Annotated in this window: 19 protein-coding genes (2 of these 19 running past the window's edge); 3 read left to right on the top strand and 16 right to left on the bottom strand. The window is 73.3% G+C overall.

Going from position 1 to position 57671, the window contains the following annotated elements; genetic code table 11:
- The 14 genes from KKZ08_RS35860 to KKZ08_RS35795 form a co-directional block, all read right to left on the bottom strand.
- Positions 1 to 9427: the 5' portion of a non-ribosomal peptide synthetase gene (locus KKZ08_RS35860; protein ID WP_223778405.1), read on the bottom strand. Its footprint begins 1781 nt before the window's first position; 9427 of the gene's 11208 nt are visible here — the first part of the coding sequence; it begins with the start codon at positions 9425 to 9427; its stop codon lies beyond the left edge, outside the window.
- A gap of 52 nt (positions 9428 to 9479) precedes the next feature.
- Positions 9480 to 23459: a non-ribosomal peptide synthetase gene (locus tag KKZ08_RS35855; protein WP_223778404.1), complete on the bottom strand. Its 13980-nt coding sequence runs from the start codon at positions 23457 to 23459 to the stop codon at positions 9480 to 9482.
- Positions 23460 to 23584: 125 nt separating this feature from the next.
- The gene (locus KKZ08_RS35850) at positions 23585 to 28288 is read right to left on the bottom strand and encodes a non-ribosomal peptide synthetase (RefSeq protein WP_223778403.1); all 4704 of its coding nucleotides are present in this window, start codon (positions 28286 to 28288) and stop codon (positions 23585 to 23587) included.
- Complete coding sequence (locus KKZ08_RS35845) at positions 28285 to 39390, bottom strand: non-ribosomal peptide synthetase (protein ID WP_263303385.1); 11106 nt, start codon at positions 39388 to 39390, stop codon at positions 28285 to 28287. Before KKZ08_RS35845 ends, KKZ08_RS35850 begins: the two co-directional genes overlap by 4 nt.
- Before the next feature lie 238 nt (positions 39391 to 39628).
- Entirely contained in the window at positions 39629 to 40891 is a 1263-nt protein-coding gene (locus KKZ08_RS35840) for an ATP-binding protein (RefSeq protein WP_223778401.1), read from the bottom strand.
- A 198-nt stretch (positions 40892 to 41089) separates the two neighbouring features.
- Entirely contained in the window at positions 41090 to 43237 is a 2148-nt protein-coding gene (locus tag KKZ08_RS35835; protein ID WP_223779330.1) for an ABC transporter ATP-binding protein, read from the bottom strand.
- A 47-nt stretch (positions 43238 to 43284) separates the two neighbouring features.
- Positions 43285 to 43509: an MbtH family protein gene (locus KKZ08_RS35830; RefSeq protein WP_223778400.1), complete on the bottom strand. Its 225-nt coding sequence runs from the start codon at positions 43507 to 43509 to the stop codon at positions 43285 to 43287.
- A 97-nt stretch (positions 43510 to 43606) separates the two neighbouring features.
- The gene (locus KKZ08_RS35825; RefSeq protein ID WP_223778399.1) at positions 43607 to 44407 is read right to left on the bottom strand and encodes an alpha/beta hydrolase; all 801 of its coding nucleotides are present in this window, start codon (positions 44405 to 44407) and stop codon (positions 43607 to 43609) included.
- A gap of 13 nt (positions 44408 to 44420) precedes the next feature.
- Positions 44421 to 45725, bottom strand: coding sequence for a (3,5-dihydroxyphenyl)acetyl-CoA 1,2-dioxygenase DpgC (gene dpgC / locus KKZ08_RS35820; RefSeq protein ID WP_223778398.1), 1305 nt, complete (start codon positions 45723 to 45725; stop codon positions 44421 to 44423).
- Between the two features lie 398 nt (positions 45726 to 46123).
- On the bottom strand, positions 46124 to 46798 hold the full coding sequence (gene dpgB / locus KKZ08_RS35815) for an enoyl-CoA-hydratase DpgB (protein ID WP_223778397.1): 675 nt from the start codon (positions 46796 to 46798) through the stop codon (positions 46124 to 46126).
- Positions 46799 to 46812: 14 nt separating this feature from the next.
- Positions 46813 to 47952 (bottom strand): 3,5-dihydroxyphenylacetyl-CoA synthase DpgA, encoded by a 1140-nt coding sequence (gene dpgA / locus KKZ08_RS35810; protein WP_223778396.1) that lies wholly within the window; start codon positions 47950 to 47952, stop codon positions 46813 to 46815.
- A gap of 64 nt (positions 47953 to 48016) precedes the next feature.
- The gene (locus tag KKZ08_RS35805; RefSeq protein WP_223778395.1) at positions 48017 to 50059 is read right to left on the bottom strand and encodes an aminotransferase class I/II-fold pyridoxal phosphate-dependent enzyme; all 2043 of its coding nucleotides are present in this window, start codon (positions 50057 to 50059) and stop codon (positions 48017 to 48019) included.
- Between the two features lie 513 nt (positions 50060 to 50572).
- The gene (locus KKZ08_RS35800; RefSeq protein WP_223778394.1) at positions 50573 to 50977 is read right to left on the bottom strand and encodes a hypothetical protein; all 405 of its coding nucleotides are present in this window, start codon (positions 50975 to 50977) and stop codon (positions 50573 to 50575) included.
- On the bottom strand, positions 50965 to 51657 hold the full coding sequence (locus KKZ08_RS35795; protein ID WP_223778393.1) for a prephenate dehydrogenase/arogenate dehydrogenase family protein: 693 nt from the start codon (positions 51655 to 51657) through the stop codon (positions 50965 to 50967). Before KKZ08_RS35795 ends, KKZ08_RS35800 begins: the two co-directional genes overlap by 13 nt.
- A gap of 165 nt (positions 51658 to 51822) precedes the next feature.
- Here KKZ08_RS35795 and hppD point away from each other — a divergent pair, with 165 nt between their 5' ends.
- Both hppD and KKZ08_RS35785 read left to right on the top strand, forming a co-directional pair.
- Positions 51823 to 52914, top strand: coding sequence for a 4-hydroxyphenylpyruvate dioxygenase (gene hppD / locus KKZ08_RS35790; protein WP_223779329.1), 1092 nt, complete (start codon positions 51823 to 51825; stop codon positions 52912 to 52914).
- Positions 52895 to 54031 carry an alpha-hydroxy acid oxidase gene (locus tag KKZ08_RS35785; protein WP_223778392.1) on the top strand — a complete coding sequence of 379 codons (1137 nt, stop codon included), beginning with the start codon at positions 52895 to 52897 and terminating at the stop codon, positions 54029 to 54031. Before hppD ends, KKZ08_RS35785 begins: the two co-directional genes overlap by 20 nt.
- 27 nt (positions 54032 to 54058) lie before the next feature.
- On the opposite strand, the gene KKZ08_RS35780 is transcribed toward KKZ08_RS35785, so the two are convergent.
- Complete coding sequence (locus KKZ08_RS35780; RefSeq protein WP_223778391.1) at positions 54059 to 54514, bottom strand: cold shock domain-containing protein; 456 nt, start codon at positions 54512 to 54514, stop codon at positions 54059 to 54061.
- Positions 54515 to 54670: 156 nt separating this feature from the next.
- Between KKZ08_RS35780 and KKZ08_RS35775 the strand changes: the two genes are divergently transcribed.
- Positions 54671 to 57010: an excinuclease ABC subunit UvrA gene (locus KKZ08_RS35775; RefSeq protein ID WP_223778390.1), complete on the top strand. Its 2340-nt coding sequence runs from the start codon at positions 54671 to 54673 to the stop codon at positions 57008 to 57010.
- A 78-nt stretch (positions 57011 to 57088) separates the two neighbouring features.
- On the opposite strand, the gene KKZ08_RS35770 is transcribed toward KKZ08_RS35775, so the two are convergent.
- Positions 57089 to 57671 carry the 3' portion of a succinate dehydrogenase/fumarate reductase iron-sulfur subunit gene (locus tag KKZ08_RS35770; protein WP_223778389.1) on the bottom strand. The gene runs 164 nt beyond the window's last position, so 583 of the gene's 747 nt are visible here — the last part of the coding sequence; the start codon falls outside the window, past its right edge; its stop codon occupies positions 57089 to 57091.

The raw sequence follows: 57671 nt of genomic DNA, 5'->3' as shown, positions 1-57671 counted from the left end.
GGCAGGCGGCACCGGACCGGAGCACGCCGAGCGACGCGACGACGAGGTCGGCCGTGGCCGGCAGCGCCACGAGGACCACGTCCTCCGCACCGGTCCCCCGCGCGGCCAGGCGGTCGGCGAGCCGCCGGGCGGCGGCGTCCAGCGCGCCGTGGGTGAGCGTGCCGTGCCGGTCCATGACGGCCACCGCGTCGGGGTGCAGCGCGGCCTGCTCGGCGAGGAGGTCGACGACGGTGCGGTCCGGCACCTCCGTCGCCGTGTCGTTCCAGGCCGCCACCACCTGGTGGCGCTCGGCGGGGTCGAGGAGGACGTCCACCTGGCTCAGGCGCAGCCCCGGTTCGGCCGCGACCTGTGCGAGGACGCGGACGAGCCGCCGCGCGAGCGCGGTGACGGTGGACCGGTCGAACAGCTCGGCCGCGTAGCGGATGGCGCCGTCGATGCCGTCCGGGCGGCTCTCGACCCCGTACCGCTCGGTGAGGCCGATGGCCAGGTCGAGTTCGCTGACCTGTGTCCCCACGGGCAGGCGGGTGGTGCTCAGGCCCGGCAGCGCCGGCGACTCCCAGATCTCGGCGGCGTCGCCGTGGACTTCGAGCAGAACCTGGAACACGGGGTGCCGCGTCGCGGGCGGCTGCGGTGACAGGACCTCCACGAGGCGTGCGAAGGGTACGTCGGTGTTCTGCACCGCCCTTTGGTACGTGTCCCGTGCCCGGCCGAGCAGTTCGCGGAACGTGGGGTCGCCGGAGGCGTCCGTCCGCAGGGCCATCGGGTCGGCGAAGGGGCCCACCAGGCCGTCCAGGTCCCCTTCCTCGTCGCGCAGCGGCAGCACTGTACCGAGGGTGACGTCGGGCCCCGCCCCGAGCCCCGTCAGGAGCAGGGTGAGCGCGGCCTGCAACGCCATGGAGACCGTCGCTCCCTCGCCCTCGGCGACCTCCTTCAGGCGGGCGTGCGTGTCGCTGTCGACGACGAGCGGCACCGAGTCGGTTCGGTGGTTGGCGACAGCCGGCCGTGGCCTGTCGGCGGGCAGGTCCAGCTCCCCCACGCCCGCCAGTACCTTCTTCCAGTGCGCGAACTGCTCGCCGATCAGGCTGTCCGGGTCCTGCTCGTCCCGGAGCATCTCGCGCTCCCAGAGCGCGTAGTCGGCGAACTGGAGGGGCAGCGGGGCGCGTTCGGGGGCCCTGCCCTCACGGCGCGCTCCGTAGGCCGCCGCGAGGTCGCGGACCAGGACGGTCAGTGATCCGTCGTCCGTCGCGATGCGGTGCACCACCAACAGCAGGACGTGCGCGCGGTCGGGGAGCGCGAACAGGCGGCACGTCCACGGCGTCTCCCGGGTGAGGTCGAACTCGTACCCGGCGTGGTCGGCGAGGAGGCCGGGCAGCTCCTCCTCGGTCGCCGGTGTCACCGGCAGCGCGGGCCTGGCCGCGTCCGCGTCGGCGTCCAGGACGCGCTGGTACAGCTCACCGCTCTCGGTGGAGGTGAAGGTCGTACGCAGCATGTCGTGCCGTGCGGCGACGTCGCCGAGGGCCGCCTCCAGTGCCGCGCGGTCCAGTGTGCCGCTGAGGCGCAGCGCGATCGGAGCCCGCCTGACCGGTGAGCCGGGGTGGGCCCGCTCGAGGCGCCAGGTGCGCGTCTGGCTCGCCGTGGCGGGGATCTCGTCGGGGTGGTCGACCGGCCGCAGTTCGGGGAGTTCCTTCGACGTCAGCAGCCTGGCGACGCCGAGCGGGGTGGAGGTGGCGAAAAAGCGCCGCATGCTGAGCTCGATGCCGAACTCCTCGCGGATCCGCGCGGCGAGCCGCATCGCGAGGCCCGAGTCACCGCCCAGGTCGAAGAAGTTGTCGTCGACGCCCACCCGTTCGAGGTCGAGGATCTCGGCGAACAGCGCGCACAGCGTCGCCTGGGTCTCGTTCTCCGGTTCCCGCCCGGACACCCGGCCCGCGAAGTCGGGGACGGGCAGCGCCCTGCGATTGACCTTGCCGTTGCGCGTCAGCGGCAGCTTCGCGAGCGCCACCACCGAGACCGGGACCATGTACGAGGGCAGCGCGCGGGCCAGGTGCTCGCGGATCGCCGCCACATCCGTGTCCTTGGCCTCCGTGGTGCCGGGGACGACGTAGCCGACCAGGCGCCGGTCCCCGGGCCGGTCCTCACGGAGGACGACCACGGCCTGCCGTACCTCCGGGTGGGAGGCGAGCACGGCTTCGATCTCGCCCAGCTCCACGCGGAAGCCGCGGATCTTGACCTGTTCGTCCGCGCGCCCCACGAACAGCAGCTGTCCGTCGGCCGTCCAGCGGGCGAGGTCCCCGGTGCGGTACATCCGCCCGCCCGCACCGAAGGGGCAGGCCACGAACCGCTCGGCGGTGAGGCCGGGGCGTCCGACGTAACCGCGCGCGACACCCGGCCCCGCGATGTACACCTCTCCGGTGACGCCCGGCGGCACGGGGTGGAGGAAGCCGTCCAGGACGTACGTCCCGATGTTGCCCAGCGGCCGGCCGATCGGCGGTGGGCCGTCGCTCGGACCGATCTCCTCGGCCACGGGCCCGGCGGTGGCCATCACGGTGGCCTCGGTGGGGCCGTAGGTGTTCCACACCCGTGCCTGCGGGGTCCAGCGGCTCGCCAGGTCGGCGGTCAGCAGCTCGGCGCCGAGGACCCAGTTGCCGACGCCGGTGACGGTGTCGGGGTCGAGCAGGGTCAGCAGTGACGGCACGACGCTCGCCGTGGTGACACCCGAGGCCCGCATCATCTCGGCCAGCGCCCCCGGCTCGTCCCGCTCCTGCCCGGAGGCGATGACCAGCGTGCCGCCGCCCGCGAGAGTGACCGCCACGTCGAGGACCGCCGCGTCGAAGCTGAACGACGCGAACTGGAGGACGGCCACGCCCTCGGCGACGCCCAGGGCCGGCCGCATCACCTCGGCCAGGTTCGCCACGCCGCCGTGTGCCACGGCCACGCCCTTGGGGCGGCCCGTCGAGCCCGAGGTGTAGATGACGTAGGCGAGTTGGTCCGGGGACAGGGCCGCGTCGGTCGGTTCGGCGGGCTCGGCAGCGAGGGCCCGCGCGGTCTCCACCTGGTCGAGCAGCACCGCCCGCGCCGCTCCCGTCGACAGGCCGTCCAGGCAGTCACCGGAGCCCAGCACCACCTGCGCGCCGCTGTCCGCGATCAGATAGTTCAGCCGGTCCGCCGGGTACTCCGGGTCCAGCGGCACGAAAGCGCCGCCCGCCTTCCACACCGCCAGCTCGCCGACGATCATGTCGGCCCCGCGTGGCAGACACAGACCCACCCGGGACTCACGGCCCACTCCGAGCCCGGCGAGATGGCGGGCCAGCCGGTTCGCCCGGCCCTCCAACTCCCCGTAGGTCAAGGCGTCCTGGCCGCACCGCACCGCCACCGCGTCCGGCGAACGCTCGGCCCGTGCGCGGAACAGCTCGGGTACCAGCGCGTCCGGGACCGCCACCTCCGTGGCGTTCCACCGCTCGGTCACCAGGGACCGCTCGGTCTCGTCCGACAGCTCGATCCGGCCCACGGCGAGTCCCGGGTCCGCCGCCATCTGCCGCAGGACCCGCACCAGGCGGTCGAGCAGGGCTTGGGCGGCCTGTTCCTCGAAGGCGTCCGACCGGTAGGTGAGCCGCATCCGCAGCCCGCCGAGGGGGTCCACCACGAGGCCCAGCGGGTAGTTGATCGACTCGCGCATCGCGGCCTCGGTGATGCTCAGACCGGCCGGCGCGGCTTCGCGGGGGCCCTCGCCGGGCCGGGTGGGCGCGTCCATCCCGGTGGGGAAGCTCTCGAACGCCATGAGGGCGTCGAAGGTCGCTCCCGGCCCCGCGATCCGCTGGATGTCCCCGAGGCTGACGTACTGATGGTCCATCAGGGCGGACTGCCTGGCCTGGAGGTCGGTGAGGACCTCGGCGACGGTCCGCGCCGGTTCGCAGCGCACGCGCACGGGGACGGTGTTGATGAACAGGCCCAGCATGTCCCGCATGCCCGGCAGTTCGGCGGGGCGGCCCGCGACGGACGCGCCGAACACCACGTCCTTGCGTCCCGCCGACTGGCCGACGATCAGCGCCCAGGCGGCCTGGAGCACCGTGTTCAGTGTCACGCCGTGGGTGCGGGTCAGCTCGCCGAGTCCGGCCTCCAGCGTCTCGTCGGCGACGACGAAGACCTCGCCCGAGGTGCCGGACGCCTCGACGGTCGCGCCCGGGGTCACGGGCACCACCAGCGTCGGTTCCTCGGCGCCGGACAGCTCCGCCGCCCACGCTTCCTGTGCCGCCTCCTTGTCCTGGCGGCCGAGCCAGGCCAGGAACTCCGAGTAGGGCGTGACGGCGGGCAGGCCGTCGGCGGTGCCCCCGGCTTCGTAACAGGCCCACAGCTCGCGCCGCAGGACCGGCAACGACCAGCCGTCGAGCACGATGTGATGGAGCGTCACCATCATGCGGTACCGCTCGTGGCCCGTCTTGACGAGCAGCACCTTCAACAGCGGCGGCTTCTCCAGGTCGAAGCCCTTGTCCCGTTCCTCGTTCCCGATGCGGTCCGACTCCTCCCGGGCCGCGTCCTCGTCGAGTTCCGACAGGTCTTCCTCGCGCCACGGCAGGACGGCCCGGTCCATGACGATCTGGACGGCCTGCCCGGACCCCGCCACCTGCCGGAAGCCCACGCGCAGGCTCGCGTGCCGGTCCAGGACCGACTGCCAGGACGCCCGGAGGACCCCGGTGTCCAGCGGCCCTTCGAGGCCGACGATCATCTGCTCCACGTACACGTCCGGACCTTCGTCCGCGAACATCGAGTGGAAGAGCAGGCCTTCCTGGAGCGGCGAGAGCGGCCAGATGTCCGCAAGGCCCGGCGCCGCCTCCGCCAGCTTGTCGACCTGGGGCCCGGTGAGCGTGACCAGGGGGAAGTCGGAGGGCGTGTGGCCGCCGGCGGCGGGGTCGCCGGCGTGGGCGGCCAGACCGGTCAGCATGGCCGCCCAGTCCTCGACCAGCCCGCGCGCCGCCGGCTCGTCGAGGAGGTGTCCGGGCCAGGCGAGGCTCAGGGTGAGCCGTGGCCCCTCGGGCAGGTCGTGTACGACGCCGGCGAGCTCCAGGGGGTGGGCGACCGGCAGGTGTCCGTCCCCGGTGTCGCCCGCCGTCGCGTGGCTCTCGTCCGCCGGGGCGCCGGGGACGCGGCCGAGGTAGGTGAAGCCGAGCCGGGCGGCGGGGAGGGCGGCGAGTTCCTGGGCGGTCTCGTCGTTGAGGTGGCGCAGCAGGCCGTATCCGAGGCCGTCGCCGGGCGCCGCGCGCAGTTGTTCCTTGACCCGCTTCAGGGTGTCGCCCGCGGCGGGGCCGCCGGACAGGATCTCGTCGAGGTCGGCGGTGCCCGCGTCGAGCCGCACCGGGTGCGTGCCGGTGAACCAGCCGACCGTCCGCGACAGGTCCATGCCGTCGGTGAGCGCCACGCGGCCGTGGCCCTCCACGTCCACCAGGAAGCCGCCCGCCGGGTCCCGGCCGTCGCGCCATCGCGCGACCGCGGCGGCGAGTCCGGTCAGGAGCACGTCGTCGACGCCCGCGTGGTAGGCGGCGGGCAAGCCGGTCAGCAGGGCGGAGGTGACCTCGGCCGGCACCGTCACCGACACCCGCCGCACCGTGGCCGCGCCGTCGCGTGCCGGGTCCGCGGGCACCTCGGTCAGCTGTGGGTCGGGGCCCTGGAGCAGCTCGGTCCAGCGCGGGAGTTCCGCGACGCGCTGCGCGCTGTGCGCCTGCTCGGCCAGTGCGCGCGCCCAGTGCCTGAACGACGTGGGGACGGGCTCCAGTTCGGGTTTGCGGCCGACGGCGAGCGCCGCGCAGGCCTGCTCCACATCGGGCAGCAGGATCCGCCAGGACACGGCGTCCATCACGAGGTGGTCGACGACCAGCAGCAGCCGTCCGGGAGTGTCGGGGCCGCGGTCGAACCAGACCACCTGGAGCATGACGCCGGACCGGGGTTCGAGCCGGGCCACCGCCGCCCGGCTCTCCTCGGCGATCGTGCGCGCCAGGCCTTCGGCGTCCGTCGTGGCCGCGTCGACCCGGCGCACCCACGATCCGGCCGGTGCCGTGCCGGGTCCGGAGACGATGAGCCGCCGTTGTGGTTCCGTCGCCAGGCGTGCGCGCAGGATGTCGTGGTGGTCCACCACCGCGCGCACCGCGTCGGCCAGCGTCCCGGACCGCAGTCCGGCCGGGGCCTCGACGACGGCGGACTGCACGACCCGGCCCACGTGGTCGGCGCCGACGCGGTCGAGCAGCTCGTGCATGACCGGGGTCAGGGGCACCTCGCCGGTCCCGGGGTCGCCGGCGCCGGTGGCCGCGCCGTCCGCCGGTACGGCCACCAGCGCCAGGGCGGCCGGGGTCCGGTGTTCGAACACCTGGCGGGCGGTGATCGCGAGGCCCGCGCGGCGGGCACCGGAGACCAGCATCATCGACAGGATCGAGTCGCCGCCGAGGGCGAAGAACGAGTCGTCGGCGCCGACCCGTTCGACGCCGAGCGCCTCGGCGAACAGCCCGCACAGGACCGCTTCGACGGGTGTCCGGGGGTCCCGGCCGCCGTGCGCGGCTCGTTCGGGTGCGGGCAGGGCGGCCCGGTCGAGCTTGCCGTTCACGGTGAGCGGCAGCGCGTCGAGGACGACCACCGTCGAGGGGACCATGTACTCGGGGAGGCGGGTGCCCGCGTAGGCGCGCAGCCCTTCGGTGTCGACGGCGCGGCCTTGCGGGGCGTCCGCGCCGGGCACGACGTAGGCGACCAGGTGCTTGTCGCCGGGCCGGTCCTCGCGGGCGACGACCGCCACCTGGCCCACCGAGGCGTGCCGGGCGAGAACGGCCTCGACCTCGCCCGGCTCCACGCGGAAACCGCGCAGCTTGACCTGTTCGTCGGCCCGTCCGGCGAACATCAGCTGTCCGTCGGCGGTCCATCGGGCGAGGTCACCGGTGCGGTACATCCGCCCGCCCGCGCCGAAGGGGCAGGCCACGAACCGCTCGGCCGTCAGCTCCGGCCGTCCGGTGTAGCCGCGCGCCACACCCGGCCCGGCGACGTACAGCTCGCCGGTCACGCCGGGCGGCACCGGCCGCAGGAAGCCGTCGAGTACGTACGTCCGCATGTTGCCCAGCGGGCGGCCGATCGGCGGCGGCTCGTCCCGCGGTCCGGTCTCCTCGGCCACCGGTCCGGCGGTCGCCATCACGGTGGCCTCGGTGGGGCCGTAGGTGTTCCACACCCGCGCCCGCGGGGTCCAGCGGCTCGCCAGGCCGGCGGTCAGCAGTTCGCCGCCGAGCACCCAGTTCCGTACGCCGGGCACGTCGTCCGGGTCCAGGACGCGCAGGACCGACGGTACGACGCTGGCCGCCTCGACGCCCGCCTCGCGGATCATCGCGGTGAGTGCGTCCGGCTCGGTGCGTTCCTCGGCCGACGCGATGGCCAGGGTGGCGCCGGCGGCCAGGGTGACCGCCACGTCGAGCACGGACCCGTCGAAGCCGAACGACGCGAACTGGAGCATGACCACACTCGCGCCGAGGCCCAGGGCGGGGCGCATCGCCTCGGCCAGGTTCACCAGGCCGTGGTGGGCGAGGGCCACGCCCTTGGGGCGGCCGGTCGACCCGGAGGTGTAGATGACGTAGGCGAGCTGGTCGGGCAGGAGGGGCAGGGCCGGCGGCTCGGCGGGCTCCGCGGCGATCGTCCGTAGGGTGTCCGCGTCGTCGAGGCGCACGACGTGTCCGGTCCCGGCGGGCGGCTCACCGGCGCACAGCAGCACCCGGGCGCCGCTGTCGGCCACCATGAACGCGAGCCGGTCCGCCGGGTGTTCCGGGTCGAGCGGGACGAACGCGCCGCCCGCCTTCCACACCGCGAGCTGCGCCACGATCATCTCGGTCCCACGCGGCAGGCACAGGGCGACCCGGTCCTCCCGGCCGACGCCCAGACCGCTCAGGTGCCGGGCGAGCCGGTTGGCCCGGCGCTCCAGTTCCCCGTACGACACCTCGTCCGCGCCGCACCGCAGCGCCACGGCGTCCGGCGAGCGGGCCGCCCACTCCTCGAACGCCTCCATGACGGAACCCGCAGCCACCGGCCGCTCCGTCGCGTTCCACCGCTCCACGACGGCCGAGCGCTCGGCCCGCTCCAGTACGTCGATGTCGCCGACGCGGGCGGAGGGGTCGGCCGCGATCCGTTCCAGGACGCGTGCGAACCGCTGGACGATCGACTCGGCGGCGGCGCGGTCGAACAGGTCCGGACGGTGGTCGAGCTTGAACCGCATCCGGTCGCCGCCGGGGACCGCGACGAGCGTGAGCGGATAGTGCGAGGCGTCGCGCGCCGCGCCCGCCGGGCTGAGCGTCACGGCGTCGGGGCCGGGGACGGGGCCGGCGGGCGGCAGCGGGTAGTTCTCGTACAGCACGAGGGTGTCGAAGACGGCCGCGGCGCCCGCGAGCTTCTGGACCTCGGCCAAGCCGACGTGCTGATGGGGTATCAGCGCGGACTGGCGCTCCTGGAGCCGCGCCAGCATCTCCACGGCCGGCTGCGCGCCGTCGAGCGGTACGCGGACGGGCAGGGTGTTGATGAAGAGGCCGACCATGGACTCCACGCCCGGCAGCTCTGCGGGGCGCCCCGCCACGGTCGCACCGAACACCACGTCCGTACGGCCCGCGAGGCGCGCGAGGACCAGCGCCCACGCGCCCTGCACGACCGTGTTCAGCGTCAGGCCCTCGCCGCGCGCCAACTCGTCGAGTGATGCGGTCAGTTCAGGCGATAGGGAGGTGTGCACCTGCTCAGGCAGGCATGGGGCGCGGCCCGGGTCCGCCGGTGCCACGAGGGTCGGGCCGTCGGCCCCGGCCAGCTCCGCCCGCCACGCGGCCGATGCCGCCTCCTTGTCCTGACGGCCCAGCCAGGCCACGTACTCGCCGTAGGGTGCCACCCGCTGGAGCGCGGAGGTGTCGCCCCCCGCCGCGTACGTCGCCGACAGCTCGCCCAGCAGCACCGGCATCGACCAGCCGTCCAGCAGGATGTGATGGAGCGTCATGACGAGGCGGTGCCGGTGCTCGCCGCGCCTGATCAGCAGGAGCCGCAGCAGCGGCGGGACCGCGAGGTCGAAGCGCTCCGCCCGCTGCTGTGCCGCGAGCCGCTCGGTCTCCGCCAATGCCTCGGCGTCCGTGAGCCCGGAGACGTCCGCCTCCCGCCAGGGCAGTGCGACCTCGCGCGGGATGACCTGCACCATGTGCGCGCCGGTGACCGGCCTGAAGCAGGCCCGCAGCGCGGCGTGCCGGGTCAGCAGGGCCTCCCACGACGCCCGCAGCCGATCCGTGTCCAGGGGGCCGTTGACGTCCACCGCCGACTGCACGGTGTAGACGTCCGGGCCCTGGTCGTCGTAGGAGGCGTGGAACAGCATCCCTTCCTGCAAGGGCGAGAGGGGCCACACGTCCTCGACGAGGGATCGCTTGCGGGGCTGGGGTCGGGTCATCGTGCTGTCTCCTCACAACGGCTGGTGCCTGACGGCGTCCGGTGCCCGGCGGCTATGGCTGGTCGACGGAGAATCCGGCTTCGAGTTCGTCGATCTGGTGTTGTGCGAGGTCGAGGAGGTGGAAGTCGGAGGGCGTGTGTCCGCCCGCCGTGGGGTCCTCGGTGTGACCGGCGAGGCCGGCCAGCATCTTCAGCCAGGTGTCGCCGAGCCGCCGCGCGTCGGCCTCCTCCAGCAGCCGCCCCGCCCAGCTCAGCGTGATCGTCAGCTCGGGTCCGCCGGCGGTGTCCCTCACCGCCGCCACCGCGTCCACCACGTGCGTGGCGGGCATGCCCGGGTCGACCGAACCGCCGATCGCGCTCTCACCGGCCAGTTGCCACGGCCCGATCCGGCCCGCGCCGGTGCCACCGCCCGCACCGCCGCCCGCCGCGAACCGGCCCAGGTAGTTGAAGCCGATCTGCGCGGCCGGCGCGGCCCGCAGGACCGGGCCCGTCACGGGGTCGAGATGCCGCAGGAGCTCATGACCGAGGCCGTCCCCGGGCACCGCCCGAGCCTGTTCCTTGACGGCCTTCACCAAGCTACCGGCAGCCTCGCCCCCCGCCATAGCGGCGTCCAAGTGCGCACCGCTCACGTCGAGCCGCACCGGACGCACGCTGGTGAACAGGCCCACCGTGCGCAGCAGGTCCACGCCCTCCAGGGGCTCGCGGCCGTGTCCCTCGACGTCGACGAGGAGCGCTTGGGCGGTGCCCGGCCGCCAGTGCCCGACCGCGCCGGCCAGGGTGGCGAGGAGGACGTCGTCGACGCCGCAGTGGAAGGCGGCGGGGGCCGCACCCACCAGGGTGGCCGCCTGCTCGGGCGGCAGCGTCCACGTCTGGTGCCGCAGGGTGCGTACGGTGTCCTGCTCGGGGTCGAGTTCGCGGCTGCCGAGGGGAGGTTGTGGCGTGCCGAGCAGGGCCAGCCAGTCGTCGAGTTCGGCGGTCCGCCGTTCGTCGGCCGCCTGCGCCATCAGCAGCTCCGCCCAGCGCCGGAACGAGGTGCCCACCGGGTCGAGCACCGGTTCGCGGCCCGCGGCCACCGCCTCGCACGCGGCCCGCAGGTCCGGCACGAGCACCCGCCAGGACACCCCGTCCACCACCAGGTGGTGGACCACCAGGACGATCCGGCCCGTGCGTGCGGGGCCCGCGTCGACCCACACGGCCCTCGTGAGGATGCCGGAGGCCGGGTCGAGGCGCTCCACCGCCTCGCGGGCCGCCCGGCCCGCGATCTCGTCCAGGGTCGCGTCGGTGTCCGCGCCCGCCGCGGCCACGCGCGTGACCAGACGTGCGGCGTCCACCGATCCCCGCTCGCCGACGATCAGCTTCGGCTCTCCGGGGACCGTGCGGGCCCGCAGCATGTCGTGCGCGTCGAGCAGGGCGCCCAGCCCCGCCGCCAGCGTCCTCGTGCCCAGCCCTGCCGGGGCGCCGAGGACGGTCCACTGGGCGAACCCGGGGCGTGCGGCCCGCTCGCCCAGCGCCCGCATCACCGGCGTCCAGGGCACCTCGCCGACCCCGACGTCGTCGACGGCGGCCTCGGGCGTGACGGCCCCCGCGACCTCCGCGAGCCGCTCGGGGGTCTTCTCCTCGAAGACCTGGCGTGACGTCAGCAGCAGCTTCGCCCCGCGTGCGCGGGAGGCGAGCTGCATCGACATGATCGAGTCGCCGCCCAGTTCGAAGAAGCTGTCGCCGACCCCGACGCGCTCCAGACCGAGCACCTCGGCGAACAGGTCACACAGGATCCGCTCGGTCTCGTTGCGCGGCGCCCCCGCCGTGACCCGCTCGGCGAAGTCCGGCGCGGGCAGCGCGGCCCGGTCCACCTTGCCGTTGGCGGTCAGCGGCAGTCGGTCGAGCGGCACGAACGCCGCCGGCACCATGGGGTCGGGCAGCCGCTCCCGTACGTACGCGGGGAGTTCGGCGACCAGAGCGGCGGCCGGACCGTCACCGGTGTGCCGCGCGGGGTCGGCGACGACGTACGCGACGAGGCGGGCGCCCTCCGCGTGATCCTGGCGGGCGACGGCCACGGCCTGCACGACGTCGGGGTGAGCGGTCAGGACCGCTTCGATCTCGCCGGGCTCGATGCGGTGTCCGCGCACCTTGATCTGGTCGTCGGCGCGGCCGACGAAGAGCAGTTCGCCCTCGCGCGTCCACCGCGCCACGTCCCCGGTGCGGTACATCCGCGTCCCCGCCGCGAACGGGCAGGCGACGAACCGCTCCGCCGAGAGCCCCGCCCGCCCCAGATAGCCGCGCGCGAGCCCGGCACCGGCGACGTACAGCTCTCCGGCGACGCCGGGCGGCGCGGGCAGCAGGAACTCGTCGAGGACGAACACCTCCGCGTTCGCCATCGGGCGCCCCAGGGGCACCACGTCGCGGCCGGGCGGCAGCGGTTCGCTCATCGCCGCGCAGACGGTCGTCTCCGTGGGGCCGTACGCGTTCACCATGCGCCGCCCCCGCGCCCACCGGTCCACGAGCCCCGGCGGGCACGCCTCACCCGCCACGACCAGCGTCTCCAGGGCCCGGGGCAGCCGCTCCTCGGCCGCGAGGACGCTCGGCGGCACGGTGACGTGGCTCGCCCCGGTCCGGCGCACTGCCTCGTCCAGCGAGACCCGCGGCGGCAGTCCGTCCGGCGCGGCCACCACCAGGGAGCCGCCCGACATGAGTGCCATGCACAGTTCGGAGACCGCCGCGTCGAAGCTCGGCGACGCGAACTGAAGCACGCGTGAGTCCGCCCGTACCGCGAAGCGGTCGATCTGCGCCCGCGCGAGGTTGCCGAGGCCCGCGTGGGTGACGACGACGCCCTTGGGCCGCCCCGTCGACCCCGACGTGTAGATCACGTACGCGGCGTTGGCCGCCCCCAGCGGCGCCCCGCGCTCCTCGTCCCGAACCGGGCCGCCCGCGCACCGCCGCACCTCGTCCGCCACCCGCGGATCGTCGGTCACCACGACCCGGCCGGTGAATCCGGCGGGCACCGCGCCGCGCGCCGCCTCGGTGCACACCACTGCCGAGGGGGCCGCGTCGGCCAGCAGGTACGCGATCCGCTCCGCCGGGTATCCGGCGTCCACCGGCACGAACGCGCCGCCTGCCATCGACACCGCGAGGAGCGACTCCACCATCGCCGCCGACCGTTCACCGACGACGGCCACCCGGCGCTCCGGACCGACTCCGAGCCTCGCCAGGTACCGCGCGAGACGTCCGGCCCGGTCCGTCAACTCCCGGTAGGTGAGCGCTTGTTCGCCCGACCTCAACGCCACCGCGTCGGGGGTCCGCTCCGCCTGTCGCGCGAGGAGTTCGGGCAGCGGCGCCGCGCCGGCCGCCGGTTCCCGCGTCCGGTTCCACTCGCGTACGACGAGGTCGCGCCCGGCGGCGGCCACGACGTCCACCCGGCCCACGGGCACCGACGGGTCCGCGACCAGCTGCTCCAGGATCCGCACCAGCGACGCGACCATGTCCTCTGCGCGGGCGCGGTCGCACACGTCCGGCCGGAAGACGAAGTCGCCGTGCATGGGATCGCCGGGCGAGACGACGAACGTCAGGGGGTAGTGGCCCATGTCCTGCGGTGTTCCGGCGGGGCGGATACGGAGGGGGGCGGGGGCGGAGCCGTTCTCGGAGCCGGGTGTGGGGGCGTGCGCGGAGCCGGGTGTGGAGCCGGGTGTGAGGTCGTTCTCGGACCCGGGTGAGGAGCCGGGCGCCGAGGCGTTCTCGGGCGGGTGCGGGTAGTTCTCGTAGACCACGAGCGTGTCGAAGACCGCGCCGGGGCCCGCGAGCCGATGGATCTCGGTGAGCCCGACATGCTGATGGGCCATCAGCGCGACCTGGCGTTCCTGGAGTCCGGCGAGCATCTCGCACGCCGGCTGTCCGGGTGCCAGCGGCACACGTACAGGCACGGTGTTGATGAACAGGCCGATCGCCGACTCCGCACCGGGCAGGTCCGTGGGCCGGCCGGCCACGGTCGCGCCGAACACCACGTCCCGGCGCCCGGCGAGCCGCGCGAGCAGCAGCGCCCACGCGCCCTGCACCACCGTGTTCACCGTGAGGCCGCGGTCACGTGCCACCCGGGCGACGCCCCGTGACACCTCCTCGGAGAACGCGAACCGGATGCGGTCCGGCACCACGGGCACCCGTACGGACTCCGCGGGCACGACCAGCGTCGGTTCGTCGAGGCCGGCCAGCTCCGCCCGCCAGGCGTCCCGCGCCACCTCCTTGTCCTGCCGGTCCAGCCACGCCAGGTAGTCCCGGTAGGACGTCACCGGCGGCAGGTCCCGTCCGTCGCCACCGGCGGCGTGCGCCTCGTACGCCGCCCGGAGGTCGGTGATCAGGACCGGCAGGGACCAGCCGTCCATCGTGATGTGGTGGCTCGTGATGACCAGCCGGTGCCGGTCCTCGCCGAAGCGGATCAGGAGGAGGCGCAGCAGCGGGGCCCGTGTCACGTCGATCCGTTCCGCCCGCTCGTCCTCGGCCAGGCGCTCCGCCTCGTGCCGCGCCGCTCCCTGCGTGAGTCCCCCCAAATCAACCTGGTGCCAGGAGAGTTCGGCGTCCCGCGCCACGACCTGTACGGCCTCGCCCGACGTGAGGCGATGGAAGCTCGCCCGCAGGATCGGATGCCTGCGCAGCACGGTCTCCCACGCGGCGCGCAGCCGGTCCGCGTCCAGCGGACCGTCCAGGGCCAGGGCGCGCTGCCCTTCGTAGACGTCCGGCTCGGCCTCGTCGAAGGTGGCGTGGAAGAGCATGCCTTCTTGCAGCGGCGACAGCGGCCATACGTCGGCCACCCCCGGCACCGCCGCCTCCAGCTCCTCGACGCCGTCCTGGGTGAGGGTGCGCAGGAGCGGGAAGTCCGAGGGCGTGTGTCCGCCCGCGCCGCTCTCCTCGGTGTGCGCGGCGAGCCCGCCGAGCATCGCCACCCAGGCCCGGCCCAGCCGCTCGGCCTCCGTCTCCGTCACCAGCAGGCCGGGCCGGCTCAGGGTGAGCGTCAGCTCGGGCCCGTCCGGGGTGTCGCGGATCGCCGCCCCCGCCTCCAGGACGTGGGTGGCGGGCGTTTCGGGGTCGATCGAGCCACCGATCGCGGTCTCACCGGTCATCTGCCAGGGGTCGCCCGCCGGGTCCGCGCCCGTCCCGAACCGGCCAAGGTAGTTGAATCCGATCTGTGGGGCCGGCGCGGCCGCGAGGGCCGGCGCGGTCCCGGGGTTGAGGTGGCGCAGCAGCGCGTGGCCGAGCCCGTCGCCGGGCACCGCGCGCACCTGTTCCTTGACCGCCTTCAAGAGCCTGCCCGCGGCGGGACCACCGGCAAGGGCCTGCGGCAAGTCCACTCCCGCCGCGGTCAGCCGCACGGGGCGGGCGCTGGTGAACCAGCCGACCGTACGCGACAGATCCACACCCTCCAACGCCTCACGGCCATGCCCCTCGACATCGACCAGAAGCCCTGCGGCGGTATCCGGCCGCCACCGCGCGACAGCCCCCGCCAGAGCCGCGAGCAGCACATCGTCGACACCGCAGTGGAAGGCGGCCGTGGTCCGGCCCACCAGCGTGGCCGCCTGCTCCGGGGGCACCACCCACGACGTGCGGCGCACGGTCCGCGCGGTGTCCACGCCCGGGTCCAGCTCCCGCTGCCCGAGCGGCACGTGACTCTTCCCGAGCAGGGCCAACCAGTCGTCGAGCTCGACGGTCCGCCGTTCGTCGGCCGCCTGCGCCATCAGCAGCTCCGCCCAGCGCCGGAACGAGGTGCCCACCGGTTCCAGCCGCGGCTGGCTCCCTGCCGCCGCCGCTTCACAGGCGGCCCGCAGGTCCGGCACGAGCACCCGCCAGGACACGCCATCCACCACCAAGTGGTGCGCGACGAGAACTAGTTGGCCATACCGGTCCGGTCCCGCGTCCACCCATACCGCGCGCACCATCACACCGGAGGCCGGGTCGAGGTGCTCCACGGCCTCGCGCGCCGCCCGCTCCGCGATGTCGCCGACGCCTTCGTGGGACGCTACTGGAACGCGGGACACCAGGGCGGACGCGTCCACCGTGCCGGGCTCACCGACGATCAGCTTCGGCTCGCCGGGCACCGTGCGGGCCCGCAGCATGTCGTGCGTGTCCAGGACCGCGCCCAGCCCGATGGTCAGTACGTCGAGGCCCAGGCCGGCGGGAGCGCCGAGGACCACCCACTGCGCGAATCCGGCACGCGTGGCGCGGTCGCCGAACGCCCGCATCACGGGTGTCCAGGGCACCTCGCCGGCACCGGGGTCGTGTGCGGTGGCCGCCGTCACGGCGACCTCCGCCACCGTGGCGAGCCGTTCCGGTGTCTTCTCCTCGAAGACCTGCCGGGGCGTCACCACCAGGCCCGATCGGCGGGCGCGGGAAGCGAGTTGCATGGAACTGATCGAGTCGCCGCCCAGCTCGAAGAAGCCGTCCTCGGCCCCGACCCGCTCCAGGCCCAGGACTTCGGCGAACAGCCCGCACAGGATGCGCTCCGCCTCCGTGCGCGGCTCGCGTCCGATCACCCGTGCGGCGAAGTCCGGTGCGGGAAGCGCAGCCCGGTCCACCTTCCCGTTCACCGTGAGCGGCAGCGCGTCCAGGACGACCACCACCGCCGGGACCATGTACTCCGGCAGCCGATCCGCCACGTATGCACGCAGCTCCTGCGCGTCGACACCCGGCCCGCTCTCAGTCACGTACCCGATCAGCCGCTTCTCGCCGAGACCCGGGCCGTCCTGCCGGGCCACCACCACCGCCTGACCGACCGCGTCATGCCCCGCAAGGACCGCCTCGACCTCCCCCAGCTCCACCCGGAACCCCCGGACCTTCACCTGCTCATCCGCACGCCCCACGAACAACAACTCACCCTCGGCCGACCACCGGGCCAGATCCCCCGTCCGGTACATCCGGCCCGTGTCGCCCGTGTCGCCCGTGTCGCCCGGCGCGTGGAAGGGGCGGGCCACGAACCGCTGTGCCGTCAGGCCCGGCCGGTCGAGGTAGCCGCGGGCCAGGCCCGGGCCCGCGACGTACAGTTCGCCGACGGTTCCGGGCGCGACCGGCCGCAAGAAGTCGTCCAGGACGTAGGCCCGGCTGTTGACCAGCAGCCGGCCGACCGGCACCGGGCCGTGGCCCACCGCGCGCAGCGGCTCGCTCATCGCGGCGCAGACGGTCACCTCCGTCGGGCCGTACGCGTTGACGAGGCGCCGGTCCGACCAGCGCTCGGCCAGCCACGGCGGGCACTCCTCGCCCGCGACGACCAGGGTCGACACGGTGTCGGGCAGGGCGTCCACCGTCGCGAGGACCGAAGGCGGCACCGTCATGTGCGTCACCGCGAACTCGGCGGCGACGTCCGCGAGCGTGCCGTGCGGCGGCAGGCGGTCCGCGCCGGCCACCACGAGCGCCGCCCCCGACAGGAGCGCCATGCACATCTCGGAGACGGCGGCATCGAAGCTCCACGAGGCCAGTTGCAGGACGCGCGAGTCGGGACGTACGGCGAACCGCTCGATCTGGCCGGCCGCCAGGTTGCCGATGCCGCCGTGGGTGACCACGACGCCCTTCGGTGTCCCGGTCGAGCCGGAGGTGTAGATCACGTACGCCGGGTCCGTCGCGCCGCTCCTGCCGTCCTCGGCGAGGTGTGCGGGGCCGGTGTGCGGCGTGGGTGTGCCGGGGGTGCCGTGCACCCACCGGGGCACGTCCGCCGGAAGTGCCGGCTCGGTCGTGGCCGTGCAGACCACGAGCGCGGGACCGGCGTCGGCCAGCACGTGCGCGATCCGCTCGGCGGGATACGCCGGGTCCACCGGCACGAAGGCCGCTCCGGCCCTGGACACGCCCAGCAGGACCGCGACCACGTCGGCCGAGCGTTCCATCACCACGCCGACCAGGTCGCCTCGGCGCACGCCGTGCGCCCGCACCTGGTGCGCCACCCGGTCGGCGGCGCGGCCGAGCTGCGCGTACGTCCACTGCCGGTCCGCCGCGATCACGGCCGGTGCGTCGGGGGTGCGGCGTGCCTGCGCCTCGAACAGTTCCCCCAGGGTTCCGGTGGGGACAGGCCGGTCGGTGGCGTTCCACCGGTCGAGCACCGTGGTGCGCTCGGCCGTCTCCAGCAGGTCGACGTCGCCGACCCTGAGCGCGGGATCGGCCGCGAGCCGGTCGAGGACGCGGGCCAGCTGCCTGCCCACGTGCAGGGCCCGGCGCCCGTCGAACACGTCCGGCCGGTAGGTCAGGCGGACGCCGAGGCAGTCGTCCGGGACGACGCCTACGGCCAGCGGGTAGTGGGTGCCGAGGCGGCTGCCCACCTGGGCGAGCGCGACTTCGCCGCCTTCTCGGCCGGGGCCCCCGACGCCAGAGCCGGGGCCGGGGCCGGGGCTGGGGCTGGAAAGCAGGGGTGCGCTGCGCGGATAGTTCTCGAACATCAGCATGGTGTCGAAGGTCGCGCCCGCCCCGGCGACCGCCTGGATCTCCGTCAGTCCCATGTGCTGATGCGCCATCAGTGCGGTCTGGCGCTCCTGGAGCCGGGCGAGCATCGCGAGCACCGGTTCCCGAGGGTCGAGTTGTACGCGCACCGGAAGCGTGTTGATGAACAGGCCCACCGTCGACTCGACGCCGGGGAGCTCTGGGGGCCGTCCCGCCACGGTGGTGCCGAACACCACGTCCGTGCACCGCGCGAGGCGTGCGAGGACCATCGCCCACGCGCCCTGCACCACCGTGTTCACCGTCAGGCCCTGTACGCGGGCCAGTTCGGTGACGGCGCGCGAGGTCTCTTCGGAGAGGCGCAGCGAGCGTTCCTCGGTCGGGACGGGCGCCCCGCTCAGGTCCGCGGGGGCGACGAGGGTCGGCTCGTCGGCCCCGGCCAGCTCGGCACGCCAGGCGGCCCGCGCGGCCTCCTTGTCCTGCCGGGCCAGCCACGCCAGGTAGTCCCCGTACGACGCCGCCCGGTCGGGCGCGGGGGCGGCGCCGTCCGCCGCGTACGCCTCGGACACCTCGTTCAGCAGGAGCGGGGTCGACCAGCCGTCCGCCACGATGTGGTGGCTGGTGACGACCATGCGGTGCCGGTCCTCACGGAGGCGGATCAGGAGCAGCCGCAGGAGGGGCGGCGCCGTCAGGTCGAGGCGCTCGGCCGCGTCGCGGGCGGCGAGCCGCTCCGCCTCGGCGAAAGCCTCGTCCTCCGTGCGGTCGGACACGTCGGCCTCGCGCCAGGGCAGTTCGACGTCCGACGCCACGACCTGCACGGCCTCCCCGGACGGCAGGCGGTGGAAGCTCGCCCGCAGCGCGTCGTGCCGGGCCACCAGCCGCTGCCACGACGCGCGGAGCCGGTCCGCGTCCAGCGGTCCGTCCACGGCGAGCACACGCTGGCTCTGGTACGCGTCCGGGCCCTCGCCGTCGAAGGTGGCGTGGAAGAGCATGCCTTCTTGCAACGGTGACAGCGGCCATACGTCGGCCAGCCCCGGCACCGCCGCCTCCAGCCGCTCGACGCCGTCCTGGGTGAGGCCGTCGAGGAGGGGAAAGTCCGAGGGCGTGTGTCCGCCCGCGCCGCTCTCCTCGGTGTGCGCGGCGAGCCCGCCGAGCATCGCCACCCAGGCCCGGCCCAGCCGCTCGGCCTCGGCCTCCTCCAGCAGGCCGCCGGGCCAGCTCAGCCTGATCTCCAACCGCGGTCCGTCCGCGGTGTCCTGGACGGTGACGTTCGCTTCCAGGGCGTGCGGCAGGGGTGTTTCGTGGTGGACGGAGCCGCCGATCGCGGACTCACCGGTCACCTGCCAGGGGGCCGTCGTCGCGGCGGTGGCGGCGGCGAACCGGCCGAGGTAGTTGAAGCCAAGCTGCGGGGCCGGGGCGGCCGCGAGGGCCGGCGCGGTCCCGGGGTTGAGGTGGCGCAGTAGCGCGTGGCCGAGCCCGTCGCCGGGCACCGCGCGCACCTGCTCCTTGACCGCCTTCAAGAGCCTGCCCGCGGCGGGACCACCGGCAAGGGCCTGCGGCAAGTCCACTCCCGCCGCGGTCAGCCGCACGGGGCGGGCGCTGGTGAACCAGCCGACCGTACGCGACAGATCCACACCCTCCAACGCCTCACGGCCATGCCCCTCGACATCGACCAGAAGCCCTGCGGCGGTATCCGGCCGCCACCGCGCGACAGCCCCCGCCAGAGCCGCGAGCAGCACATCGTCGACACCGCAGTGGAAGGCGGCCGTGGTCCGGCCCACCAGCGTGGCCGCCTGCTCCGGGGGCACCACCCAGGTCCGCTGACGCAGGGTCCGGACAGTGTCGAGGGCCGGGTTCAACGCCCGTGTACCCAGTGGTACTTGGCGGTCGCCGAGGAGGGAAAGCCAGTCGTCCAGCTCAGCGGCCCGCCGCTCATCGGTCGCCTGCGCGGTCAGCATCTCCGCCCAGCGCCGGAACGACGTGCCGACCGGGTCCAGCTCCGGGGCGCGCCCGGCGGTGGCCGCTTCACACGCGGCGCGCAGGTCCGGCACCAGGACGCGCCAGGACACCCCGTCCACCACCAAGTGGTGGGCCACGAACACCAGTCGGCCGACCCGCCTCGGCCCTGCGTCCACCCACACCATCTGGGTCATCACTGCGGAGGCCGGGTCGAGGCGTTCCGCGGCGGCCTGGGCCGCCCGTCCGGCGATCCCGCTCAGGGCGTCGTCGGCCGCGTGCACCGCGTCCACGCGGGAGACCAGTCGCCCCGCGTCGACCGAACCGCGCGCACCGACGTTCAGCTTCGACTCACCGGGGAGCGTGCGGGCCCGCAGCATGTCGTGCCTGTCGAGTACGGCACTCAGCCCGGCGGCCAGGACGTCGAGGCCGAGCCCGGCCGGGGCTCCGACCACCACCCACTGCGCGAAGTGCGGATGGGCGGCTCGCTCGCCGAGCGCCCGCATCACCGGAGTCCAGGGCACCTCACCGGCACCGGAGTCGTGTGCGGTGGCCGCCGCCACGGCGATCTCCGCCACCGTGGCGAGCCGTTCCGGTGTCTTCTCCTCGAAGACCTGTCGAGGTGTCACCACGAGTCCGGCACGGCGGGCGCGGGAGGCGAGTTGCATGGAGCTGATCGAGTCGCCGCCCAGCTCGAAGAATCCGTCCTCGGCCCCGACCCGCTCCAGACCGAGCACCTCGGCGAACACATCACAGAGGATGCGCTCTGTTTCGGTGCGCGGTTCGCGTCCGGTCACCCGGGCGGCGAAGTCCGGTGCGGGAAGCGCCGCGCGGTCGACCTTCCCGTTGACGGTCAGGGGCAGGGCGTCCAGGACGACGACCGCCGCCGGGACCATGTACTCCGGCAACCGCTCCGCCACATACGTACGCAACTCCTGCGCGTCGGCACCTTGCCCGTCCACTGTCACGTATCCGATCAGCCGCTTGTCGCCGGGACCGGAACCGTCCTGCCGGGCCACCACCACGGCCTGGGACACCGCAGGATGCCCGGCAAGGACCGTCTCGACCTCCCCCAACTCCACCCGGAACCCCCGGACCTTGACCTGTTCGTCGGCGCGCCCCAAGAACAGCAACTCGCCTTCGGGTGACCACCGTGCCAGGTCCCCCGTCCGGTACATCCGCCGCCCGCCCTCACCGAACGGACACGCCACGAACCGCTCCGCCGTCGGCCCCGGCCGGTGCAGGTACCCCTGCGCGAGTCCCGCGCCCGCCGCGTACAGCTCCCCCACCACGCCGGGCGGGACCGGGCGCAGGAAGGCGTCCAGGACGTACACCTGCCGGTTTCCCAACGGCCGCCCGATCGGCAGCACCGGCCCGTACGGCGCACCCACCGGCAGTACATGCCATGTCGCACACAACGTGACCTCCGTCGGCCCGTACAAATGCCGCACGACAACCTCAGGACACACCTCACGCACCCGCGCCACCGAACCCGCCGGCACCACATCCCCGCCGGTCAACACCTCCCGCAACCCCACGAAACACTCCGGAAATTCCTCCGCGAGCATCCGGAAAAGACCAGCCGTGACATGCACCGCCGACACACCCCCGGCAACCGCCTCCCGCACCCCCCGCGCATCCACCGCACCCGGACCGGCCACCACCACCCGAGCCCCGGAAACCAACGGAACCCACACCTCGAACAACGACACATCGAAGGCATGCGGCGCATGCATCAACACCGCATCACCACGACCCACCGACCAACCCGCATCCCCGGCCAACGCAGCCACACTCCCATGCGGCACCGCCACACCCTTCGGCACACCCGTCGACCCCGACGTATACATCACATACGCCAAATCCTCCGCAGCCATGGGAGCAACCCCCTGTCCCGACCGGCACCGGACGATCGCCGCCGCCACCTCGGGGTCGTCCACGACCACCACCGGCCCTGCCTCCGCTTCCTCGGGCAGCAGCCCGCGTGTGCCGTCGGTGCACACCACCGCCGCCGGGGCGGCATCGGCCAGCACATATGCGATGCGGTCCGCCGGGTACTCCGGGTCCACCGGAACGTAGGCCGCACCCGCCTCCCACACCCCCAACAACGCCACCACCACATCAGCCGACCGCTCCATCACCACCGCGACACGATCACCCCGCCCCACACCCAACCCCACCAAATACGCCGCCAAACATCCCGCCCGCCCCGCCAACTCCCCATACGTCAGCCGGACTTCACCATTCACCACCGCCACCGCACCCGGCTCACGCGCCACCTGCCCGGCGAACAACCCGGGCACCGACACACCCGGCACCCGCCCCACCGTCGCGCTCCACGCGTCCACCACCAGCCCACGCTCCACGGCATCCGTCACCTCCACCCGGCCCACCGGCACCGACGGATCCGCCACCATCTGTTCGAGCACCCGCACCAACCGCTCGACGACCGACTGCGCGGTGGCGTGGTCGAACAGGTCCGGGCGGTGGTCGAGTTTGACTGCCATCCGCTCGCCCTCGGGAGCCACGACCAGCGTGAGCGGGTAGTGGGCGGCCTCCCGCTCGCCGAGGGCACGCAGGGTGAACGCGTCCGGGGCGGGCTCCTCCTGAGGGGGGCGGGGGTAGTTCTCGTACACCACGATCGTGTCGAAGGCGGCGCCTGGGCCTGCCGACTTCAGGATCTCGGAGAGGCCGAGGTGCTGGTGTGCCATGAGCGCGGCCTGACGGTCCTGGAGGGTGGCGAGCATGTCCGAGACGGGTTGCGAGCCGTCGAGCGGTACGCGGACCGGCAGGGTGTTGATGAAGAGGCCGACCATGGACTCCACACCCGGCAGTTCTGCGGGACGCCCGGCGACCGTCGCACCGAACACCACGTCCGTACGGCCCGCGAGACGCGCGAGGACCAGCGCCCACGCGCCCTGCACCACCGTGTTCACCGTCAGGCCCTGGGCGCGGGCCAACTTGCCCATGTCGTGGGTCAGTTGCTCGGAGAGCCGGATGATGATGCTTTCCGGCGCGACCGGTGTCCGCGCCGGGTCGGCCGCCGCGACGAGGGTCGGCTCGTCGAGGCCGGCCAGCTCCGCCCGCCAGGCGGCGCGCGCCGCCTCCTTGTCCTGTCGGCCCAGCCATGCGAGGTATTCGCGGTAGGACGTCGTCCTGGGGAGCGTGCGGGTGTCACCGCCCGCCGCGTACACGGCGGGCAGCTCGTTGAACAGCACCGCCATGGACCAGCCGTCCATGACGACGTGGTGGCTGGTGAGGACCAGCCGGTGCCGTTCGTCGCCCATCCGGAGCAGCAGGAGCCGCAGCAGCGGCGCGACCGCCGGGTCGAACCGCTGCGAGCGCTCGCGCGCCGCCAGCCGGTCGGCCTCGGTGACGGCGTCGTCCTCCCCGAGCCCTGAGAGGTCCTCCGTACGCCAGGGCAGCACGGCCTCGCGCGCGATGACCTGCACCGCCTCGCCCGACTTGCGGCCACGGAAGCTCGCCCGCAGCGCGCCGTGCCGGGCGAGCAGCGCCTGCCACGACCTGTGCAACCGGTCCATGTCGAGCGGCCCGACCAGCTCCAGCGTCCGCTGCCCCTGGTAGACGTCCGGACCCTGGGCGTCGAAGGAGGCGTGGAAGAGCAGCCCTGTCTGCAACGGCGACAGCGGCCAGACGTCCTCGACAGTGGATCGGGTCATCTTCTCTGTCTCCTCACAACGGCGGCGTGCCGGGTCTGTCACGACAATCGGGTCGGTTGGACCGGTTGGACCGAGCGGGCGGTGTGCGGTCGGTGTGGGCGGCTGACTCGGTCGGGTCAGTCGGGTCAGTCGAGTCGGTCGAATTCGTCGACTTCGTCCTGCGCGAGGTCCAGGAGCGGGAAGTCGGAGGGCGTGTGTCCGCCCGAGGCGGGGGCCGCGGTGTGGGCCGCGAGGCCGCCGAGCATGTCCGCCCAGGCCCGCCCGAGGCGTTCCGCGTCCGTGTCCTCCAACAGTCGGCCGGGCCAGCTGACCGTGAGCGTCAACTCGGGCCCGTCCGGGGTGTCCCGGACCATCGCGCCGACGTCCAGCAGGTGCCGCAGGGGAGTTTCCGGGTCGACGGAGCCTCCGATGGCGTTCCCCGCGGCCATCCGCCAGGCTCCGCCAGTCCCGTCCTCCGCCGCTTCGGCGGCGAAGCGGCCCATGTAGGTGAAGTTGATCTGCGGGGCCGGGGCAGCCGCGAGGACCGGTCCGGTCTGGGGGTTGAGGTGACGCAGCAGTGCGTAGCCGAGCCCGTCGCCCGGCACCGCGCGCACCTGTTCCTTGACGGCTTTCACCAGGGCGCCGGCGGCCGGGCCACCGGTCAGGACCTGGGCCGGATCGATCTCCGCCATGGCCAGCCGGACGGGGTGCGCGCTGGTGAACCAGCCGACCGTACGCGACAGATCCACGCCGTCCAGCGGCTCGCGGCCGTGCCGTTCGACGTCGACCAGGATCCCGGAGGCGGCATCCGGCCGCCAGTACGCGACCGCGCCGGTCAGCCCGGCCAGCAGCACATCGTCCACGCCGCAGTGGAACGCGGCCGGTGTGCGCGTCAGCAGCGTCTCGGCCTGTTCCGGAGGCACGGCCCACGTGTGACGGCGCACGGTGCGTACGGTGTCCGAGGCCGGGTCCGGAGCCGTGGGCACCAGGGCGCACGGGGGCTCGCCCAGCAGCTTCAGCCAGTCCTGCAACTCCGCGAGGCGCCGCCGGTCGCTCGCCTGCGCGGTCAGCAGCTCCGCCCAGCGGCGGAACGACGTACCCACCGGGTCCGGTTGCGGGGTGCGCCCGGCGGCCGCCGCCTCGCAGGCAGCCCGCAGGTCCGCCACGAGCACCCGCCAGGACACGCCGTCCACAACCAAGTGGTGTGCGACAAGGACTAGTTGGCCGGCCCGGTCGGGGCCGGGGTCCATCCACACCGCCTGGACCATCACTCCGGACGCCGGGTCCAGCCGCCGCGCCGCCGCGCGTGCCACCGCGTCCGCGCCCCCGGGCCCGGTTTCCGCCGCGTCCATCCGCAGGAGCAAGTCCCTGGGGTCCACCGAACCGGCCTCGCCGACGATCAGCTTCGGCTCGCCGGGCACCGTGCGGGCCCGCAGCATGTCGTGCGTGTCCAGGACCGCGCCCAGCCCGATGGTCAGTACGTCGAGACCGAGGCCGGCCGGGGTCCCGACCACCACCCACTGCGCGAAGTGCGGATGGGCGGCCCGCTCGCCGAGCGCCCTCATCACCGGCGTCCAGGGCACCTCGCCCACACCCACGTCGACCGTCGCGGCCTCCTGCCCGACCGCCGCCACGACCTGCGCGAGCCGTTCCGGTGTCTTCTCCTCGAAGACCTGCCGAGGTGTCACCACCAGGCCCGATCGGCGGGCGCGGGAAGCGAGTTGCATGGAACTGATCGAGTCGCCGCCCAGCTCGAAGAAGCCGTCCTCGGCCCCGACCCGCTCCAGGCCCAGGACTTCGGCGAACAGCCCGCACAGGATGCGCTCCGCCTCCGTGCGCGGCTCGCGTCCGATCACCCGTGCGGCGAAGTCCGGTGCGGGAAGCGCAGCCCGGTCCACCTTCCCGTTCACCGTGAGCGGCAGCGCGTCCAGGACGACCACCACCGCCGGGACCATGTACTCCGGCAGCCGATCCGCCACGTATGCACGCAGCTCCTGCGCGTCGACACCCGGCCCGCTCTCAGTCACGTACCCGATCAGCCGCTTCTCGCCGAGACCCGGGCCGCCCTGCCGGGCCACCACCACCGCCTGACCGACCGCGTCATGCCCCGCAAGGACCGCCTCGACCTCCCCCAGCTCCACCCGGAACCCCCGGACCTTCACCTGCTCATCCGCACGCCCCACGAACAACAACTCACCCTCGGCCGACCACCGGGCCAGATCCCCCGTCCGGTACATCCGCCGCCCGCCCTCACCGAACGGACACGCCACGAACCGCTCCGCCGTAGACACCGAGCGCCCCAGATAACCCCGCGCCAGACCCACCCCCGCCACATACACCTCGCCCACCGCACCCGGTCCGACCGGGCGCAGGAACGCGTCGAGGACGTACACCTGCCGGTTTCCCAACGGCCGCCCGATCGGCAGCACACGTCCACCCCTAGCGCCCACCGGCAGCACATGCCACGTCGCACACAACGTGACCTCCGTCGGCCCGTACAAATGCCGCACGACAACCTCAGGACACACCTCACGTACCCGCGCCACCGAACCCGCCGGCACCACATCCCCGCCGGTCAACACCTCCCGCAACCCCACGAAACACTCCGGAAATTCCTCCGCGAGCACCCGGAAAAGACCAGCCGTGACATGCACCGCCGACACACCCCCGGCAACCGCCTCCCGCACCCCCCGCGCATCCACCGCACCCGGACCGGCCACCACCACCCGAGCCCCGGAAACCAACGGAACCCACACCTCGAACAACGACACATCGAAGGCATGCGGCGCATGCATCAACACCGCATCACCACGACCCACCGACCAACCCGCATCCCCGGCCAACGCAGCCACACTCCCATGCGGCACCGCCACACCCTTCGGCACACCCGTCGACCCCGACGTATACATCACATACGCCAAATCCTCCGGGCCCACCACCCCGGCTCGCCGACCCGCCGGACACCGAGCGACCGCCGCTGCCACCTCGGGGTCATCCACGACCACCACCGGGCGCACCGCCGACTCGTCCGGCAGCGCCCCTCGCGTCCGTCCGGTGCACACCACCGCCGCCGGGTCCGAATCCGCGAGCAGCAACGCCACGCGCTCCGCCGGGTACTCCGGGTCCACAGGAACGTAGGCGGCACCCGCCTCCCACACCGCCAACAACGCCACCACCACATCAGCCGACCGCTCCATCACCACCGCGACACGATCACCCCGCCCCACACCCAGCCCGACCAAATACGCCGCCAAACGCCCCGCCCGGCCCGCCAACTCCGCATACGTCAGCCTGACTTCACCATCGACCACCGCCACCGCGCCCGGCTCACGCGCCACCTGCCCGGCGAACAACCCGGGCACCGACACACCCGGCACCCGCGCCCCCGTCGCATTCCAGTCAGACACCACCAGGCCGCGCTCGACAGCATCCGTCACCTCCACCCGGCCCACCGGCACCGACGGATCCGCCACCATCTGTTCGAGCACCCGCACCAGGCGTCGCCCCAGCCCGGCGACCGTTCCCTGGTCGAACAGGTCGGGCCGGTACGTGAAGCGGACGTGGAGGCGGTCGGTCAGCAGTACGCCGAGGGTCAGGGGGTAGTTGGTCGCCTGCTCGCCCGGCGAGACGGTGAAGGTGGGGGCGCCGGGGGTGGTCGGCCCGGCGGGCGGCGCGGGGTAGTTCTCGTACACCACGAGTGTGTCGAAGACGGCTCCCTGACCTGCCAGTTTCTGGATCTCCGAGAGACCGAGGTGCTGGTGGGCGATCAGGGCGGACTGGCGTTCCTGCAACCGCGTGAGCATGTCCGCCACCGGTTGCCCGCCGTCAAGGCGTACCCGTACGGGCAACGTGTTGATGAGCAGACCCACCATGGATTCCGCGCCCGGCAGTTCCGCGGGGCGCCCCGCGACGGTCGCGCCGAAGACCACGTCCGTGCGGCCCGCGAGGCGCGCGAGAACCAGCGCCCACGCGCCCTGCACGACCGTGTTCACCGTCAGGCCCTGCGCCCTGGCTGTCTCGGCGAGGGCCCGGGTGGTCGCCTCGGGGAGGCGTATCAGGTGTTCGTCCGGCAGCACCGGCGTCCCGCCCGCTTCCGCGGGTGCCACGAGGGTCGGCTCGTCGAGGCCGGCCAGCTCCGCGCGCCAGGCGGTCCGCGCCGCCTCCTTGTCCTGCCGGCCCAGCCACACCAGGTAGTCGCCGTACGACGCGGCCCGTTCGAGTACGGAAGCGTCGCCGCCCGCGGCGTAGACCCGCGACAGCTCGTCTAGCAGGACCGGCATCGACCAGCCGTCCATCAGGAGGTGGTGCGAGGTCACGACGAGCCGGTGCCGGTGGTGGCCGAGCCGGATCAGGAGCAGCCTGAGCAGCGGGGGGACCGTCAGGTCCAGGCGCTCCGCCCGCTCCCCTGCGGCCAGTTCCTCGGCCAGGGCCGTGCGGTCGGGGTCCGCAGGCGCCGACAGGTCGGCCTCGCGCCAGGGCAGTGTCACGTTGCGGGCGATGAGCTGCACCGCCTTGCCCGACTTCCTGCGGTGGAAACTCGCCCGCAGCGCCGCGTGCCGGTCGAGGAGCGCCTCCCAGGATGCCCGTAACCGGTCGGCGTCCAGCGGGCCTTCGACGGCGAGCTGGAACTGCACGGCGTAGACGTCGGGGCCCCGGTCGTCGAAGTCGGCGTGGAAGAGCAGCCCCTCCTGGAGCGGCGACAGCGGCCACACTCCCGCCAGGGCGGAGCCACGGCCGGGGCCCTGCGCCGATGCGTGGGCCGAGGCGCGGGCCGATCCGTGCGCCGATGCGTGAGCCGGTCCGTCGGCCAATGTGCGGTCCGCTTCCTCTGCGGCGGTCCAAGACTTCACCGGGACAGGCCCTCCTCGAACTTGGCTGCTATCGCTTCGAACTGGTCGACCTCGTCCTGTTCGAGATCGAGGAGATGGAAGTCGGAAGGGGTGTGGCCACCGGCGGCGGGTTCGTCCGTGTGGGCGGCGAGGCCGCCCAGCATCCGCACCCAGGCGCGGCCCAGGCGCCACACGTCGGTGTCTTCCAGGAGCTGCCCGGGCCAGCTCAGGGTGACGGTCAGTTCGGGTCCGTCCGGGGTGTCGTTGACCACCGCGAGCCCTTCCACCACATGCATCACCGGCAGCTCCGGTTCGGTGGAGCCGCCGACCGCCGCCGCCCCGGCCGGCTGCCAGTCGCGGACCTCGCCCGACGCCGTCGCGGCGGCGAACCTGCCGAGGTAGTTGAAACCGATCTGCGCGGCCGGCGCGGCCCGCAGGACCGGGCGCGTCTCGGGGTTGAGGCGCCGCAGGAGCGCGTGGCCGAGACCGTCGCCGGGCACGGCCCGGACCTGTTCCTTCACGGCCTTCACCAACGTACCCGCCGCCGGGCCGCCGGCCATGGCGTCGTCCAGGTCAGCGGCGGTCACCTCCAGGCGGACCGGGTGCACGCCGGTGAACCATCCGACGGTACGGGACAGGTCCGTACCCTCCAGCGGCTCACGGCCGTGCCCCTCGATGTCCACCAGGAGCCCGTCGGCCGTCTCCGGCCGCCAGTGCGCGACCGCGCCCGCCAAGGTCGCGAGGAGCACCTCGCGCACCGCGCAGTGGAAGGTTCCCGGGGTCCGGCCCACGAGAGTGGCCGCCTGCTCCGGCGGCAGCGTCCACGAGCGCCGGCGGAGGGTCCGAGCGGTGTCCTTCGCCGGATCCAGGGCCCTCGCGCCCAGCGGCGGCCGGGCCGTGCCGAGCACCGAGATCCAGCCGTCCAGTTCGGCGACCCGCCTCTCGTCGCGCGCCTGTGCGGCGAGCAGGTGCGCCCAGCGCCGGAAAGAGGTCCCCACCGGGTCCAGCCGAGGCGGGCGCCCGGCGGCCACCGCCTCGCACGCCGCCTGGAGGTCCGGGAGCAGGATGCGCCAGGACACGCCGTCGACCACGAGGTGGTGCAGTACGAGGACGACCCGCCCGGTGCGGCCGGGCCCCGCGTCGACCCAGACGGCCCGCACCAGGACGCCGGCGGCCGGGTCGAGGTGCGCGGCCGCCGCCGACGCCGACCGTCCCGCGATGTCGTCCAGGACATCGGCCGCCGCGTCCACCGCGTCCACGCGCGCGACGAGGCTCCCGGCGTCCACCGGCCCCCGCTCGCCGACGATCAGCTTCGGCTCGCCGGGGACGGTCCTCGCCCGCAGCATGTCGTGTGTGCCGAGCAGGGCGCCGAGCGCGGCGGCCAGCACGTCGAGGCCGAGCCCCGCCGGCGCGCCGACGGTCATCCACTGGGCGAACCGCGCGCCTGTGGCGTGCTCACCGAACGCCCGCATCACCGGCGTCCAGGGCAGCTCTCCCACGCCGACGTCGGCGACGGCGCGCTCCGCCGACCCCGCCGCCTCCAGCACCGCCGCGAGGCGCTCGGGCGTCTTCTCCTCGAACACGTGCCGGGGCGTCATGACAAGCCCCGCCCTGCGTGCCCGCGACACCAGCTGCATGGAGCTGATGGAGTCGCCGCCCAGTTCGAAGAAGCCGTCGTCGGCGCCGACACGTTCGAGGCGCAGCATCTCGGCGAACAGGTCGCACAGGATGCGCTCGGTCTCCGTGCGCGGCTCGCGGCCCGAGACGCGCTCGGCGAAGTCGGGCGCGGGGAGCGCGGCCCGGTCCAGCTTGCCGTTGGCGGTCAGCGGCAGCGCGGACAGGACCAGGACCGCCGTCGGCACCATGTGCTCGGGGAGGACCCCGGCGGCGTACGCGCGTACCGTCCGCCCGTCCACCGCCTCCGGGTCGGCGGCCACGTAGCCGATCAGGCGGTCCTCGCGCAGGGTCACCACGGCCTCGCGCACACCCGGGCAGCCCGCGAGAGCGGACTCGATCTCGCCGGGTTCGATCCGGTGCCCGCGCACCTTGATCTGGTTGTCGGCGCGGCCCGCGAAGAGCAGTTCGCCCTCGCCGGTCCACCGCACGACGTCCCCGGTGCGGTACATCCGCTCCCCCGCCCCGAACGGGCTCGCGACGAAGCGCTCCGCGGAGAGCGCCGCCCGCCCCGGATAGCCGCGGGCGAGCCCGGCACCGGCGACGTACAGCTCGCCGGGCACACCGACCGGCACCGGCCGCAGGGACGTGTCCAGCACGTACACACGTGTGTTGGCGATCGGGCCGCCGATCGGCGTCGCACCGTCGTGGTCGCGCCGGACCGCGCTCACCGTCGAGATGATCGTCGCCTCGGTGACGCCGTACTGGTTGTACATGGTGCGGCCCCGCTGCCAGCGGCGGCGGGCCTCGGGCGGCATGGGTTCGCCGCCGGTGATCAGCAGCCGCAGCTCCGGGAGGTCCTCCGCGCGCATCTGCATGAGGTACGTGGGGGTCGTCGCCAGGTGGGTGACGCGCCGGGCCCGTGCCAGGCGGGTCAGTTCGTCGCCGGAGGCGTCGAGCCTCGCCGGCGCCAGGACCAGGCGCGCGCCCGCGCAGAGTGTCGGCCAGATGTCTGCCATGGAGACGTCGAAGCTCGGCGAGACGAGTTGCAGGACGCGGCTGTCCTCGTCGAGTCCGTATCGCCGGAGGTTGTCCTCGACGACGTTGCGCAGGCCGTGGTGGGTGACCGCGACGCCTTTCGGGGTGCCGGTGGAGCCCGAGGTGTAGATGACGTACGCGGCGTTGCCCTCCGCCAGGGGTGCCAGGCGCTCCGCGGGTCGCAGCGGGCCGGCCGCGTGCGACGCCACGTCGTGGGCGACCGCCGGGTCGTCGATGACCACGATCCGGGGCGCGGAGCCCGTGCGCTTCGTCGCGTTCGGGTGGCTCGGGCTCCCGGTGGCTTCCGTCGGTACCGCGCCCCGTGTCGCCGTCGTGCACAGGACCACCGCCGGGTCGGAGTCGGCCAGCAGGTGTCCCACGCGGTCCGCCGGATACTCAGGGTCCACGGGGACGTACACCCCGCCGGCCATCGAGACCGCGAGGAGCGACACCACCAGCGCCGGCGATCGCTCCGCCACGACCGCCACCCGGCGTTCGGGGCCCACGCCCGCACACACCAGGTACCGCGCGAGACGTGCCGCTTTCCCAGCCAACTCGCCGTAGGTCAGGGCGCCTTCGCCGTGTACTCCCGATTCGACGGCCACCGTGTGCGGCGAGCGGGCCGCACGCTCCTCGAAGAGGTCGACGACCGACGAGGGCGGCACCGGCAGGGCGGAGTCGTTCCACCGCTCCACGACCCGCATACGCTCGTCCGCCGTCAGGACGTCCACGTCACTGAGCCGGATCTGCGGATTCGCGGCGATCTGCTCAAGGACGCACACCAGGCGGTCCGCCAGTGCCCGGGCCGTGTTCTCGTCGAACAGATCGGTGGCGTAGAGGAGTTCGCCGTCCAGCCCGGCCGGAGCGCCGAGGACGTCGCGGCGTTCGACCATGGAGACCGCCAGGTCGAAGCGGGCCGCGAGCCGGGGCGGCAGCGGCGCGGGGCTCACCCGCACGCCGGGCAGATCCCATGTGGCTTCGGGCACGTTCTGAAGGGTCAGCATCACCTGGAACAGGGGGGTGCGGGCCAGGGACCTGGTCGGGTTCAGCTCCTCGACGAGGCGTTCGAAGGGCACGTCCTGGTGCGCGTACGCCGCCAGGTCCGTGGCCCGCACCCGCTCCAGCAGCTCGACGAAGGTCGGGTCACCGCTGAGATCCGTCCGCAGGACCAGCGTGTTCACGAAGAACCCCGCGAGGTCCTCCAGGGCCTCGTCACCGCGACCGGCGACCGGGGTTCCCAGCGGGATGTCCTCCCCCGCACCCATCCGGGCGAGCAGCACACTCACCGCCGCGTGCACCACCATGAACATCGTCGCCCTGCCCCGACCGGCGATCTCGACCAGCCGCGCATGCGTCCCGGCGTCCGTCGCCACCGGCACCAGGCGCCCCTCGAAGCTGGGCACCGCGGGCCGGGCCCGGTCTGCGGGCAGGGCGATGTCCTGCGGCAGCTCCGCCAACGCCTCACGCCAGTAGGCGAGTTGGCCCCCGAGCGCGCTTTCCGGGTCGTCCAGCTCGCCCAGGACTTCCCGCTGCCACAGCGTGTAATCCGCGTACTGCACCGGCAGCGGCGCCCAACTCGGCGCGCGCCCCTCGTTCCTGGCCGCGTACGCCGCCTCCAGATCGCGCGCCAGCACCCCCATCGACCAGCCGTCGACCGCCACGTGATGCGCCACCACCGACAGCACGAAGTCCCCCGGACCGACCACCAGCAGCCGGACCCGCCACGGCAGATCCACCCGCAGGTCGAAGCCCTCGCCCAGCTGCTCGGCGAGCACCTCCGGCACCAGCTCCTCGTCGGTCCGCACAACGGTCAGGGGCGGGCGGCCCGCGCTTCCGCACAGAACCCGCTGGTACGGGACACCGTCGAGGTCGGGGAAGACCGTACGGAGGCTCTCGTGCCGGTCGGCCACATCACCGAGCGCCGCCTCCAGCGCGGCCACGTCCAACGCACCCGAAACACAGAGCACCAGCGGCAAGTTGTACGCGGCGGCTGCCCCCGGAACCGAGTCCTCCATCCGGTTCAGGAACCACATCCGCTGCTGCGCGAACGACAACGGCACCACATCCGGCCGCACCCGCGACCGCAGCACGACCCGCTCCCGCGACCAGCCCTCGCGGCCGTCGATCAGCCGCGCGAGACCCGCCACGGTCGGCGCGCCGAACAGCTCGGCGATCCCGACCTCCGCCTCCAGCACCCCCCGCACCCGGGCGGCCAGCCGCATCGCCAGCAGCGAATCACCGCCCAGTTCGAAGAACCCGTCGTCGGCCCCCACCCACTCGAGTCCGAGCACCTCCGCGAACAGCCCGCACACGATCTCCTCGGTCTGCGTACGCGGCTCCCGGCCATGGACTCGTGCGGTGAGGTCCGGCGCGGGCAACGCCGCCCGGTCCACCTTGCCGTTCACCGTCAGCGGCAGCGCGTCGAGGACGAGCAGGGCCGACGGGACCATGAACTCCGGGAGGCGGAGCGCCACTTGGTCGCGGATCTCCCGGGCGTCCAGGTCGTGCCGTCCCTCCTCGGGTACGAGACAGGCGACCAGGCGCCGGTCGCCCGGCCGGTCCTCGCGCACGACCGCCACGGCCTGCCGGACCGCCGGGTGGGCGGTCAGCGCCGCCTCGACCTCACCCAGCTCCACCCGGAAGCCCCGGATCTTCACCTGGTCGTCCGCGCGCCCGGCGAAGAGCAACTGGCCGTCGGCCGTCCACCGGGCCAGGTCGCCGGTCCGGTACATCCGCCCGCCGACGGCGGCGAAGGGGCAGGCCACGAACCGCTCCGCCGTCAGTCCCGCCCGTCCCACATAGCCACGCGCCACACCGGGCCCCGCGACATACAGCTCGCCGACGACACCCGGGGCCACCGGCCGCAGGAAGCCGTCGAGCACGTAGGTCCGCATGGTGGCCAGCGGGCGTCCGATCGGCGGGGGCTCGTCGCTCGCGCCGATCCCTGCGTCGACCGCTCCGAGCGTGGCCATCACCGTCGCCTCGGTGGGCCCGTACGTGTTCCAGACCCGCGCCCGTGGAGTCCACCGGCTCGCGAGGTCCGCGGTCAGCAGTTCCGCGCCGAGGACCCAGTTCCGGACGCCGGGCACGGCCGCCGGGTCCAGCACGCCCAACAGCGACGGCACCACGCTCGCCGTGCTCACCCCGGCCGCGTCGATCATCCGGGCCAGCGCCGCGGGTTCGGCCCGTTCCTGGGCGGAGGCGATGGCGAGCGTCCCCCCGGCGGCCAGTGTCACCGCCACGTCCAGCACCGCCGCGTCGAAGCTGAACGACGCGAATTGCAGCACGGCGACGCCCTCGGCCACCGCCATCGCCGGCCGCATTGCCTCGGCGAGGTTCGCGACGCCGCCGTGGGCGACGGCCACGCCCTTCGGACGCCCTGTCGACCCGGACGTGTAGATGACGTAGGCGAGTTGGTCCGGCAGGACGGTCGCGCCAAGGGGCTCGGCGCACGTCGCCGCGATCTCTCGCGCGGTACGCGGGTCGTCGAGACGCACGGTGGGTACGGCCGCGGCCGGGGGCTCGCCGACGCCGAGCACCACCTGCGCGCCGCTGTCGGCCACCATGAACGCCAGCCGGTCCGCCGGATACTCCGGATCCAGCGGCACGAACGCCCCGCCCGCCTTCCACACCGCCAGCTCGCCGACGACCATGTCGACGCCACGCGGCAGACACAGCCCCACCCTGCCCTCGCGGCGGACACCAAGCCCGACCAGATACCGGGCGAGACGATTCGCCCGCGTCTCCAGCTCCCCGTACGTCAGTACGTCGGTGCCGCACCGCACCGCCACCACGTGCGGCGAGCGCGCCGCCCGCTCCTCGAAGAGGCCGACGACCGACGAGGGCAACACCGGCAGGGCGGAGTCGTTCCACCGCTCCACCACCCGCACACGCTCGTCCGCCGTCAGGACGTCCACGTCACTGAGCCGGACCTGTGGATCGGCGGCGATCTGCTCAAGGACGCACGCCAGGCGCCCGGCCAGCTTCCGGGCCGTGTCCTCGTCGAACAGGTCGGCGGCCAGCAGGAGTTCACCGTCCACCCCGGCCGGAGCGCCCCGCTCGTCACGCCGTTCGGTGAGCGTCACCGCGACGTCGAACCGCGCGGCCGGCGCGACCATCGGCAGCGGACGCACCCGCGCGCCCCGCAGCCTCCACTCCGGTTCGGGGACGTTCAGCAGGGCCAGCATCACCTGGAACAGCGGGTTGCGGGCCACGGAGCGGGAAGGGTTGAGCTCCTCGACGAGGCGTTCGAAGGGCACGTCCTGGTGCGCGTACGCCGCCAGGTCCGTGGCCCGCACCCGCTCCAACAACTCCGTGAAGGTCGGGTCACCGCTGAGGTCCGTCCGCAGGACCAGCGTGTTCACGAAGAACCCCGCGAGGTCCTCCAGGGCCTCGTCACCGCGACCGGCGACCGGGGTTCCCAGCGGGATGTCCTCCCCCGCACCCATCCGGGCGAGCAGCACACTCACCGCCGCGTGCACCACCATGAACATCGTCGCCCTGCCCCGACCGGCGATCTCGACCAGCCGCGCATGTGTCTCCGCGCCCACCGCCATCGACACCAGGCGCCCCTTGTACGACGGCACCGCGGGTCGGCCATGGTCTGCGGGAAGCGCAAGTTCCTGCGGAGCTCCCGACAAGGTGTGGCGCCAGTAGGCCAGTTGGCCACCGAGCGCACTGGCCGGGTCGTCCAGCTCGCCCAGGACTTCCCGCTGCCACAGCGTGTAATCCGCGTACTGCACCGGCAGCGGCGCCCAACCCGGCGCGCGCCCCTCGTTCCTGGCCGCGTACGCCGCCTCCAGATCGCGCGCCAGCACCCCCATCGACCAGCCGTCGACCGCCACGTGATGCGCCACCACCGACAGCACGAACTCCCCCGGACCGACCACCAACAGCCGAACCCGCCACGGCACATGCACCCGCAGGTCGAAGCCCTCGCCCAGCTGCTCGGCGAGCACCTCCGGCACCAGCTCCTCAGCAGTCGGCGTCACGGCAAAAGGCGGACGGCCCTCCTCGCCGTCCAGCACGCGCTGATACGGAACGCCGTCACGGTCGGGCAGCACCGTACGGAGGCTCTCGTGCCGGTCGGCCACATCACCGAGCGCCGCCTCCAGCGCGGCCACATCAAGCGCACCCCAAATGCGCATCACCAGCGGCAGGTTGTATGCGGCGGCCGCCCCGGGAACCGAGTCCTCCATCCGGTTCAGGAACCACATCCGCTGCTGCGCGAACGACAACGGCACCACATCCGGCCGCACCCGCGACCGCAGCACGACCCGCTCCCGCGACCAGCCCTCGCGGCCGTCGATCAGCCGCGCGAGACCCGCCACGGTCGGCGCGCCGAACAGCTCGGCGATCCCGACCTCCGCCTCCAGCACCCCCCGCACCCGGGTGACCAGCCGCATCCCGAGCAGCGAATCACCGCCCAGTTCGAAGAACGACACATCGGCGCCGACCCGCCCGAGGCCGAGAATCTCGCCGAACAGCCCGCACAAGACCTCCTCCACGGGCGTGGCGGGGCCACGGCCGCCTCCCGTGCCCATGAAGTCCGGCGACGGCAGGGCGGCCCGGTCGAGCTTCCCGTTCACGGTGAGGGGCAGCGCGTCGAGGACGAGCACCGCCGCCGGGACCATGTACTCGGGCAGCCGATCCGCTGCGTACGCACGCAGCTCCTGCCCGTCGGCACCCGGTCCGTCCGCAGTCACGTATCCGATCAGCCGCTTGTCTCCCGGACCGTCCTGGCGGGCCACCACGACCGCCTGGCCCACCGACCCGTGCCCGGCGAGGACCGCCTCGATCTCGCCGGTCTCCACCCGGAAGCCACGGATCTTCACCTGCTCGTCCGCACGCCCGACGAACAGCAACTCGCCCTCGCGGGTCCACCGCACCAGGTCCCCGGTCCGGTACATCCGCCCGCCGGCGGCCGCGAAGGGGCAGGCCACGAACCGCTCCGCCGTCAGCCCCGCCCGTCCCGCATAGCCACGCGCCAGGCCCGTTCCCGCCACGTACAGCTCACCCACCACACCCGCCGGGACCGGCTGGAGCACCGCGTCCAGCACGTACACCCTGCGGTTGCCGAGCGGGCGGCCGATCGGCAGCAGCGGGCCGCCCGGCACACCCGCGGGGAGCACGTGCCACGTCGCGCACAGCGTGATCTCCGTCGGGCCGTACAGATGCCGCACCGCCACCTCGGGGCACGTATCCCGCACCCGCGCCACCGCGCCGGGCGGCACCACGTCACCGCCCGTGAGCACCTCGCGCAGCCCCGTGAAGCACTCCGGGGACTCCTCCGCGAACACCCGGAACATCCCCGCCGTGACATGCAACGCCGACACCCCGTCCGCGACCGCCGCGCGGACCCGCCCCGCGTCCACCACGCCGGGCCCGGCGATCACCACCCGGCCCCCCGCGACCAACGGCACCCAGACCTCGAACAACGACACGTCAAAGGCGTGCGGCGCGTGCATCAGCACCGTGTCACCCGCGCCCACGGACCAACCCGCGCCGGTGTCCACCAGCGCGGCCACACCCCCGTGCGGCACCGCCACGCCCTTCGGGACCCCCGACGACCCCGACGTGTACATCACGTACGCGAGGTCCTGCCCGCCCACGGAGACCGCGGGGCCGTCGACCGGGCACGCGGCGACGGCGGCGCGTACCCGGGGGTCGTCCAGCACGATCGGCTCCGGTCCCGTGCCTGCCGGTATCGCGTCCCGGTGCGCCTTGGTGCACAGCACCGCCGCCGGATCCGAGTCGGCCAGCAGGAACCCCACCCGCTCCGCCGGATACGCCACGTCGACCGGCACGAAGGCGGCGCCGGCCCGCCACACCGCCAGCAGGGCGACGATCAGCTCGGCGGAGCGCCCCATCACCACCGCGACGCGGTCCCCGCGCCGCACTCCGGCGCCCGCCAGATGTGACGCGAGCCGACCCGCCGCCGCGTCCAACTGTTCGTAGGTCAAGGCCTGTTCGCCGTCGACGACGGCCACGGCGTCCATCGACCAGGCGAGCCGGCGGGCGAGCAGCGCGGGCACGGATTCCGCGGCCGCCGGCCGCCCGGTGGCGTCGCCTCCCTTCACCAGCGCGGCGCGCTCGGCCCCGTCCAGCGCTTCGACGCGCCCCACGGGCACCGACGGCTCCCGCACCGCCTGCTCCAGGAACGTCAGGAAGGACCGGTGCACCGCACGGAGCCAGTCACGGTCGTACGCCGCGGGGTTGGCCTCGAAGGTGATCGGCATGCCCTCGCCCTCGGACCAGCCGCTCACCAGCACGCCGAAGTCCTCGACGCGCCTGCTCGACAGGTCGCGGACGATGCCCCGGTGCTCGCCGAACCACAGGCTCTCGCCGGCCGTCGGCATGACGTTGACGGCGGGCCCGAAGTGCCATCGGTCGCCCGTGGGCCAGTTGAGTTCGCGGCGCAGCCGCTCTCCCCGGAAGCCCTGGTGAGCGAGGAGGCCGCTGATCTCGCGGCCCGCCTCCCGCGCCAGGTCGAGCAGGCTCATGCCGGCGGCCGCGGGCAGCCGCACGGGGAGCATGTTCGCCATCGTGCAGGGGGTCCGTCGCGCCTGGTCGCTCACGCGGCCGGAGACGGGCAGGCTCAGGACGGCTTCGGCCGAGCCCGTCAACCTGCCGGTGAAGGCCGCGACCGCCGCGACGACGAGCCTGGGCCAGCCGACCCCGGCCCGGGCGGCCGCCGCGCACAGAGCCTCCACGGCGGACGGCGGCAGCTGCCCCGTCTCCCGCAGCACCTCGTGCGGGCTCTCGCCGACGCCCTCCCAAACACTCTCCCGCTCGCCCTCGCGTACGCTCTCCCGCTCGTCCTCGGGCCGTGCGGCCGGGCCCCGTCCAGGGATGTCGACCGGGTCGGGACGGTCGGCGAAGTGGTCGAGCCAGTACTGCCGGTCGAGCGCATGACGCTCCGAGGCGCGGGACGCGGACTCCCGCTCCAGCAGGTCGTCGAGCGAGGCGTGTCCGGGCGGTTCCGGTGCCCGGCCCCGCAGCATCGCCGTATAGACGTCCGCGACACGGCGGGCCACGAGGGAACAGCCGAAAACGTCCATCAACAGGTGGTCGTAGCGCTGGAACCACACGTATCGGTCAGGGGCCAGGCGGAAAAGGGTGTAAGAGAAGAGGCGGCCGCAATGCGGGCCCGTCTCCTGACGTAGTTCCGCCCGCATCCATTTCTCGGCGGCCGCCGTCGGATTTTCGTCGGCGCTGAGATCGACGCGGTGAAGGAGGCGGAGAGAAGAGGAGTGGAGATGCTCGGGGGCGACGACCTGCGTCGCCTTGTCGCCGTCCGCCACGAATTGCACGCGCAGAATTTCCGTTTCGGCGACGACGTGCCGTAAAGCCTTCTCGAATATTCGCGAGTCGACCGGCCCGGCTATCGCGACGTACTGGCCGACCCCGTACATCCGGCGGGAGCCTTCCACGCGCTGCGCCAGCCAGATTCCTTCCTGGGAATCGAACAAGGGCAGAGTGCGACCAGCGGTGCCGTTCATCATTCCCCCTCGCCGCGCGATCCGCGTCGGCTGTTTCCCTTGCCGAGCCGTCCAACCGCGCACTTCGCGCACTTGGACACAGGGCAGGCGCATGAACATGTGCGGTTGATTCGATGTTATGGCCGAGAGGGAATGGAGGCGACCGTCCACGGTGACCGCCGGAAGGCGCAATCACCCGCGGCGGAGCCGGAATCATCCGGCGGGGGAATTACCGGGAGGTCGAGTCGCCCGCGGCCGTCACGGAGGCGGTGTGGGAAAGGCGGTGTCCGCCGTCGTGATGCCGGGCCCGCGGGCTTTCCACCGTCCGCAACGGGAAGGCGACCTCGACGACGAGACCGCCCTCCGGCCTGGCGTGCGCGTTCAAGGTCGCGTCGTGGGAGGCGGCGATGGAGCGCACGATCGACAGGCCAAGGCCGTGGTGCCCGTCGGCCGCGGTGCGGTCGAGCCGCTGGAACGGCTCGAACAAACGCCCCACCCGCTCCGGGGGGATCCGCCTGCCCGAGTTGGTCACCCGTACGACGGCGTGCTCGCCCGCGACGACGCGCGTCACGACCTTCACCCACCCGTCCGGCACGTTGTAACCGATGGCGTTGTCCAGGAGGTTGGCCACCAGGCGTTCGACCAGCGCGCTGTCGCCGCAGGTGCCCGCGGGTTCGGTCACCGCCTCCACCCGCAGCCCGCGCCGCCGCGCCTGCTCGCGGCAGCCGAGCACCGCCTTGCCCGCCAGCTCGGCCAGCTCCAGCGGCTCGCGGCGGTCCAGGCCACGTTCGCTGCTGGACAGGGTCAGCAACGACTCCAGCAGCCGTGCCTGCTGCTCGCTCAGCACCAGCAGCCGCTCGAAGTTGGACCGGAACGACTCGATGGTCGCGTCGCGGTCTATCAACGACTCCTCGAGCAACGCGTGTTCGACGGTCAGCGGCGTACGCAGTTCGTGCGCGGCGTTGGCCACGAAGCGTTTGTGGGAGTCCAACGCCCCCTCCAGGCGCCCGAGCAGCCCGTCGACCGTGTCCGCCAGGTCCTTCAGTTCGTCGGCCGGGCCCTCGGCGTCCAGGCGTTCGTGCACGTTGTGCGCGGAGATCCGCTGGATGGTGGAGGTCATGGTGCGCAGCGGCCGCAGCACCCGGCCCGCGACGAACCAGCCGAGGCCGATCGCGATCACCGACATGATCGCCAGGGCGACGCCGGACTCGAACAGCAGGCGGTTCATCTCCAGTGTGTGCTGGCGCTGCGCCTGCTGTCGCTGCGCCTCGGCGAAGCGGTCCAGGATGGGCGACGCGCCGTCACCGGTGTATATGCGGGCGTTGGCGTCTCCGGAGGGGCCCGACCTGCCACGGCTGAAGACGAGCATGCCGTTCGAACGGTTCACCAGGACATAGGTGATGGTCAGCAGGACGGCGCCCGACACGACGAACAGCCCCCCGTACAGGAGGGTGAGCCGGACGCGGACCCGGCGGGGCGTCAGACGGGTCACGATCCGGCTCCACCGCCGGGGAGCCGCCCGGCGGGCGGCGTCCTCGGCCGTCGTGCCTTCCTTGCGCAGCACCCTCACCGCTCACCCCCACGGAGGCACCCAGACATCTGTCAGGCTACTCCCGCGGCGCGGACCCCGGGCCGCTCCCGCGCAACCCGCCGCGAAGGGGCCGGCGCGGGTCCCGCTACGGGAGAGTGCTCACCCGTGGCCCGGGGGCACACCGCCGGGTCCTGGTCCGGGGCCGTGCGGTCCGGGGCCGGGGCCACCGGGGCCGCCGGGTGTGATGAAGACTCCCGGACCACCGGGTCCGCCAGGGCCGCCTGGACCGCCTGGACCGCCTTGGAAGGAGCCGCCAGGACCGGCGGTGAACATGGTGCCGGGCGGGCCGCCGACCGGTTCGGGCACCGGCGCGGCGCCGTTCTCGGACTCGGCCCCGGCGGGCGCGGCGCCGTTCTGTGACGGCTGGCGGGAGAACTGGGTGCGGTACAACTCCGCGTAGAGCCCGTCCAGTTCCATGAGTTCCTCGTGGGTGCCGCGCTCCTGGATCCGGCCCTGGTCGACGACGAGGATCTGGTCGGCGTCGCGGATGGTGGACAGGCGGTGGGCGATCACCAGCGAGGTGCGGCCCTTCAGCGCGGTCTTCAGGGCCCGTTGCAGCGCCGCCTCGGACTCCGAGTCGAGGTGCGCGGTCGCCTCGTCGAGGACGACGATGGGCGGGGCCTTGAGCAGCAGCCGGGCCATGGCCACGCGCTGTTTCTCGCCGCCGGAGAACCGGTAGCCGCGGTCGCCCACGACGGTGTCGAAGCCGTCGGGCAGCGTCTCGATCAGCTGCCAGATCTGGGCCGCCTTGCACGCTTCGACCAGCTCCCGCTCGGTGGCGTCGGGGCGCGCGTAGGTGAGGTTGTCGCGGATGGTGGCGTGGAAGAGGTGCGCGTCCTGCGTGACCATGCCGACGGCGTCGTTCAGGGACCGCAGCGTCACGTCGCGGATGTCGTGGCCGCCGATCCTGATGGCGCCCTCCACCGGGTCGTACAGCCGCGGCACCAGGTGGGTGATCGTCGTCTTGCCCGCGCCGGACGGGCCGACCAGCGCGGTCAGCTTGCCGGCGGGCGCGGTGAAGCTGACGCCGCTCAAGGTCCAGGCGTTCTGCGCGCGTTCCTGCGTGGGCAGGGCGATGGACTCCAGGGAGGCGAGCGAGACGTCGGCGGCCCGCGGATAGCGGAAGGACACGCCGTCGAACTCGATGTCAGGCGCCGTCCCGCCGCCCTCGCTCGTGGCGGGCAGGGGCACGGCGTCCGGCTTCTCGGAGATCAGCGGCTTGAGGTCGAGGATCTCGAAGAGCCGGTCGAAGCTGACGAAGGCGGTCAGTACGCTCGTCTGCGCGCCGGCGAGCTGGTTGATGGGGCCCATCAGCCGGGTGAGCAGGGTGGCCAGCGCCACCAGGGTGCCGATCTGGAAGGTGCCCTCGATGACGAGGCTGCCGCCGAGGCCGTAGACGAGCGCGGTGGCCAGCGAACCGACCAGCATCATCGTCAGGAAGAGCATCTTGCCGTAGACGGAGGTCAGGATGCCGAGGTCCCGGCCCTTGGCCGCCAGCCCGGAGAACATGCCGGTCTCGTCCGAGGGACGGCCGTACAACTTGGCCAGCAGGGCGCCGGTCACGTTGAACCGCTCGCTCATGAAGGAGCCGACCTCGGCGTTGACCTGCATGTGCTCCCGCATGATCCGCTGGAGCCGCCCGCCGACCAGCTTCCCGGGCAGGATGAACAGCGGGATGATCACCAGGGAGATCAGGGTGACCACCCAGGACAGATAGAACATCGTGATCAGTACGAGGATCAGCGTCAGGCCCGCGGACGTCACCGTGGAGAGCAGTGTGGTGACCGCGTGCTGGGCGCCGACCACGTCGGTGTTGAGCCTGCTGACGAGCGACCCGGTCTGCGCGCGGGTGAAGAACGCCAGCGGTTGCCGCTGCACATGGTCGAAGATCTTGGTGCGGAGGTCGTAGATGAGCCCTTCGCTGATCCGGCCCGAGTACCAGGCCTCCGCGAACCCCAGCACGGTGCTCAGGAGCGCGATGCCGGCGACCGCCACGGAGATCCACACGACCACCGAGGTGTCGCCTTCGACGATGCCGTTGTCGATGAGGTACATGAACAGAAGGGGCGTGGCCACCACGTTTCCCGCATTGAGCGCGGTGATGACCAGGAAAAGAACGATGCTGAGCCGATACGGTTTCGTGTAGGGGATCACGCGTTTCGCCGTGCCGGGCTTGATCCGCTGTTTGGTCACCGGCTGGTCCGGCCCCATACCGCTCATCAGTACCGGCCCCGGGCCGCCGATCATGGCCACGAAAACCTCCCGTTTCCGTTGTCGTTTCGGTCCGGGCGCGCTCAGCCGGCGGCTTCGTACTTGTCCATCTCCTCGATGAGGCTCTTGGGCCGCATGTCCGTCCAGTTCTCCTCTATGTAATCGAGGCAGGCCTGGCGCGTGTCCTCGCCGAAGACGGTCTGCCAACCGGCTGGCACTTCGGCGAAGGAGGGCCAGAGCGAATGCTGGTTCTCGTCGTTGACGAGAACCAGGAAGGTGCCGTTTTCGTCGTCGAACGGGTTCGGCATGACCACTCCGATCAATTCAATTTCCGTCGGCAGGACGTGTTTTACGCTAGCCGGGCGCAATGAGGGCCTACAAGGCCGTCCAGGACGGCCGCCCGGTTCAGGTCGTGAAGAAGTCGATGATCGCGCTATTCACGGCGGCGGGCCTCTCCAGATATCCGTAGTGACCACAGCCGGGGATCTCGGCATAGACGCTGCCGGGAATGCTCCGCGCGACCTCCCGTGACAGGTGCGGGCGGACGACCAGGTCGTCCTGGAATCCGATGACCAGGCACGGGCGGCTGATGCGCCGGTACGCGTGGCGGCGGTCCGGGATCAGCTGGAGTCCGAGCAGGCCGCGGGCGGACGACGGGTCGACGGCCGACAGCTCGAAGACGGCCAGCCAGTCCCGTAGCCGCTCCTCGTCGTTGAGGGTGTGCGGCGAGAGGTTCTGCAGGGCCTGCACGTACGCCGCGTAGCGGGGCGGGAGGGTGCCGCCGCTGTCGCCGAGGTCCCGGTCGGCGGCCGTCATGGCGGCGGTCAGGGTGTCCGAGCGCCCGCTGGTCGCCATCAGGACGGCCTGGCGCACGAGACCTGGGCGGGCCAGGAGCAGTTCCTGCACGGCGATGGCGCCCAGCGAGTAGCCCACGACCCGGCACGGTCCCGCGTCGAGATACTCGATGAGGCCCGCGATGTCCGCCGCCATGTCGTCGAGGGTGAACCCCTCCGGGCAGGGAACGCTCGGCGGGATCCCCCGGTTGTCGAGCGTGATGACCCGGTGGCCCGCCGCGGTGAGGGCGGGCACCTGGTGGGTGCGCCACATCCGGCCGGGCGCGCCGGTACCGGTGACCATGACGATCGGCTCTCCGGTGCCGTACTCGTCGTAACCGAGTTCGACCCCGTTGGCCCGGGCGATCGGCATCGTGGTGTCCCCTTCATCCGTGGGCGGCCGCGGTGCCGTTCCCCGGCGCGTCCGGCCGGTCGGCGCCGAATCGGCCGACCTTGTCGATGACGTCCTGGCCGTAGATCCGCAGGGCCTGCTGGAGCGCGAACTCCGCCACGTACGCACGGAACGCGTCCGGGGGTTCCTCCGCGAGGTTCAGCATGCGGCGGTTGGCCAGGACCGCGGCGCCGTCGAGCCGAACCAGGCTCCGTTCGACGGCGGCGTCCATCTCCTCGGGCTCGACTACCTCGTCGACGAGCAGCCGGGCGTCGGGCTCGGCCGCCCTGATCCTGCGACCGCCGAGGATGATCTGGCGGGAGACGCGGGGGCCCGCGTATCGGCTGAGCCGGAAGTTCGCGACGCCGGGAACGATGCCTTCCTTGGCGGCGGGCAGACTGAGGTAGGCGTCGGACGCGGCGAGCACGTGGTCGCAGACGAGCAGGAGTTGGGCGCCGCCGCCGATGGCGAAGCCGTCCACGGCGGCGACCCACGGCTTCTCCAGGCGGGGCGAGTGCCACTGGCCGGGGTGGTCGGCGGGTACGCCGCGCACGATCTTGTGGAGATAGCCGAGTTCGCGGCGCAGCAGGAAGCCGACCAACGGGATGTCGCCGGAGCCGAGACTCTTGAGGTTGATGCCCGCGCTGAACACGCGCCGGCCGCGGTAGCGCGGGTGGCTCATCTCGCCGCCGCGCAGCAGCCCGACGCGTACGGCGGGGTCGAGCAGGGCGAGGTCGACGGCGGTCTCCATGTCGTCGACCTGGCGGGTGTCCTCGGCGTTCAGGCGGTCGCCCCGGCACATGGTCAGCCGCGCCACGCCGTCGTCGGTCCGTTCGAGGCGTACGGACTCCATCTCCACGACGCCGGTGCGCGTGAACTCCGGGAGGAGCGCGAGGGCTCGGGGAGTCGGCCGGAGCATGGCGTCGAGCAGATGCGGGCCCGCGGCCGGCGAGCGGAGCACGGCCCGCAGGAAGATGCCCTGGTCGATCTCGTGCCCCTCCTTGGCGGCCTGTGGCCTGCGCCGCTCGCCCGCGAGCCGGTCCTCGTCGGGCACGAGGCCGGGCAGTTCGGTGGCAGCGGCGTCGAGGAGTTCACCGATCCGCAGGGCCACGGTGCGGCCCGCGGTCAGCAGGTCGTACACGGCGTCGGCATACGTGTCGAGGAAGGCGACCCGCAGCGCGCGGGCCGCGTCCTTGGCGGCGTCCATCTCGGCCCGCTGGCCGGACGTACGCTCGGGCGGCGCCGGCAGGCTCGCCACGAGCCTCTCGACATGGGCGACGACTCCAGAGGAGGCGGCCATGGCCGACCAGATGTCCCGGACGTCATGGTGAGCGGCGGGGTTCGGGGGCGCGGCTTCGGCGGAGCGGTTGGGTTGTTCGGGGTGGCCGGGCTCTCCCGGGTGGCCGGAGTGGCCGAGCTGTCCGGGGTGGCCGAGCTGACCGGGGTGACCGAGCTGACCGGGGTGTGCGGGCCGCCCGGACTGCCCAGGCCATCCGGACTGCTCAAGTCGTCCAGGCTGTACGGGCTGTTCGGGCCGCCCGGACTGCCCAGGCCATCCGGACTGCTCAAGTCGTCCAGGCTGTACGGGCTGCCCAGCCTGTTCGGGCTGCTCAGGCCCTCCGAACTGCCCCGGCTGTCGAGGCCATACGGGCCGCCCAGGCCATCCCGGCCCTTCAGAGGGCCCGGGCAAGATCGTCGTCACGAGGCCGCCGCCTCCTTCTCCGCGCCTTGGCGCAGGGCCCGGTCACAGGCCGCGAGGTGGGCGCCGAGGGCGTCCTCGAAGCTGGTCGTCGCGGCGTCGAACAGCAGCTGGCGGCGGATCGCGAGTTCCTTGCCGGAGAGGCCGGCCGCCAGTTCGGCCGCGCCGTTCATCGCCGCTGCCGGGTCGTCGGTCAGTTCGTCGACGATGCCGAGCGCCAACGCCTCGGCGGCCTCGATGGCGCGGCCGAACAGGACGGCCTTGCGGACCCGCGCGGCTCCCGCGAGGTGGACGAGGCGGTAGGCGGCCATGCCGGGCCACGTGGCCGTGGCGTCGCGCGGTACGACCAGGCGCGTGTCCGGGGCCGCCACCCGCAGGTCGGCGGCGAGGAACGCGTCGAGCGCGGTGCCGCCGCAGTCGCCGCGCGCCACCGCCACGGTGGCGGTGGGCAGCCGCTCCAGGCGGCGCAGCGCGCGCTCCCACTTGGTGACGAGCATGACGTCGAGGCCGCCGGTCCAATCACCGGCCGGCGACCCGGTGACGCGGACGACCGCGATGCCGTGACCGGAGCCGCCGGTGTCCTCCGCGCGGTCGCAGAGGTCGGCGACGGCCTTGACGGCCGTGGCGGAGAGGGGCGTGGAACCGTTCAACTCCAGTGCGCGCAGCGGCTTCATGGTCCTGTCCGTCCTCACCATCGGATCAGCGCCGTTTCTATCGTGGAGCCCGGCCCCATGGTCATGAGCACCCCGTACTCGCCGGGCCGGGCGACGCCCTCTTCGCGAAGACGTTCGTAGGAGAAGAGGAAGGAGCCGCTGGACACGTTGCCGTGGTCGCGCAGCACACCGACGGTGTGGCGTACGTCGTGGCGGGTCAGCCCGAGGTTGACGACGACGGCGTCGATGACCTTCTTGCCCCCGGAGTGCACGAGCCAGTGCCGGATGTCGCTCCTGCGCAGACCGGTGCCTTCCAGCAGCCGGTCGACGACGATCTCGGCGTGCGCGCCGACGACGTAGGGGATCCGGGGATCGAGGAAGAAGCTGAACCTGCCCTGATCGCGGTCCCAGTCGTAGCGCATCGCGTCGACGGCGTCCGGGATGATGCAGCTCGCGAACTTCAGCAGCACGGGCCCGCCTTGGGGCTCCGATCCACGCACCGGACCCGGCTCCGCACGGAGCGCGACGGCTGCCGCACCGTCACCGAAGAGGCTGTTGACGACGGCCGTGCGCATCGTCGAGTCCATCGCGTACGCCGCCGAGCACGCCTCCACGCAGAGCACCACGGCCAGCTCACCGGGGTGTGTCGCCGCCCAACCAGCCTCCACACTCAGCGCGTTGAGTCCCGCGTTGCACCCCATACCCACGATGTCGGCCCGGCCGCAGTGCCGGTCGATGCCCAACTCCCTGATCAGCAAGGCGCTGAGGCCGGGCGTGAGGAAACCGGTGGATGTCACACAGCACAGGTGGCGCAGGTCGGCGAGTTCGGCCCCGGCGTCCTTCAGGCAGGCGCGCAGGGCCTCGCCGCCCATCTCCAGGGCCAGCGCCTTGTGCTTGTCGAGCAGGTCGCCCTGGGACTCGGGGCCGCGGACGCCGTGGGCGTCCTCGGCGGGCAGCGTGAGGTTGCGCCGCTCGATCGCGCTGTTGAGGAAGACGGACCGCACCTTGGGGTCCGTGATCCCGAAGGCGTCGAGCACTTCGCGTTGGGAGTAGGAGGTGGCGCTCACGGCCGTGCCGACGCCCGCCAGCCTCGGGGCCGCCAGGAATCCGCTCTCCCGGCGCCCGGGGGCCCGGGTCTCGTCCGGAACCCCGGGCGGTGCTGTGTCGACGGTCATCGGAAGGTCCACCCCCACATGCGTGGTTTGCTGCGAAGCGGTTCTCGCTTGGCGCTGGTGCCGGTCATCGTGCCGCTCCTCCTGAGGTCGTGTGCGGTGCCGCGCTCTGCGCCTCGATGAAGCGCACGAGCCGCGCGGTGCCCTCCGCGATCTGGGCGGGCGTCAGATAGCTGGTGGAGAGGCGGATGCCGTGCAGGCCGCCTCCGCCGGGATGGAAGTACGTCATGGGCGTCCAGATGACGCCGAAGTCCTGTGCCGAGCGGATCAGCGCGGCGTTGTCGGCACGGAACGGCACGCGCAGGGTGAGGAAGAAGCCGCCGGTGGGTTCGTTCCAGCGCACGCCGAGAGCCTCGCGTCGCTCCGGCGGCAGCCGGCGGTCCAGTTCCCGGAGCGTGGCCCGCATGGCGTCGCCGTAGTAGGCGGCGGCCGCGGTGTTCATCTCCGAGACCCGCCCCTCCGCCGCGAGCAGCGCGCCCGCCACGGCGGCCTGGCTGAGCGAGGAGGTGTTGACCGTGACCATGCTCTTGATCTTGGCGAGTTCGTCCGCGAGCAGCCCGACGCGGGCCGCGCCGCCCGGGCGGTCCGTGTCGTCGACCACTGGCTGGTCGGCGATGACGAAGCCCACCCGGGCACCGGGGAACACCGTCTTGGAGAACGAGCCCAGGTGTACGACGGTGTGCGTGCGGTCCAGGGACTTCAGGGTCGGCAGCGGTCGGCCGGGGCTCACCAACCGGTAGGGGCTGTCCTCCAGGACGAGGATGCCGTGCCGGGCGGCGAGTTCGAGGAGTTCGGCGCGGGCCCGCGCGCCCATGGTGGTCCCGGACGGGTTGGAGTGGTCCGGTACGACGTAGAAGGCGCGGGGCCGCCGACCGCGCGCCCGCTCGGTCCGGATGGCCGCTTCCAGATCGGCGCAGGAGATGCCGTCCTCGCGTTCCTCCACGGCGGCGACCGCGACGTCCAGGAGCCGGGCCGCGCCGGTGATCCCCACGTAGCAGGGGCTGGAGACGAGAAGGACGTCGTCGGGCCCTGTCATGAGGGCGCGCAGCACGAGGAGCATCGCCTCCTGCGCGCCGACGGTCACCACGATGGACTCGGCCGGTACGTCGATGTTCTCGTCGGCGCGCAGCGAGTCGGCGATGATCTCCCGGATCTGGCCGGCGGTGGGACCGTACTGGTACATGGACGTGCGCACCTGCTGCGGTGAACTTCCCTGTTCCTCCAGGTGGTTCAGGTACCGGCGCAGGTGGGTGAAGATCTGCTCGCTGTCGAAGAACCCGTCGTACGGCCGGCCCGGCGCGAAGGAGATCGCTCCCGGGTAGCGGGTGGTGATCTCGTTGAGGAACGTCATCGTGTCCAGCACCGGGTCGGACACGGCGGCGTGCAGCTCGGTCTTGCGCAGCGGCCGCCCGGCCGCCCGGGTGGGCGGCGCGTCCGCGGGGCGGGGGCCGGTGCGGATCATGTCGGGGCCGAGGTCCGTGACCGTGGCGGCCCCGGTGAACGCCATCGCGTCGCCGAGCTCCCGGACGAGGCCGTCCAGTGCTTCCGTCACGCCCGCACGCCCGCCCGCCCGCAGGCCGTCGAGGACCGGGCGGCCCGCGAAGACGGCGTCGGCACCCGAGGCGAGGGCGGCGACGATGTCGGCGCCGTGGCGGACGCCTCCGCTCAGCAGGACGGGGCAGCGGCCCGCGACGGACGCGGCGATCTCCGGGAGCGCGTCGAGGTCGGTGACCACGATGCCGTCGGCGCCGGTGTCGAGGGCGCGCTGTGCGTCGGCGGGGCCGCGTACGCCCGCGACCAGCAGCGGCAGGGCGGTGGCGGCGCGCAGCCATGCCACGTCGGACCACTCGGCGCGGGCCCTCAGCAGCGTACGCACGTCGTCGAAGGGGCCCCGTACGCCGAGGTCGGCGGGGGCGGCGACGCGCCGGGCACGGACGTCGTCGCGGTCCCCGAGCGCGAGGAGCAGCGCCCCGAACCCGGCGTCCTCGGCCCGTCCCGCGAGGTGCCGTGCCGTCTCCCGGTCCTGGAAGGCATAGGTCCGCAGCCACGGCGGTGCGTCGGCGGCCGCGGAGGCGAGTTCGGCGAAGCTCCGCTCGGCGAAGGCGCTCACCGCGGCGGGCAGCCCGCCGCCGCGGCGGCCCGGACGACGGCGAGTTCGCCGCCGGGCGCGCCGGGGCGTCCAGCGGGCCGACGACCAGCGGCGCCGGCCAGCTCCGGTCCAGGATCTTCACGGTGGTCTCGGGCGGCCCGGCGCCCGTCCGCCGCGCCTCTCCGCCCGTCCGCTCCCGTCGCCCTGAGCCCTGTCCGCCACGTCGCCCCTGCCGCAGGCCGATCCGGTCGAAGGCGTCGCGGTTCGCGGCACAGGCGCGCTCGTCGGGGAAATTGTGCGGGACGGAATCCGAGCCCAGGCCCGTTTGTTGCGCTTGGTGCGCGGAGCGCGCAGGATCATCGGCGATCTGTTCCGCCATGGATTTCCCCCAGGCGTCCGGCAGTAGTTATCAGTTATCGGGAATTCGGCGACCGGCGCTCAGAGTCACACAAATAGCGACGGTCCAACAACGCCGTCCAACCGCCCGGTTCGCGCACTTGGACGTGTTGGGACGCAAGCGGACACGGCATCGCCTCACACGCCGGGAACGCCCGGCACCGCCTGCCCCTCCCCCATCGGCAGCAGCCTCTCGTCGTCTTCCCGTACGACGGTCCAGCCGCCGGCGTCGAGCGCGTCCGCGACCTTCTCCGCGGTCCGGGCGGGGAGACCGAACCGCACGGTGAACCCGGCCCCTGCGGCGGCGGTCTCGACGGCGGCGTCCTCCGCGGCGACACCGAGGTCCGCGACGGCGGCGAGGAGCCGCGCCAGCTCTCCGGGGCGCTCCGCGACGGCGACCCGCACCCCTTGGCCGCCCTCCTGCGGGCCGGCCCCGGCGGCCGGGATCTCGGCGAGCCCAGAGATGCCCCGGTCGAGCAGGTCCACCAGGGTCCGCATGCCGAGGTCCCGCTCCGCGCCGCCCGCCCGGGTCAGCGCGTCCACCGCCGGTACGAGGCGGGACAGGTCGGCGTGCAGGTGGCTGAGGAGCGACGGCCCGTTGGCGGCGATCCGGGGCGTCGGCAACCCCTGGCGCGGCAAGGGCCCTCCGTCAGCCGGGCCGCCATCAGGCTGGCCATCAGATGCGGGACGTGGGAGGTGACGGCCACGGCCGCGTCGTGGTCCTGGCTGCGCATCACGACGGGGACGGCGGCGCACAGGGCGACCAGTTCGAGGGCCCGCTCGAAGGCTTCGTCCGAGGTCAGCCGGGACGGCGTGAGCACCCAGTTGCGGTCCCGGAAGAGCTCGGCCCTGGCGGCCAGCGGCCCCGACCGCTCGCGCCCCGCCAAGGGGTGGCCGCCGACGTAGCGGGCCGGGTCCGGCGCGCGGCGCAGCGCGGCCTGTTCGGGCCCCGCCTTCACACTCGCGACGTCGGTGTAGGCCCGGGCGAGACCGCGCTCCTGGGCTTCGGTGAGGACGGCGCCGACGTGGCTGGGCGGGACGGCGATCACGGCCAGGTCGACGGTTTCCCCGGGGTCCCTGGCGAGGCCGGCGCCGAGAGCGGCGGCCGTCCGCGCGGCGGCGGGGTCGCGGTCGGACAGGAACACCCTCACGCCGCGCCCGCTCACGGCGAGTGCGATCGAGGTGCCGATGAGACCGGTGCCGATGACGGTCATGGTGCGCATCACTGAACATCACCCGTTCGAAAGACCTTCGCCCATTAACCGAAAGGCCGCTCACTTTATTCTGGACGGTTCCGGACGGCAAAGTCGGCCGTCCATATCGTTCATAGCCACAGGCGGGCCGGGATCGTAGAGTCCCAGAAACTCATTCTTTAATTCGGAAATCCGCTGAATGATCTGTCGATCGACTACGTCGAGATGTACGTGGCGGACCTGGCGGCGGCGACGTCGTCCTGGACCGACCGGTACGCCTTCACCGTGGTCGGCACGAGCACCTCCGCGGACCACCGAGGCGTCACCCTCCGCCAGGGGCGGATCACGCTCGTCCTCACGCAGGCGACGTCGGAGGAGCACCCCGCGTCCGCGTACGTGCTGGCCCATGGGGACGGTGTCGCCGACATCGCGCTGCGCACCGCCGACCCGGAGGCCGCCTTCCACGCGGCGCTCGCGCGGGGCGCCATGGCGCACCGGCGTCCGCGGCGGCACGGCGACGGCGGGCCCACCGTCACGGCGGCGGTCCGCGGCTTCGGGGACCTGGTCCACACACTCGTCGGGCGTGAGCCCGGCGAGGGCCCTGGGCTGCCCGTCGGCCACGTACCCGTGCCGGCCCCGGACCGCGAAACGGCCCCGGACCACGAACCGGTCGCGGGCGTCGGCCTGTTGGAGCTCGACCACATCGCCGTGTGCCTGAACGCGGGCGACCTCGCCCCGATGGTCGGCTACTACCGCGACGCCCTCGGCTTCCGGGAGATATTCGAGGAGCGCATCGTCGTCGGCGCCCAGGCGATGGAGTCGACGGCCGTGCAGAGCCCGTCGGGCACAGTGACGCTGACGCTGATCGAGCCCGACACCTCGGCCGCGAGCGGCCAGATAGACGAGTTCCTCAAGAGCCATCAGGGCGCGGGCGTCCAGCACCTCGCGTTCTCCTCGGGTGACGCGGTGGCCTCCGTGCGTGCCCTGTCCGGGCGGGGGGTCTCCTTCCTGCGCACCCCGTCGTCGTACTACGACCTGCTCGGCCGGCGGGTCGCCCTGAGCACGGAGCGGCTCCAGGACCTGCGGGCGACGAACGTGCTGGCCGCCGAGGACCACGACGGGCAGCTCTTCCAGATCTTCACCGCCTCGGACCACCCGCGGGGCACGCTGTTCTTCGAGATCATCGAGCGGCAGGGCGCCGAGACCTTCGGCAGCGCGAACATCAAGGCGCTCTACGAGGCCGTGGAGATGGAGCGGACGAAGCAGCGTGGATTCCACCAGCGCTGAGGCGACGACGGCGCGGGCTGCGCACGCGGACCCGGCCCACGCCTTGTGCCTGGCCGATGTCGAGCGCGCCGCGGCCGCCGTCCTGCCCGCCGAGGTCCGCGACTTCATCTCCGGGGGCAGCGGCGCCGAGACGACGCTCGACGCCAACCGTGCCGCGCTGGACCGGGTCCGCCTCATCCCGCGCGTCCTGCGGGACGTGTCGCGGTGCACGACGCGGACCACCCTCCTCGGGCATCCGGTCCGCGTGCCGTTGGCGATCGCGCCGGTCGCCTACCAGCGGCTCGTGCACCCCGATGGCGAGCTGGCCGCCGCACGGGCGGCGGGCGCGGCGGGGGTGCCGTTCATCGTGAGCACGCTCAGCAGTGTGCCGGTGGAGCGGCTCACGGCGACCGGCGCGTCGGTCTGGTTCCAGCTCTACTGGCTGCGCGAGCCCGGCCGCTCGCTCGACCTGGTCACCCGGGCCGAGGACGCGGGCGCGCAGGCCGTCGTGCTGACCGTCGACGTGCCGTGGATGGGGCGGCGGCTGCGGGACATGCACAACCGGTTCGCACTGCCGGACCACGTGCGCGCCGCCCACCTCGCCGCCGGGCCCACGCGGGCGCACCAGGCCCCGGACGACGCCGTCTCCGCGCTGGCGGTCCACACCGACGCGGCGTTCTCCTCGGCCCTGACGTGGTCGTCGGTGGCGGCGCTGCGCGAGCGGACGCGGCTGCCGCTGGTCCTCAAGGGCGTGCTGGCCGCCGAGGACGCGGCGCGGGCCGCCGAGTGCGGGGTGGACGCCGTCGTGGTCTCCAACCACGGGGGGCGTCAGCTGGACGGCGCGGTTCCCAGCGCGGACGCGCTGCCGGAGGTCGTCTCGGCCCTGGCAGGACGCCGCTGCGAGGTCCTGCTGGACAGCGGTGTCCGCAGCGGCACGGACATCCTGAGGGCACTGGCCCTCGGCGCGCGGGGCGTCCTGGTCGGGCGTCCGGCGCTCTGGGGGCTAGCGATGGGCGGGGAGGCGGGCGTCCGACGCGTCCTCGCCCTTCTCGCCGAGGAGTTCGGGGACGCCCTGGGGCTCGCGGGCTGCGCGGACGTGTCGGCCGCGGGGGAACTGCGCGCCGTACGGCACGGATGAGCCGACGCGGCCGCTCCGCGTCCGGCCTCAGAGGTCGACCCAACCCCGCTTCTCGGCGAATTCCAGCATGCTCGCGCGCACCCGCACGATCTGGTCGCCGGTCAGGTCCGGCGCCGCCGACAGCAGAACCTCGGTGACGTCATGGGTGAACTCGTCGCGCGACAGGACGTCGCACACGCCGTCGTCGCCGGTGGCCCCCTGCGCCGCGCCGCGCCCCGACGGCCCGACGTGTCCGTTCACCGCGGGCGCGGGCGCCGCCGTGCCGTCGCCGACGCCGTCGATCAGATGCGCCGCGAACGCCTTCCGCCCGCGGTCGTTCGCGATGATCTGGAATTCGACGCGCGCACCGGGTACGAGATTCCCGGGATCACCCGAGAAGACCGATGTGTGGAGAAAGACGTCCTCGCCGCCGTCATCCGCCGCGATAAAACCGAAACCGCGCATCCCGTCGAACTTCAGAATCGTGCCCGTGCCCGATGCCATTTCCCCCACCACCCGACGCCCTTGACAAGAGACCACACCTTAACAAGGACGCATATCTCCAGGTACCCCCTGTGCCTCCGGACACCTGCCCGGCTCGCGCTCCGGCCCACGACCTAGAATCGTGGGGTTTGTCCCCGAGCCGCGTACGGAGAACCCATGCACAGCCCCCACGATCCGTTCGTACGCGTCCGGGGTGCCCGGGAGCACAACCTCCGGGGCGTCGACGTGGACATCCCGCGAGACGTGCTCGCGGTGTTCACCGGCGTCTCCGGCTCGGGGAAGTCCTCGCTCGCCTTCGGGACGATCTACGCCGAGGCGCAGCGGCGCTACTTCGAGTCCGTCGCCCCGTACGCCCGGCGGCTCATCCACCAGGTGGGCGCCCCGAAGGTCGGTGAGATCACGGGCCTGCCGCCCGCCGTCTCGCTCCAGCAGCGCCGCTCGTCGCCGACCTCGCGCTCCTCCGTCGGCACGGTGACCACCCTGTCCAACTCCCTGCGGATGCTCTTCTCCCGCGCCGGCAGCTACCCCGAGGGCGCCGAGCGGCTCGACTCGGACGCCTTCTCGCCGAACACCGCGGCCGGCGCGTGCCCTGCGTGCCATGGTCTGGGCCGTGTCCACCGGACCACCGAGGAGCTGCTGGTCCCCGACCCCTCGCTGTCCATCCGCGAGGGCGCGATCGCCGCCTGGCCGGGCGCCTGGCAGGGCAAGAACCTCCGGGACGTCCTGGACACCCTCGGCTACGACGTGGACCGGCCGTGGCGCGAGCTGGACGCCGCCGACCGCGAGTGGATCCTCTTCACGGACGAGCAGCCGGTGGTGACCGTGCACCCGGTGCGCGAGGCGGGCCGCATCCAACGCCCGTACCAGGGCACGTACATGAGCGCCCGGCGCTATGTCATGAAGACCTTCGCGGACTCCAAGAGCCAGACGCTGCGGGCCAAGGCGGAACGGTTCCTGGCGAGCGCGCCCTGCGCGGCGTGCGGCGGGAGCAGGCTGCGTCCGGAGGCGCTGGCGGTCACGTTCGCGGGCCGGACGATCGCCGAGCTGGCCGCGCTCCCCCTGTCCGAGCTGGCGGACGTCCTCGCGGGCGCCGCGGACACGTCCGAGACGGCGCGCGTACTGACCGAGGACCTGTTGGCCCGCATCGCGACCGTCACCGAGCTGGGCCTCGGCTATCTCAGTCCGGACCGTGCCACGCCCACCCTGTCGGCGGGAGAGCTCCAGCGCCTGCGGCTCGCGACGCAGCTCCGCTCGGGCCTGTTCGGGGTGGTGTACGTGCTGGACGAGCCGTCGGCGGGGCTCCATCCGGCGGACACGGAGGCCTTGCTGACGGTTCTCGACCGCCTCAAGGCCGCCGGCAACTCCGTCTTCGTCGTGGAGCACCATCTCGACGTCGTACGCCACGCGGACTGGCTCGTCGACGTCGGCCCCCACGCGGGCGAGCACGGCGGCCGGGTGCTGCACAGCGGCCCGGTCGCCGCGCTCGAAGGCGTCGAGGAGTCGGCGACCGCCCGCTTCCTCTTCGGCCGCGAGCCCGCTCCGGTACGCGAAGTGCGCGCGCCTCGCGGTTGGTTGAAGGTCGGCCCGGTCACCCGGCACAATCTGCGCGCGGTGACGGCGAAGGTCCCGCTCGGCGCCTTCACGGCGGTCACGGGCGTCTCCGGCTCGGGCAAGTCCACGCTCGTCGGCGAGATCACCGAGGAACTGCCGGGCGTCGGCCGGCTGGTCCGCGTCGACCAGAAGCCGATCGGCCGCACGCCGCGCTCCAACCTCGCCACCTACACGGGCCTCTTCGACGTCGTACGCAAGGTCTTCGCGGCCACGGAGGCGGCGAAGGAGCGGGGTTACGGCGTCGGCCGGTTCTCGTTCAACGTCGCGGGCGGGCGGTGCGAGACCTGTCAGGGCGAGGGGTTCGTCAGCGTCGAGCTGCTCTTCCTGCCGAGCACGTACGCGCCCTGCCCGGACTGTGCGGGCGCCCGCTACAACCCGGCGACCCTCGAGGTGACGTACCACGGGAAGAACATCGCCGAGGTGCTCGACCTGACGGTGGAGGCGGCCGCGGAGTTCTTCGCGGACACGCCGTCCGTCGTCCGCAGCCTGCGCACGCTCCTCGACGTCGGTCTCGGCTATCTGCGGCTCGGGCAGCCGGCCACGGAGCTGTCGGGCGGGGAGGCCCAGCGGATCAAGCTGGCGAGCGAGTTGCAGCGGGCTCGGCGCGGGCACACGCTCTATCTCCTCGACGAGCCGACGACGGGGCTGCACCCCGCCGACGTGGAGGTGCTCACGCACCGCCTGCACGAACTGGTCGACGCCGGGAACTCGGTGGTCGTCGTCGAGCACGACATGGCGGTGGTGGCGGGCGCGGACTGGGTCATCGACCTGGGCCCGGACGGTGGCGAGGGCGGCGGCCGGATCGTGGCGGCGGGCCCGCCGAGGGACGTGGCGCGGGCGCAGGACAGCCGCACAGCGCCGTACTTGCGCCACGCGCTCGACTAGGCGCCCCCGAAGGGGCGCGGGGAACTGCGCGACCAGCCACATCGGACTCGCAGATCCCCACCGGCCCCTCCGGCGGAGCTACCGACTGACCTTCCGGGTGGCCCGCAACCACTCCTTGTTCATCGCGGAGATGGAGGGCAACGGAATCCCCTTGGGGCAGGCAGAGGCGCAGGCGCCGGTGAGCGTGCAGCCCCCGAACCCCTCCTCGTCCATCTGCGCCACCATGTCGAGCACACGGGTCTCGCGCTCGGGGGCACCCTGCGGCAGTACATTGAGGTGGTTGACCTTGGCCGAGGTGAACAGCATGGCCGAGCCGTTGGGGCAGGCGGCCACGCAGGCCCCGCAGCCGATGCACTCGGCGTGCTCGAAGGCGAAGTCGGCGTCCGGCTTGGGCACGGGCGTGGCGTGGGCGTCGGGCGCGGAGCCGGTCGGGGCGCTGATGTAGCCGCCGGACTGGATGATCCGGTCGAACGCCGAGCGGTCCACGACGAGGTCCTTGACGACCGGGAAGGCGGCGGCGCGCCACGGCTCGATGTCGATCGTGTCGCCGTCCGCGAAGGACCGCATGTGGAGCTGGCAGGTGGTGGTGCGCTCGGGGCCGTGCGCGTCGCCGTTGATGACGAGCGAGCAGGCGCCGCAGATGCCCTCCCGGCAGTCGTGG

The organism is Streptomyces sp. 135, from assembly GCF_020026305.1.
Taxonomy (GTDB): Bacteria; Actinomycetota; Actinomycetes; order Streptomycetales; family Streptomycetaceae; genus Streptomyces.
This window is presented reverse-complemented; position numbering and strand designations above follow the sequence as displayed.

Excerpts from the sequence above, each read along its gene's own strand:
- KKZ08_RS35855 (WP_223778404.1), bottom strand. The coding sequence starts at position 23,459 with ATGACCCGATCCACTGTCGAGGACGTCTGGCCGCTGTCGCCGTTGCAG.
- KKZ08_RS35835 (WP_223779330.1), bottom strand. The coding sequence starts at position 43,237 with ATGATCGGCGGCCCGGGGCCGGTACTGATGAGCGGTATGGGGCCGGAC.
- KKZ08_RS35830 (WP_223778400.1), bottom strand. The coding sequence starts at position 43,509 with ATGCCGAACCCGTTCGACGACGAAAACGGCACCTTCCTGGTTCTCGTC.
- KKZ08_RS35825 (WP_223778399.1), bottom strand. The coding sequence starts at position 44,407 with ATGCCGATCGCCCGGGCCAACGGGGTCGAACTCGGTTACGACGAGTAC.
- dpgC (WP_223778398.1), bottom strand. The coding sequence starts at position 45,725 with ATGGCCGCCTCCTCTGGAGTCGTCGCCCATGTCGAGAGGCTCGTGGCG.
- dpgB (WP_223778397.1), bottom strand. The coding sequence starts at position 46,798 with ATGAAGCCGCTGCGCGCACTGGAGTTGAACGGTTCCACGCCCCTCTCC.
- dpgA (WP_223778396.1), bottom strand. The coding sequence starts at position 47,952 with ATGACCGTCGACACAGCACCGCCCGGGGTTCCGGACGAGACCCGGGCC.
- KKZ08_RS35795 (WP_223778393.1), bottom strand. The coding sequence starts at position 51,657 with ATGCGCACCATGACCGTCATCGGCACCGGTCTCATCGGCACCTCGATC.
- KKZ08_RS35780 (WP_223778391.1), bottom strand. The coding sequence starts at position 54,514 with ATGGCATCGGGCACGGGCACGATTCTGAAGTTCGACGGGATGCGCGGT.
- KKZ08_RS35775 (WP_223778390.1), top strand. The coding sequence starts at position 54,671 with ATGCACAGCCCCCACGATCCGTTCGTACGCGTCCGGGGTGCCCGGGAG.